The organism is Mesorhizobium sp. 128a (genome assembly GCF_053848025.1).
The window spans coordinates 1-53,759 of record NZ_JBSPKY010000026.1; the positions used below are offsets into that span (position 1 = coordinate 1).

Here is a 53,759-nt window from a genome sequence, read left to right on the forward strand (position 1 = left end):
CGTAATTACTGAAATCGCTGTCCGCGAATTAGCGGAATGGGTGTCCGCGAATTTCTGAAACACGCACCCCCTCACCGCAAGTCAACTCTGCTGCGAATAGTTGCGGGTGGGCCACTCACAACAGCAGCGCGTGAACGACGGCAGACGTCGAAAGCACCTCCATATAGCGCGACAATCAGGCAAGGCATTACGGCAGAAGCCCAGTCTAGCGGTACGGACGATCCGGACCGCAGCCTGATGACGCAAAGTCGCTGGCGGGAAGTGGCGGCGGAGTTGTCATCCATCCAGCAGGCCGCAACGCGGACGCATGGAGCCAAGGGAGAGCTGGAACTTATCGAAATCGTCTTCAGTCCGATGCTCCAACTGGCGGCACTCCGATCGTAGCCATAACCTCCACCATCATCGGATCAGGCGGACCTGGTGTCGGTGGGGGGATGCAGACGATGGCGCCCAGTCGGGCGGGCGTAGCCACCAGTCCGATCATGTTGCCGATGATGGCTATGCCCTTGTCGCTGATTTCGATGGCCTGTGGGCCGGTCACACCTGTCACCACGAAGCGGATCTTGTCGGGCGTAACCTCGATGCGGCTGCCAGACGTCTCGGGTGTGGCCGTCGTGGCCGGGTCCAAGCTCAGCAGGAACCGCTTCTTTACATCGATGGAACAGACATTGCCGACCTCCACGGTATGGTTCTTCTGCGCTTTCAGATAGATTTCTTCGTGACCGTGTTCGTCCTCAAAGCGCAGCTCGTTACAGGCGTCCGCCGCGCCGCGATCGGTGTGGGTCCGGAAAGTCGACCGCGTCTTGTTGGCCGGCAGGGTTTCGGGCGGCAGATTAGAGCCGTTGTAGACAACGCCGGTTACCAAGGGCCAGTCAGGGTTGCCGTGGAGGAAGTCCACAACGACCTCATGACCGATTCTAGGGATGGCAAGGCAGCCGAAGCCCTTGCCGGCCCAGCTCTGGGCAACCCTGATCCAGCACGAGCTGTTTTCGTCCTTCTTGCCCTCCCGGTCCCAGAAGAACTGGACCTTGATGCGGCCGTACTCGTCCGTCGCGATTGTCTCGCCCTTAGCACCCACAACGACGGCCGTTTGCGGACCTCGGATCACCGGCGCCGGCGTGCGGCGCGGCGGGCGGTACTGCGTGGTCGCGGGAATGGCCTCAACCGTGCTGTGATAGAGGAAGCACGCCGCCTCCCGCTCGGCACTGGCTATCCCGGTGCGATTGTCTGCTACCTCTGCGATGACAGTGAAATCAGTCGCGACCGCCAAAAAGCGATCGCTGGGCCGAGGGCGAGCACTTACATCACCGTAGTAAAAAGGGTTCGCGGCCTTAAAGATCGATCCCGTTGTGATCTGGCGTGCCGTGCTTTCGACACGCGCGCGGTAGGCATTGCAGGCGAGCTCTTCGGCGCGGATGGCGGCGTAGAAATCGCCGTCCCTTTTTTCGGTATAGCATCCTGGATAGACGAAGGTCTCCTGTAGCACTGACGACCGGTCGGCGGCGGCCGGTGTCTGGGGCGCCGAGACCGACGCGCCGCCGGAAGGTTGAGCGAAGGCGCATACCGCGCTCTTGCGGCGTGGGATGCCACCGATCTTCACCGAGGGGACGCGCGCGAACGCCGTGAGCTCCGCCGTCGGCTTCTCATGATCGTAATCCCTGAGGACAACCGTGTTTGGCTGCAGTGATACGACCTCGTCCCAGTGCAGGATCACATCCTCTCGATACAGGTTTCGGGCAGGCCTTAGATTGTGGTGGGTTTCCACGATCTCCGGCGTGCAGGGCTTGTGGCTCGAGGCGTTGTCGACCAGCACAAGCGTGTGTTGGTTCTCAGTATGTTCAAAATAGTAGTAGATGCCGTCCTGCTCCATCAAGCGGCTGACGAAGGCCAGATCCGTCTCGTCGTACTGAACGCAATATGGACGCCGTGGAAATTGTCCGGCCGTGTGATTCTTGAAACAGCCTTTGTGCTCTCGAAAGATTGTGGTGATGATCTCGATGCTGGTCTTGTGTTGGAAGATGCGACTGTTGGACCGGTAATCGAGCAGGGTAAGCCAAGGTCGCACCTGCGCCGCGTAGTTGAGGTGCTCGGTATTGTCGAAGCCCACATACTGGAACCGAGTAATGACGCCGTTGAAGAAGCGCGTTCCCGAGCCCTTGAGCTTGAGGCCCACCGTCAGGCTTTGGCCGGGCACCTTAGCGAAGTTCTCAATGGGATGGGGGCTGGCGAGCTCCACGTCGTAGCGGAATGGCTCGCCCAGCTGTTCGGCGCCTCTGAGCTGACCCAGGAAGACCTCATTCCCCTGGAACGCCGCCGAGGTCACCGCAGCAGAGCGATTGCGCTGCAAGAGGCTTTCGATGCTAGGACGGACCATGATGGTGCTCCCCGGGTCTGCTGCGAGGGCGCCGAAACGCCTTGAAGGGACCCGGCTGGAGACCCGCCGATGAACAGGTAGCCGTTATCCCAGTCGGCGATGCAGAGCGCCCTGACCAGGCGGCCCGTCTCGATGCTCCCCTAAGATGTCCCGGCAGAGCGCCGCAAGCAACGTGCCGGTCGGCATGGCCGCCCGAGCGGATCCGATCATTGCTGAAAGCAACCGTCGCGATCGGCCACGCCTGGGGGGTCACTTTGCCGATGGGGTCTGGGATGGTGGAGGCGCCCAGTGGCAGCCGGCAGAGCGCTCGGGTCAGGTCGCGCGCCAGAGTGCCCAGGTAAATGTCGAAGCTACTCAGGATCTGGCCGCAATTGGAATGGGCCAGGCCATCGAGCTGGAGTGGCCAATAAAGCAACTCAACATAGGCGCTGCCGCGCTGTTTGCAAAATGCCGTGGCGCTGTGGATCGCGGCAATGCACAATAGGCTAAGCTCACCAAAGAGATTCGCGCGGGTGATGCCCTTCATGGACTCCACCTGGGCATTTCGAGCGAGGAGGTAGCGGTCGTCGGGTCGGGATCGGTCTGCCTGATAGTCACGTCGGTGGCGTGCCGCTGTGTCTTTCGCTTTCCCATCCAGCTGGTCCAGCCGAGCCTGCCGCTGCGACCCAGCCGGACCTCGGGCACCTCCTCTTGACGAAGGACGAGGTTGACATCCCAGTCCAGCTCATCTCCGAGATAATTACGGATGATCTGGGCCATGGTTTTGAGACCGCAAGCCCCGGGCAGGAGCCGCTCGTACTGAGAGAGCCCGAGCGGACCGACTATGATGCGGAAGCGGTGGTGGTAGACCCTGAGCCTGGCACCGACGGTAGCTGTGCTGCTCAGGGTGCCCGTGCCCGGGTCGCGGCCCAGGAGGCAAAGCGAGCTGCGGGGCAGCTCGACCCATTGGGGGACGAATTCACAGATCTCCATGGGCGCAACAAAGAAGCTGGCGAGAATGGCCGCGAGCCCCTCGGCGTTGCAGGTCTGTAAGGCGAGGCGGCCGGCGAAGTGGAATTTGGCCAGATCAGGCATAGCATCGCGCGCAAGCAAGCAGGGTGTGCCGAAGCCGGCGAGGGCGCCCAGCTGCTGGGCGAAGCGATCTTCGTCTAATGACCTGTCATGACTGACGGTGGGTTCGCTTTCCGCCCAGGCGCGGAAGAAGAGCGAAGCCAAGCGATGATGGAAAATGTCGGCAAACCGGACCAGAGTCTCGTCGGCTGCATTGTGCTGCCGGAGAAAAGCGTATTCTGTCAGATGCAAGGGCAGGGGACCGTTGGGTCCGAACAACCCCAAGACGTAGGTGGAAATTCTGGCGGGATGATTCTCGCCCGCCATTGTTACGCCGGCGATCGACCGTGTAGGAAAGGCCAGCGCAGGCTGCTGCCCGATCCGCACCCGATCCAGGCTGGGCCTGCTCGACTCCCCCAGCCGCGGCCGATCTGAGCAGACGGCATCGATCCGCCGCAGTGCCTGGAAGAAGTCGCAGGCATGCGGTTCGGCCGCAACCGCGCCAAGAAACTGGGCGAGCGCGCCAGGAATCACAATATCGCCCGGCGGCCGGTCATCGTTGGCCATCGCATCACTCCCCTGCGCTGCAGCGTCGAGATGACCATCTCAGTGAAGCTGTTGATCGCAACGTATTTCGCGAAGAATTGGTTGAGCACGCAGGCGAGCGGAAATATGCCGACACCTTCAAAGGCGGCCTCGTCCAAAGTGACACTGATTTCGATTCCCCGCGCCACCGCAGCTAGTCCAGCGCCCGGTAGACGCCGAACCACCGAGCGCGACCGGATCTCCCGGATGCCGTCGATTTGCCGTGAGGCGCAGGCATCATCCGGGTCGATGTAAAGCCGTAGCAGTTCGCGCATTGCCTCCGCGCCCTGATAGCCGTAGTTGTCGGAATTGGTGATCGAGAGATAATTCAACGATAGGTGGCTGATCAGCTTCCAAGCCACATCGCCGTTGGCAAAGGATTGGCGAGGCCGGCTCGGTGGCGAGAGGCACTGCGCGGCCGTAACCGGGGCGCCAATTTCCAAGGTGAAGTCCGTCTCTTTTTGGCCGATCGGCAGCAGCAGCGGCAGGTCCCTGTTCGAGCAAAGGCATCGAACCGACAACTGGCGGAGATCCGCCGAATGTGGAGCCGCCCGGCGATCAACCAGGGAGACGAAAGTCTCACTGCCGAAATAGCCGGTCCGCACGCCATTGCGATGCTGGTGCTCCGACAGCAGACGCTGCTCTCGCCGGATCGTGTAGTAACTGGAGTCCTGCTCCTCGCGTCCATGCGCGCTGATGCTGTAGAAGGGGAGGAACTCAATGGGGGCCGCTTCGCTGCTCTCGCCTTCGCCGCTCATCTTAAGGATCGAGTGGACCTCGATGTCGAGCGGCCTCATCCTGTCTACGACGACGTGATGCTCGTTGTTCTTGTCACTCAGGTGAACGCGATCTGCCTGCCGCTCAAACAGATTGATGGCCGGCGTCGCGAAGAGAACGACATTCTGAGGCCCGAGATGACGTTCTATTCGCGGTTCGCCGCGGCTGAGCACGAAAACGATCTCGAGGCTCTCCGTGGTTGATAGCGCCACGGCCTTGGCCAGCCCGCCGAGCTCGACGAAAAGCGTTCGCTCCGGGAGGGCGAAATACTCCTGCAGGAGGCGGTAGCCGTCGAAGGAGCGTGGGACCTCGGGCAGCAGGGAAAAGTTCGGCTCAAGCCCGCGATGCCGCAGCGCGTGAAGCGGGACGTTCTCTTGCCAAGGGGTGGGGCGGATGATGGGCCGAGCTACGATGGCGCATGTTTCGGTAACAAGCTGTTCGGCGATACATGCGGCGATCCCACCTGGTCCTGCAAGATGCAGCGTCAGGGCCTTCACGGCGAGCTTGTTGAACGGCATTCCGTTGGTCGTACGAAGGCGCAGCCGCAAAGCAGCCTTCACGTTCTGCCCGGCCGGAAGATCCAAGGTGGAAAGCTGCCCCGGCGTGGCGTAGTAGTCGGCAGCCCCCACCACGATCGGCCAGAGATGGACATCGTGAGCCGTGCGGAACTCGCAGTGGGTGACCGCGCCCGGAGCGAGCTGGCTCTGGAGCCTGGTGCCGCGCGGCACCACATATCCGTTCTCGATCCGTCCGGCCTCGGGGTCCGGCTCGAAGCGAACGATTGTCATAGAAGGGATCGGTGGCAAAAAATGCGGATAGACGAGCTCCAGCAGGTGCTGCGTGAAGTCCGGGTACCGTGACTGCAGCTTCAATTGGACCCGCGCTGCCAGGAAGGCGAAGCCTTCCAGCAGCCGCTCGACATAGGGATCGGCGGTCCCGGCCGCCTCCATCCCAAGCCGGCCCGCAACCTTTGGAAAGGCGCGGGCAAACTCAGTCCCCATCTCCCGCATGTAGGCCAGTTCATCGTTGTATAGGCGAAGGAGCCGGGAATCCATTATCGCCGCGCCAGATCAGCCACGCGGACAACTTCGAGTTCCCGGTCGACCTCGGTTTGCATTACGATGCGCAGCGGCACTGGCCGCGCCCACAGATCAGCCTCGATCTTAAAGCGAAGACTGCCGCGGTTCTGATCGTCGTTCAGGGCGGTCACCTTGACGCTGTCTGGTAAAAGCCTCGGCTCAAAACGTTGCAGGCTGTCGGCGATCTCATTTCGGAGGGCGTTCGCATCGATGCCTTCGCGGATGTGCCCGCCGACCGGCCAGACCCCGTAGTTAAGGGTGCTGGCGGCGACGTGGGGGTAAGGCTCGAGGTCTACTGTTGCAGCCAACTGGTTGGTGTTCAGCAGCCACGAAACGTCGCGCAGGATCACCTCATGTAGCTGGCGGACCGAGAACCTGCGCTTGTGATGCGTTTCAGACGCGCTTCGCGGCTCGTCGTCGGTGAGCCGGTCGAGAAGGGAAGGCTGAACCAGGTTCCGCTTGAAACTTGTGGCCATGGTCAAAACTCCAAACTGCGGAAAGGGCGACGGCTGCCTTCCGTGGCACCTGGCCAGAAACACACCCGTCCATGACAGCGACGTCGTCAGCCCATAAGCCGATAGAAGTTTCTGTCGTTCGCAATTTGGTTCCAGATGCCCTCGCCAGCCTTGGTAAGGGCTCCCTGATCATCCTGCCTATGATAGATGATCCTGCAGGCGCCGAACCGGAAGGAGATCGTTTCCTCGGGGGCATCTTCCGCATAGGACCACTCGATTTTTTCAACCGCCAGCATGTTGAAACTCCAGTGCAGGAACAGGTTCGACTCGGATGTGCCCATCCCACTGCCCGTCGCCTTGAAGAGCTTCAGTTCCACGTCGTTGAAATGCGCACCGCAGCCACAGGCCACGTAGAGGGACGGAGAGGCGGTATCCACATGCTTCTTGATGGTGAAGACCTCGAATTCGGCCTTGCCGGACCCCGCGCCGGAGGTATGGGGGCCGATGTTGAGCTTGTTCTCGAGCGAGAAGCTCCATTCATCGGCAAGCGAGATAGCGTCCTTCAAGATGATGGATTCGCCCTTAGGCAGGATGCCGTCCTTAGATTCTTTCGTGAACTTCATAACCGCGTTGAATGCCATGATGAACCTTCTTTACTCTGGTGGCTGTGGACGAGTTCGTGCGTTTCGTTCGTGTCTAGACAGCTTTGTGCCGTACCCTCTTTGCCCAAGCGGGCCGTTGTCGCTCAGTCTTTTTTGATCGACGGCAAGCGCGACACCAGCCTCAGAGAGATGGTGAGGCCTTCCAGTTGATAGTGCGGCCGCATGTAGAATTTGGCCGTGTAGTAGCCGGGATTGTCTTCGACCTCATGCACTTTGACCTCGGCTGAGGACAGCGGCTGCTGAGCCTTGCTGTCCTCGCTGCCCAGCTCAGGCGAGGGGTGGACGTAGCCTTGGATCCAATGGTTGAGCCATTCCTCGACCTCGTGGCGTTCCTTAAAGGTGCCAATCTTGTCGCGGACCATACATTTCAAATAGTGAGCGAAGCGGCAGGTCGCGAAAATGTAGGGTAGCCTGCCGCTGAGCTCAGCGTTCGCTGATGCGTCCGGATCTTCGTATTTGAGGGGCTTGTTGACGGTCTGAGCGCCAATGAATACGCCAAGGTCCGTGTTCTTGCGATGCAACAGCGGCAGAAGGCCGTTCTTGGAGAGCTCGGCCTCGCGCCGGTCGCTGATCGCGATCTCGGTCGGGCATTTGAGGTCGACGCCGCCGTCGTCGCTGCTGAAGGTGTGCACCGGTAGGCCCTCGACGAGGCCGCCGGATTCGACACCACGGATTCTGGACAGCCACCCGTAGAGCTTGAATGATTGCGTGATGTTTACGCCCATCGAGTAAGCGGCGTTCGTCCAGAGATACTTCGTGCTGTCGGCCCCATCCGTGTCCTCCTCGAAAGCGAATTCTTCGACCGGATTGGACTTGGCGCCGTAAGGAAGTCGACCGAGGGTGCGCGGCAAAGTTAACGCAACGTAGCGGGAGTTCTCGCTGTCGCGAAACGCTCGCCAAGCGGCGTGCTCGGGCGTTAGGAAGATCTTCGTAATGTCCCGGGGATTGGCGAGTTCGCACCAAGAGTCCATCTGCAGCAGATGCGGCGAAGCGGCAGAAATGAACGGGCTGTGGCTCGCCGCCGCGATCTGCGCGATCCCCGATAGCATCTCGATATCTGGCGGTGTGTGGTCAAAATAGTAATCGGCAATGAGACAGCCATAGGGCTCACCACCTATCTGCCCATATTCCTCTTCGTATATCTTCTTGAACAGCGGGCTCTGATCCCATGCGACGCCCTTGTATTTTCGCAGGGTCCGAGACAGCTCCTTCTTCGAGAGCGGAAGAACGCGAATTTTCAAGGTCTCGTCCGTCTCGCTGTTGCACGTTAAGTGATGCAAGCCCCGCCAGGCCGATTCCAGGACCTGAAACGCCTCATGATGGAGGATCTCGTTGATTTGCGCGGACAGCTTCTCGTCGATCGAGGCAACAATCGACTGGATCGTTTCAACCACATCATCGCTGATCAGAGATGTGTTTTGAAGAGCCTGCCTGGCCAAGGTTGTGACGGCGCGCTCCACCGCGTCGCGCGCCAAGCCGGAGCGGGTCCTGAACTCGCGGTGCAGCAGACTTGTAAAATCCCCTGGATCGACGCCGGTGACTTCCACCTCGCCGGACAGTGTGGCTGTTAACGTCATGGATCAGTTCTCCTCCGTGTCTGAGGACGGAATCAAAGACGCGTCCGCCAGCTCATCGGATGCATCAGTCGTGTGGACGCTGAGGGCCCTCAGCAGTGTTGGATCGGCGAGGAAGCGAGCAATCAGGTCCTCGGCCCCGCTCTTGCCGTCCATGTAGGCGAGCAGATTTGAAAGCTGCGTTCGCGCCTCAAGCAGCCTGCTCAGGCTGCCGACCTTGCGCGCCACGGCCGCCGGGGAGAAATCGTCTATTCCCTCGAAGGTCAAGTCGACGGCGAGCTGACCTTCACCTGTCAACCGGTTCGGCACCCGCATCGCCACCCTCGGCTTCAGCGATCTGAGCCGATCATCGAAATTGTCGACGTCAATTTCCATCATCTTGCGCTCGGCGAGGGGGGGCAACGGCTCGGAAGGACTGCCGGCGAGATCAGACATGACGCCGACCACGAAGGGGAGCTGCACCTTCTTGGTCGAGCCGTAGGTCTCGACGTCGTACTCGATCTGGACGCGAGGGGCACGGTTTCGCGCGATGAACTTTTGACTGCTCGACTTTGCCATCAATTTCATTCTCCATTTAGCGGGCGCAACCGGTGTCAGCGCCCTCGTCGGCACTCAGGCCGGCGACCGACCGGTAGTGCGCGGCGCCTTCCGGCGCGAGCTCTATGAGCAGAGCCATGAAGTCCTTGGAGACGAGTCGCTTCGCCCGCTGGACCAAGGCTGGTACAGGGCTGGCCGGTTCGTTGACCTGGTACCAGCGGGAAATGCGGCCAAGCATTTCAATGACGTCGTTCCGGTTGCGGATCTCTGCGGGAAGCGGCACGTCTGCCGAGGCTACCGACGTGAGCGGCAGGGCTGTGGGGTGAGGCGCTCTGCGATGGAGATCGACCAGGTCCTTGTTCTGGCGAAGCAGAGCGATCAAGGGATCAAAACCGACGCTATCGACGTGCTTCTTGACGCTCGTATCCAGGTGGGTCGCAGCAACGAGACTGGCCTCGAGCTCAGCGCTGGCGTGGTCTAGCTGGTCGGGGTCGGTGTTCGCGAATGCGAGGCCGATTGTCGCCGCATCGGTCTGACCGGGCCGCGACCGCTGCGCCTCCACCCAATCGCGAAGCGTAAAGGTCCCGAACTGCCTGGACGCGGTGAGGGGAACTTGGCGGATCTCCGCCAAGAGCGCGGAGGGGTCACAGAGGTTCGCCAGAGCGTTGAGACGGACCGTCTGGTCGCCATCGTCCTCTGGATCGGGCCGCGGATGCAGCTGTGGCCAGTAGAGCTCGACGTAAGCCGCGAGAAGCTCGAGGCCCTGGCGCAGGCCGGAGAAGCCAAACTGGCTGAGAGCGGAGCGTGTAAGCAAGACGCCGATGCGTAGGTCTTTGGTACGGGCAGCAAGATCGAGGCCAAGCCGCCAGACCTCGCGCCAGTCGGGGGGCTGCTCGCTTATGACGGAGCTGCCTATCTGCTCGGCTGGCTTGCTCTGCGAAGCCATCTCAAGTTCGAGGAAGCTCAGATCGTAGTCGACAGCATCCCCGCACGCGTTGCCGTCGCTGACCGGCCTCGACAGTTGATCTACATTGAGCATGGCTAATCCTGATCATCCCGACGTTCAGGTTCGCGTTGTTCCGGGGATCTAGCAACTTTCACGCGCCATCGTGCATGCGCGATTGGTATGCCGTCATGTCGGCGGCGAACAACATTCCATTCCAGCCGCGAATGGCTGGATATCAACGACGCATGGAGGGGAAGTGCTGAAAGCGCGCTAGTGTGCCCACGTACGGTCGGTGCATCGGATGACGCGAGGCGAGGCGGGATGTCTTGGGAAAATAAGGTCGTTTGGTCGGAGGGGCTGTTCCTGCGGCCGCACCATTTTCAGCAGAACGATCGTTATTTCGAACGGTTTGTCCGCAGCAGAACCGCCGTTTTGCGTGGCTACGGATGGGGCCTCACCGAGCTCCGGCTCAATCGCGAGCTGCTTGGTCTGGGCAAGATCGCAATCGAAGCCGCGCGTGGCGTTATGGAGGACGGCACGCCTTTCAGCATTCCTGACGACGCCGACCAGCCAACGCCCTACGAGGTTCCCGAACACCTTCGGGATTCGCTCGTCCACTTGGCGGTACCGCTCTATCAGCCCGGAGCCGTTGAAACCGCAGAGCGAACAGAAATGGACGCCCCGATCCGCTTCGCGGTTGCAGGCCAGGACCTCATTGACACACATGCCCGCGGGCAGGACAGCTCCTCCATCGAGGTGGCACGGCTGCGCTTTCACATCGTGCCGGACGCGGCGGATCGGGCGGCGTTCGCCTGCCTTCCGATCGCCCGCCTCATCGAGGTCCGGGCCGACCGGCGGGTCGTTCTCGACGAGTCGCATGTCCCGCCCACGCCCGACTGCGCCAGTTCGCGCGTCCTGTCGAACTACATCACCGAGATCACTGGTCTGCTTCACCATCGCGGCGAGGCCCTGGCTGCGCGGGTTTCGCAGTCAGGCCTGCGCGGAACGGCGGAGGTCGCCGACTTTCTTCTGCTGCAGGCGATCAATCGCTATGAGCCGTTGTTCTGCCACCTTTCCACAGCCGCGATCGTGAATCCCGAGTCGCTGTATGGCCTTCTGGTCCAGCTGTCCGGCGAGTTGGCTACCTATGCCCGGGCCGAGAGGCGTCCCCCCAGCTTCGGCGGCTATAAGCACGAGGCCATCGCAGACACAGTTATGCCGGCGATCCAGTCAATCAGGGCCTCGCTGAGCGCTGCGCTCGAACAGACGGCGGTGCCGCTGCCGTTGCGGCAGCACAAATATGGCGTTCATATCGCCGAGGTTGCCGACCGGTCATTGTTTACCACCGCGAGCTTCGTATTGGCGACCCGGGCTGATGTCGAGGCCGAGCGACTCCGGCGCGAGTTCCCCACACAAATCAAGATTGGGCCGGCTGAAAAAATCAAAGAGCTCGTCAATGTTGCGCTGCCGGGCATCATCATCAACCCGCTCCCGGTCGCGCCGCGGCAGATCCCCTTCCATGCTGGAGTGACCTACTTCGAGGTCGATCAGCAGAGCCGCTTCTGGAAGGAAATGCCCGCCTCCGCCGGTTTGGCGCTGCACGTCTCTGGCGACTTCCCCAATCTCGACATGGCGCTCTGGGCCATTCGAAACCACTAGCAGCCACAGTAATTTGGTATCCAGCATGCAGGTCGTTCTACGCGTAGAGAATACCGAATCCCCGCCAGCGGAGACTCTCGGTATAGGTGGGCTGATCCAAGCGAGCGGCGGCCTGACCATCGGCCGGGCCGAGGACAACGGTCTTGTCCTGCCGGATCATCGGCAGATCATCTCCAACCATCACTGCTCGATCGAGTGCGTCGACGGGCGGTTCATGCTGACCGACCGCAGCAGCAGCGGCACGTGCCTGAACCAGCAGGCGCTGCCGCGTGAGACGCCAGTGACCCTCAAGGCCGGCGACGTCATCCAGATCGGCTGCTATAGGATCGAGGTCGTTGCCGCGGATCCAACATCCGCAGAAAAGAATCCAGCCGACCATGACTGGCACACTGCAGGGCCGCTTGGGGAGGGCGGCACCACCGCACGACGCGAGAAGCTCCTGCTGCGCGAACCCGACGGCGACTTCTTCCCAGCGCCGGACTTCGATGCGCGGTTAGACGAATTCTCGGGCGTTATGCGCTCGCGCGCACGGCCGGCGGATGTTTATGCAGACCAAACCCAGGATCAGCGCCTCATCTTCGCGCCGGCGAAACCCGAGGTGATTCCCGAAAACTGGGATCTCGTCGCAGAGCTAGGCACCACAGGGACGTCGGCGACTGCCCCAGACTTCATCAGGATCAACATTGGCCGTTCTCTAGAGGCCGCCCCCGCCCGTCCGCAGCCGAAAGCGCCGCACGAGCCGTCCCCATCGATCGGCCCTGGGGAGCCCGATTTCGAAAATGAAACTTGTCGATCAGCCATCGCTGCCTTTTTTGCCGCCTGCGGCCTATCGCTCACGGATATGGGCATAGCCGACATAACAACCGTGATGGATCGTGCGGGCAGGATGCTGCTCCATTCTCTCGCTGGTCTCCATGCCATCCTCGTCGCGCGCGAGCCCGCGAAGCGGGGACACGGCCTTGAGCGCACGACCGTCGCGCGGACCGGCGACAACCCTCTAAGCTGTATGCTGGATGCGAGCCAGGCATTGCACGCGGCGCTGTGCGTTGACACCCGAGGGTTTCTGCACGGAGAAGCCGCAGTCGAGCAAGCATTGGCTGATATCAGGGCGCATGAGGCGTTCATGCTCGCGGCGCTGCGGAAAGCTCTGCTTTGCATCCATGAACGTCTGTCGCCCACAGCAATCGAGAAGGCGCTTGGGTCGACCAGGTCACTCTGGCCACGAAACAAGAAGGCCCGAAGCTGGGACGCGTATCGCCGGATCTTCGACGACGCCATCTCCAGCATCGAGAACGACACGCTCCGGAGCTTTGGCGCCGACTTCGCACGGGCGTATCGCGAGGCCGTAGCCGATCTCGACGAACCGCCGGACCGCGCACGAAAGCGTCCGCTTCGTGAGGACAAGTTGGATAGCTATGTCGATTGAGGAGTCGGTCTTAATTTCCCGCCCGCCCGCCAGCCTTGGCGCCGAAGAATTATCCGCTCTCCCGTCGCCACCGCCTGAGTCGCTTGAACCGTTTTGGGAAAGGCTTGCGCTGGAGCGGCTTAATCCGCTCGTCGCGGCCGCAGCGGCGCTGCTGGGCATGTGCGCTCAGCTCAAGAGCGGTGCCAGCCCCTGCGACGTCGAAGCTCTGCGCCTCAGAGTGCTATGCGAGATCGATGAATTTGAGCGTCGCATCACGCCGCTGCGACTGTCATCGCAAGCCATCAAGATCAGCAAATACACCCTGTGCGCGACGATCGATGACATCATTCTGAACACACCGTGGGGAAGCCAAAGCATCTGGACCACGCGCAGCATGGTCGGTTCGCTGTTCAGCGAGACCTGGGGCGGCGACCGCTTTTTCGACCTGCTGGCGCAATTGAAAAGGGATCCGGCGGTCAATGTCGAACTGCTGGAGCTGCTCTACTACTGCATGAGGTTGGGCTTCGAAGGCCGCTTCCGGGTCGCTGCGCGAGGAGCCTCCGAGCACATTGTGGTGTGCGAAGACGTCTACCGCCTAATCCGGACGGCCCGAGGTGACTTCGAGCGCGATCTCTCCCCACATTGGCGGGGGAGCCATGATGAACCGAAACCGCTTCGCAAGTTCGTTCCCACCTGGGCCGTCGCAGCACTTGCGGCATCGCTCCTTCTGTCGCTGTACACCGGTCTTCTGCTCGCACTCCACGCCCGCTCTGATGCCGTCTTCGATGATCTCGCCGCACTGCCGCCAAGCGGCACGGTCAGTTTGGCCAGGATCGCACCGCCACACCCAAGCGTGATGCCCGTCGACCGACTGCGGCAACACCTCGCGCCCGAAATCGGCACAGGGCTCATCACCGTGGCCGAGAACGCGCAGCAGATCGTTGTTGCGATCCGCGGCTCTGCGATGTTCGATCCCGCCAGCCCGACGGTGAAAAGTGCATTCGTGCCGCTTCTCATGCGGATCGGCCGCGCGCTGAACGATCAGCCAGGAGCGATCCTCGTAACCGGGCACACCGATTCAATGCCGATCCGATCGCCCACCTTCCCCTCAAACCATGACCTCTCGCTCGCGCGTGCCAAGATCGCCGGCGACATTGTTAAAGCGGCGATGAATGAGCCAGGGCGCGTGCGCGAAGAGGGCAGAGGCAGCACGGAGCCGCTCGCCTTGAACCAAACGCCAGAAGGCCGTGCGCTGAATCGCCGGATCGAAATTAGCCTCAGTAAGCCAAATTGAGAAGCAGCTCATGCAGTCATTGAAACGCGCGCTCCACTCGAAATGGCTCCATGCGGGCGTAGCAGGCATCATCTGTGCTTTGATCTTTACGCTCGGACCGCAGGTCTCGATCGGAGGGTTTGCGCCACTCGACAGCCTCGGCAGCCAGATTTTGGCGTCGATATTGATACCGGTCGGGTACACCGCAATCTACATGATCCAGTCCCGTTTCGAAAACCTCGCCCAGTCACGAGTGTCTGAGGTGCTGAACGGGTTTGGAACCGAAAGCAGGCAGGGGGACGATTCGGTTTCCCCCGACAGGACGGGAGGTCGGGCCGGCGCCACGGCGGAAAGCGAGCTGAAGGTCATTTCAACTCGTTTTCGCGAGGCTCTTGCCACACTCAAAGCGCGCCGCTTCGCGGGAGGCACCGGTAGGCAGTGGCTCTATCAACTGCCGTGGTATGTGATGATTGGTCCGCCCGGATCGGGGAAAACCACTGCCATTGTCAATTCGGGGTTCAGCTTTCCGATTGCGGAAAACGTCGGCCGCAGAGCCATCGGTGGGATCGGCGGCACGCGCAACTGCGACTGGTGGTTCACAGACGAAGCGGTGCTCGTCGACACAGCCGGAGAATACCTGACACCGGAGGCCGATCCGGGGCGGGACAAGAAGGTTTGGCTTGGCTTTCTTCGGCTGCTCAGGCGCTACCGAACGCGGCAGCCGCTGAACGGAGTTGTGGTTGCAATCTCGATCAGCGAGCTGAGCTTGACCTCTGAGGAGGTGCGCCTGGACCAAGCGAACTGTATCCGTCAGCGGGTCCTCGAGCTGTACCGGGAGCTAAGCTTCCAGGTACCGGTCTATGTGCTGCTCACGAAGAGCGATCTGATCGCAGGATTTTTCGAATTCTTCGACGATCTTGGTCGCGAGGGCCGGGAGGCCGTGTGGGGATTTACCTTCGCGCAAGAGCTCTCGCGGGGCGAAGGCGATCCGATGGCGTCTTACGTGGCGCAATACGACGCGCTGGTTGGCCGCCTGAACGAGAGATTGCTTGAACGAATGCAGCAAGAGAGCAACATTCAACGTCGCGCGCTCGTATTCGGATTCCCACAGCAGGTCGCCAGCCTCAAGCATATTACCCGAGATTTCCTCCACGAGGCCTTCGCTCGCAATTCATTCGAGCAGCCGATCATGCTTCGAGGCATCTATTTCGCGAGTGGCACTCAAATCGGCACGCCGTTCGATCGAGTTGCGGAGGCCAGATCCCGGGCCTTCAATATCGCTCGGCTGGCCCGTCCTGTCGGTCCTCGGCAAAATCGCAGCTATTTCATCAGCCGTCTGTTCAGCGAGGTGATCTTCGCCGAAGCCGGGCTCGTCAAAGCCGATCCTCGTGCCGAACGGCGCCAGCGGCAGCTTCGGTATGGCATCTACGCGATCATTACGGCGGTGATGGTCACCGCCAGCGCCTTCTGGATGATCAGCTATGCTCGGAATCTTGTCCTGATCGACCGTGTTCGTCTAGCGGCAAGCAGCTATGTCGAGGCCGCCAAGAAACTGCAACTCGACCGGGTCGACAATAGCGATCTACGACCAATCCTGCCGCTCCTCCAGCGGCTGCGCAACAGCGCCGAGGGCGACAAGGCGGGTGATCGCTTCGCAGGCTCAGGCCTCGACCAGACCAAAAAAGTCGGGGTTCAGGCACAGGCCGCCTATCGGCGCAGCTTAAACACCGTCCTGCTGCCGCGTCTGATCTTCCGGTTGGAAACCTTGCTAGCAGAACGGCACGACGATCCTCAGTTCCTCTACCAGGCGCTGAAGGTTTACCTGATGCTAGGCCAGCAGGGTCCGCTCCAGCGCCAGTTCATCAAGAACTGGATGGTTCTTGACTGGGAAGTTCTGTATCCGGCCGAGGCCGGCCTACGCCGCGCGCTGGCTGATCACCTCGACGCCCTCCTAGAGACGCGAGTATCCAATGTCTGGCTTAACGACGAGCTGATCGAGAGGACCCGCGCGAAACTCCAGACCATCTCAATGCCTCGTCGCGTCCTCGACATCATCGCCACTAGCCCCCAGGCCTCCCAGGCCCCAACTTGGCGCCTGTCCGACCATGCCGGACCGATGCCGGAGGGCGTCCTGATCCGCAAATCGGGGCAGCCGCTCAGCGCTGGAGTTCCCGGCGTCTTCACGCGGGCCGGATTCACTGGGACTTTCTTGCCGTTGCTGCCCCAGGTCGCGGACGAAGTTGCTGCCGACGCCTGGGTGCTCGACGCACGGGCGGTCGCGCCCCCCGCAGGCAGTGAAACGAGCCAGAACCTGCAGCGCGCGGCCGCTGATCTCTATGCCCAGGAGTTGGCGTTCCGCTGGGATCAGCTCATTGGCGACATCTCTGTCCGCCCGATGGGGACCGTCGATGACGTGCTGCGAACTTTGAATGCGCTGAGCGCACCGACGTCCCCCATGCGCCTCTTCCTTGCCGCGGCGGCGCAGGAGACCAAGCTCGACCCGCCGCCGACACCGAGAGATGCCTCGACGCAAGGCGACGGCGCTGCCCAGGGGAAGGAGCGCTCGAGCGAGCTCGCGGACCTGTTCCACTCGCGGCCGTCGACCGACACCCCCGCAGCCCACGCCCGACTGTATCTGCATAATCATTTCCGATGGCTGCACCAGCTCGTTGACGTGCCGGCAGACGGGCAGGCAGGTGCGCAGGCGCCGATTGACAGCGCTATCCGGGACCTCGGCGAGTTATATCGTTCGCTGAGTGAAACCCAGGGGCTGGCAGGCTCTAATTCGTTACACAGCGATCGGGCGGCCGCGGCGATCCGCCAGATCGAGGCGGGAGCCGCCAATCTGCCCGAACCGATCCAGCAATGGATCCTCGGCATCGGCCGGCGCAGCTCGGATCTTTCCATCAGCAACGCAAAGCATCAGCTGGCGAGCGCTTGGGCTAGCGGTCCCGGCAAGTTGTGCCGGCGGGCCACCGAGGGAAGGTATCCGTTCACCCGCGGATCCAACCGGGATATCCCTTTGAGCGATTTTGCGCAGCTGTTCGGCCGAAATGGCGCGATCGACACCTTCTTCGCGCAGCATCGGCCCCAGCTTGCCGGCAGCCCCGAAAGTTCGTGGAAGGGTCTGCCCACGAGAGGTGCCGATTTCCCGATCAACCCCGGCACCTTGGTTCAGTTCGAACGGGCGGCCGCGATACGTGACAGCACTTTCCAGGATGCCGGCAGCCAGCCGTCCGTTGGATTCCAGCTCACCGTCGCCAAGACCGACCCGTTGACCGACACGGTCGTCGTCAATATCGACAATCAGCGCTTGGAACAGCGGCGAGGAGCAGGCACCGCGATGCATTTCCGCTGGCCAGCATCCGGCGGGGCCTCGGTCACCTTCATCGGCTCCGAGCACACGATCATCTCCGAACGCGGAGCCTGGGCGCTGTTTCGCTTGCTGCAACGGGCGCAAACGCGGCGCTTGGGGGGCGCCGACCGTATCCAAGTTCGACTGGAGGCAGGCCGCCATTGGGGCATTTTCGTACTCCAGGCCGACAGTGTGATGAACCCGCTGTCCAGCAATCTGCTGTCTCAATTCCGATGCCCGCAGTTCTTTTGAACGCCCGCGTAGCAGAAAAAGTCTGCGACCGAGAAGGGCTGCGGCTTCAGGTGCGTGCCGATGCGCGCTTGCTTCATCTGCGGGCCTGCGGCCCGAAACGCTCGGCATAACCGACTTTCACCACGTACCTCAACCTAGGACAGCCAGACTGGAGATAAACAATGGCCTTGCACAATAAGAAGAGAGCGACGACATTCCACAACCTCATCAAACAGACGAAGACCAGAGCCGATCTGGAGTTCTGCTTTGCGGTCGGAACTATTGGGGAAGAGGAGAAGACTGTCGTCCTGATTAGGAAAAGTGGCTTCGATGCGTTGAGAGGAGCGCTAAGAGCAATGCCTTATAAAAATGGGACAGAAGTCCATAAGCCAGTCCAGTTCTCACTTCTCGCCAGAGGCACGGGCAGACTGAATGAAGAGGGCGTTATCGTCTTGCGGTTGACGCCCGGTGGCAAGGCTGGATTCCCGCAGGTCAAAAAGAGAATGCGGGAGTATTTCAAAGCCTTCAGCATCATTCTGCCTGACATGCAGGAAGCTGGGGTGCTAACGGCAAAAGACATGGAGCACTTCGAGGCGAAAGCTAAGGAGAACTCTCGCTACCTTCCGGCCGACGACGATGAGAAATTGGAAGATCCGATGGCGACACCGCAGGAAGCCGCGGAATCTGATGAAACGGGACGAACAGGCACGATCGAAGATGGGAACAGGGGGCCGGAGCAGTCTCTCTCGGACGTGTTAAAACAGGGCATCGCCGCTGCGGCAGCGACTATTTCCACTCACGCCCTAAGCCTCAGTCGCCAGATCGGCGCCGCGCAGGCCACTGAATCGGCCCCGCTGAACAAGAAGATCTCGGATTGGCTCGAGGCCATTCTGGCTGCGACGCCGCCGCAAGAGCAGGAGGCAAAGCTGCACAACTTTACCAGTCGGCTGCTGCTGATGCTGGCATACCCTGAGAATCTGCTAAATCTGCAGGACGCAAAGAGGCGGCGACCGATCGACCGCAGGCAACAGGATGAGACGGGCATAGTCGACGGTGGCGGCCAAGGGGCCGTGGTAAACGGGGTCTATCTCGGCAGTGTCTCGACCGACACCCTCGATCAGGACGAGGTCATAGAGACGTTGTTCGAACTGGCCAAGACACAGATCCAAGAGCGACAGCTTCCTTATTCTCTGGAAATGGCGAGCCCTGAGAGGATCGCGACGATGGTCTCGTCGCAGTGGCCCAAGGGAGAAGACCAGGCGGCACGCAGGAGCGAGATTGTGGAGCGTCTGATTGCCGCGGTGAAGCAGCTACTCCATAACGATGTCAAGTTGATCGCCCTGCTTGGCCTCGAGAAGGCCGACAAGCCGGAAGAGGAAAATTTCCCCGCGAAATTGGCCGAAAGCACCAAGGCCGCATGGAACGCGCACTTGGAAACCGCCTTGAAGCAGAAGGACGAGATGAAGAGCAGGATCAGCCAGATAGTGAATGTGGAGGCTCTCGGCGGTACCTGGAGGCATGTCGATGACATCTTTCTCGAGATCAACGGAGAACTATCGGAGCAACTCACCGCCGTCGGGGAGCAGCAAGGTGAGGCAAGATCGGACGCCATCAAACGTATCGAAGCCTTAGCCCAGAAGTACCTAAGTTACCTCGATAGCAATAGCACCGTCGCCCTACTTGATAAGCCTCCATTCGAGGTTCAGGGCACCGTCGGTCAGACGCTGCGGGAGGCGCTTGTCGGTGTCGGCAGCGCGCTGAAGCGCCTCAAGACCTGGAGCGCCACGGCGGCTACACCGGCGGCGTAGTCCCTCAACCTGCGGCGCGCTCACCAGCAACTCGGGGTGTGATAAGCTGCTTGCGAATGAATCGCAGCTGCCGCAGACGCAGGAGAGGCCAACCAGCCTGTACCGCAACCCTGTCTGCAGAGCGCACGAAACTCGTCCCTGCGGCGCCCCCAGCCAGGCGCCCATCTTGTGGGCGGTTCTCAGGAGTGGGCGACTGCAATAAGGCGCTTGGGCAGCATAGCAACAAGTGGTCACCGGTCTTTGGCCGGTGACCACGCTTTTTCTGCGGTGGTGATCGCAGGTGGTCATGGTGGAACGGCGGCTTTGAGTTCGGGCAAACAATCCTGCCGTAAGATCGCCGAAGCCGCGAATCTCAATTTGCGCCACGGCTTGGCCCCCGCCGGGGACAGTTCGCATGCCGATTGTCACCGAGCCTCCCGGCCGACCGCTGCGCATGGATTTTACAAATTGCCTAGCGCGAATTTCTCCGGGGCATGAGGACTCGGACAACTGGTCGAGAACGACACCGACCCGGCATAGTCTGCATGCGACGCTCAGACTGTCTCCCCAGGGGTTTCTTTCAACGGTTCGTCATCTCCAGGGCGTCACCAGAGGGTGCGGCCGTTCCAATGCTGACGCCGTTTTTTCACTTTCCTCAAGTTGACCTCCGTTGCGATCAGGAACGCAGCCTAAATTTATGGGTCAGCTTAGCGGCGACGGACCGCGGCGAAGTCAGCATGAAGACTATCGATGCTCGGAACGACGCGAGACGTAAAGGACGCGACGGCGCAAACGGAGGCAAAAAGTAGAGGACCAAAAAAGTCGGCGGCTATCCCACTGCGAAACATCCGTCGTCAACTTCTGCCGTGGTCAGAATTCTAACCGTCTATCGGCGGCAAGGGTCTCTCTCGCCACTTGGGAAGGCCCGTACATGAAACTTGTTGCGGCATCCTAGGGAAGGGTTTTCCCGTGTGGAAACTTCCTTGGATCAACCGGCTGAGTTCAGCCGCAAGTCGATGACTGTGCATGCGTTGGCCGAATGCTTTTTGGGCTCATGCAGCAGTACCGCCATGGTCTGACCACGCGGAAAGTCATGGAGGATCAGTTGACCAAAAAATGGAGTTCTCCACCCCCGATTTTTCGCTTGTGCTCTTCGAGATATTTCCCAATGGTGGCTTTGCGGGATGTTGGGGGCCTTTAGTGAGGATACAACCACCGCATGCACCAAGCCTTGGTGATCGAAGATCAGGATCTCATGCGCCTTGCGCTGATTCAGGAGCTCAAAACCGTTCTACCAGAATGCGTCATGCTTGGAGCCCCCACGTTAGAAATCGCTACTAATCTGCTGGAAAACCAAGAGGTTGACCTTGTTGTCATCGATCCCGGTCTTCCGGGATTCAATCCAAACTCTCGATCTGACCGTCTCTCGGTGGTCGAGGGAATCATCGAAGCCTCACCATCAGCAATACACGTGGTGGTTACGGGATCGGATTCGCACGAAGAAGCGGAACATTGTCGGAGATTGGGAGCGGCGGGGTATGTGAGCAAGACGGGGCTCGTACGAGGTCTTTTGGCCGAGGTCCTGCAGGACGTTTCGCGCGACGGATTTTCCGTTCGGCTTTCCGACACCAGGCAACTGACCGCTGATTTTCACTACCCGGGGCTGACAGCGCGCGAGCAGGAAATCCTGGACTGCATGCGCCGGCGTGAGCGCGGAATGAAGCGAAAGGAGATTTACGAGCAGATGGGCGAGCGCTTCGGAATTGACCCCACCACAGTCGAAAAATACTACAAGCAGGCCCGCGCGAAGCTACTCAAGCATGGCCAATTGCCGAAGGGCTTCTAAAGCCCCATGTCCTTCGCCGGTTCGGGTTGCCCGCTGTGTGATTGACGCAAACAATCTCGACCATATCCCCTCCCACAAGGAATTCTCCCCGCCGCTGGCCCGCCGCGCGACTTCGTCCTTTATTCTCAAGGATCTCTTCGACGTCGCCGGTCGTGAAGCACCAAAGCCCCTATGACCGATACCTTGACAACTACCTCTACCCACATCGATCGCTTCATCGAACAGGAGATTGACGCCATCGTCATGAAAATCGGGAGGACGGAACGCGACTTCTTGATAAGCGCCCACTCCCTAGACTCAACCGCATTTTTCCGCAATTGCACGACCACCTCTACGGGCTCGCCGGCATCCCAGTCATCACCGAAGCGCTCGCCGCCAAGGGTTTGTTTTCTCGCGGCAATGAGACTAGTCAGTTTCTACCGGCGAACCCAAATGCTTCGAGGCGCTCGTCGCCTAACCGTGGCATTCATCGCAGTGTTAGCCGCTTTCTGCACGGGTTTCGGCACCTACGATGATCCGAAAAAACTGACCGTCGAAAGAGCGCCAGGAATGACGCTCGCAACCTATACCGTCGATCAACTCAAAGCTGAATTTCCCCTCCAGTCACTCGAAACGCGCACGCCTTGGACCAAAAACGGCGAAAAAATTAGCTTCAGAGGTCCTTTCGTCAAAGACGTGCTCGCCCGCCACGGACTGGCAAGCCACGCGGCTGTTCAATTCATCGCATACGACAACTTCTTTTCTGAAATCCCCCTGGCGGAAATCAACGATTACGCGCCGATCCTTGCGGTGGAGAGGCTGTGCACGGACCAGGACCGCCAGCAAGGCATTTGCGCCCCAGACCAGGAATACCGTCGGCTCAGCTTGAAGGAATTAGGCCCGATCTTTGTCGTTTGGCCTTTTGAGCAGCTCCCGGAGTCTTATGTGCCTGCGCGCAATTCGATCTGGGTCTGGTTCGTGGTAGCCGTGCGGCCCGTGTCATGATCCGCAGACGATTCCTTACACCGACGGCGGGCCTCTACGTTGTGTTGGCTATGGCGGTGACGCTCGGCTGCTGGTCCTTTGTCCAGTCCGAACGTTACCGTCGCGCCACTGACCTCACGCTTAGCCAGTCCTATGAGATTCTATGGCGATCGGCGCAAATCCGAGAGCAGATGGAGCGAACAGCCGGCTATCTTCGCCTCGCCAGCAAGACCGGCGAGATTGATCCTGCCCTTGATCGCGACATAATTTTGGCGGGGGTCAATGTCCAACAACTCTTGGCCCTCGAATATGTCGGTCGCTTTCTCAAGCAGAAGGAAGTGGACCAGCTCCTGACGGTCCGTGACATCATGGAGAACCAGATCGCGCCGATCGTGGCAACCGGCAAAGGCTTCGACCAAGCCCTCCGATATATGAATGAAGTCGAACAACACATGTTCGATGTCTCAGGCGCCGCAAACGCTCACAGCCTGGCCATGAACGAGACGGATCGAATCGCGATTGCTGCCACACACAACAGCTTTGTTTTTGCATTGGCACTCACCTTTGTTGCAGTCGGACACATGATGGTGCTGCAACGATCTGATTTCGCTAAGCGTCGCGATCAGCAAATTCGCTCATTCTCTTCGCTGTTTGCTCATATGACCCGTTCGCGGATTACAGCACTCCGGCTCTTTTTGGCTCTTATGAAAGATGAAACAGCTCCTTCCGCCGAAATGCTGCAGGCAGCCCAGGAGGCGATCAAGGAGCTCGACGGAATTAACGATGGGCTGTTGAGAATTGCTTATTCTGAGCGCGATCCCCGCGCCGAGCCGCTTGGCGAACTCCTCGAAAGGGTGGTCATAGCTCGAGGCGGTCAAATTCGGGTAAAGATGGACAACGCAGCACGAGCTTTGCCAGTGCCTGCCACCCCGGTTCAGCTCATCGTTGACGAACTGGTAAGCAACGCCGCGACGGCTGTTCGCGGGAAGGATGATGCCGAAATTGCCATTCGCGCGACCCTCCTCAAGCGGCGCTTCCCGTTCGCCTGTAGGCTAGTGATTGACGTCACAGATAATGGCGTCGGGATGCAGCCCGACGTTGTCGAAGAGGCCACGGTGCCGTTCTTTTCAACCCGGGCGGGCACGCACGTCGGTCTTGGTCTGACGGGCTGCGCGCAGATGGTAAATACGATGCGCGGTAAACTCAGCATCACTTCGACCCCGGGCACCGGAACTCTGGTTAGGATTCTGCTTCCGATCTCACCCACTAGTGGCTCTGTGCACGGATTATAAGTGCGCAGGTCGGTGGTCTGCGTTAGGGACATTCGCTGATCGGCGGCATCGGAACCGGCAAGTCGCATCTGGCAATCGGCATTGCCCGCCCTGATCCGCAACGACTCACGTGGCCGCTTCTTCAAGGTCGTCGATCTCGTCAACGCGTTCGAGACCAAGCACCGCGGCGGCAAGCAGGGCCGTACCCCCGACTACCTCACCCAGCTCGACTTCGTTGTGCTCGATGAACTCGGCCAATTGCCGCTCGCGCAGGCCCGCGGGCAATGGCTCTTCCGCGTATCAGAACACCACCTCGATCGGCGTCCAATGTTGCTCCCGCATGCAATCCGCGGCGGTCAGCGTTCGCCCGGGCGGAGCTGGTCAGGGGTGCACAGCTCCGGCGAACGCGGATGGCGCTTGGCCGCTTGATGGTGATCAGGCCCGGTTCTTGAAGCGCCAGGATTCGTTCCCGGTCTCGATGACCTCGCAATGATGGGCGGGACCGCCGACGGCGACCGGCTTTTCTGCGGCCTAGCAGCGCTGTCGTCTCTTGGCGTCGCCCAAGACGGCGGGCCATTCGCCGAACGCTAGCTTGTGGTGCCGATGATAGAGCCTGCTGATCAAGATTGTGGAACCCTTCGTGGAAATCACAAGTCATTACTGCCGGAGCGCAGCTGTTGTTGCCATAATCGATCGTCTGAACGGCCGTTTTTGCGGCGGCCGCATGTTGGGAGGATGCTTTGGCTGCGTATCCGTCTCCGACTGCGATCTACGAAGATCATCCCCACGGGCCCGTGGGGATGGCGGAAAGCGTCGTGACCATTACCCTGGATGGCAAGCCCATGGCCGCGCGAGACGTGGCGCTGCGCCTCGATAACTATCTCGAGGTCGCACTGAAATGGCAGAGCGCTCTGGAACCCGGTGCCGACAAGGTCACCAAGGACTTGTTCGTTACATTCGAGGGCGGCACCACTGCTGAATTCGTGATGACCAGTCACCAGATGCACTTTGCCGGTCACGAGGAGTTCGTGGCCACGTCCAGAGTTTCGCCGTTGGAATTGGCTGGGAAGTCGAAAGGGTCTGCGACTGCCCTGATCCTGAACGGAGCGCTCTTGCACCCGAAGGCGGCCCCTCTCGTGCTACAGTGCGGAAACCACGAGGTGTCGCTCGCCCCGTTCGAGCACTTTCGCGCCATGGACCGCCGGAACAAACGGCTGAACCTGCAACCGACGATCTCGCACGCCGCAACATTGCGGACGTTGGACGGCAAACCGTTCAGGGCGACACGCCTGTATGAGTTTCTTGGTCGGGTCTGTGGATATCTTGGCTTCATCAAGGGAACTCGAGTGGGATACGGCCAAGTGCGGAACGACGCCCTCAATGGCTTCCGCTGCCTTGGCTTCACCAAGACCGATCGCCTTCAAGCGCTGCCCGGCTAATTGCAAGATGAGCTGCCGGAGCTTTTCCAGAGCTACATGCACCTGATGTCGACGGAAGAGGCCATTCGAAGCCTCGGCCGCGCGCTAGTTTACTACAAGATTTCCAATGTGACCCGCTACGATGCGGTCGAGACCGCTATCATCATGTCGGCGGCCGGGCTTGAGACCCTCGCCGGCAACGTCCTCGGGCCAGGCGGCTGGACGCCAAATATGATTAGGAACGTCACGCTCGCGGAGCAGATCAGGGCTTGCACGCGCCTGCTCGGGATCAGGGGTGATCCCGCCGACCAGTCGGCTGGCGAAGCGGCTCCGGCCGAAGAAGGGGAAGCCTCAAGGACGCGATGGCTTCAGCCTCATCACCGAATTCAGGAATGGCGTCACACATCCGGGCCCGTTCATCTATGACCTCGACATTTTTGACGCGTGGAACGCGTCGCAATGGCTTCTTGAGATGCAGCTGCTCGTACTGATGAACTACCGCGGTAGGTATCAAGACCGCCGGCTAAACCGGCGATCCTATGCCGGGAACCTGAGCACGATGCCGATTGGGGCATGACAAGAAATTCCGCCGTGCCGCAGTCGTGGCGATTCAGGCGGGGATCCTCTAGGGCACGCCTTGCCGTGGCGAGAGCCGCTGCCAAGGCTGCCGTGTTGCGAAGGCAAGCAGATGCGCGGCCGCCATGTCCCTTGAACCGTATGCTGCTTAGGTAGTCCCGCAAACCGCTGCAATGCAGTTGGCAAAGAGCTGTGGCTCTTCGTCGACCAGATTGAAAAAGGCCTCAAAAATCTTGCCAGGGTGGCTCCTGACGATTTCCAGGTCCACCTCGACTGCTTGGAGCAGCGGCGATAGCGGAGAGCCTGCTGGCGGCCTTGCACTCCCGCCTAATGCCATCTGCACATGAACTGGCAGCAGCGCAAACAAGACCAAAGTATGGATCTGTCGGACAATCGCAGCGTTTTCAATGTCGCATTCGTTGTCGGATCGTTCGAAGTCTTCAAGAGACAGAACCCGGGAATGCGCGGAGGTCCAACGCTGCCGCCACCCGGCTCCTCGGGGAAACCCGGCAGTGGCGAAGTAGGCGAGTGGATCTGCCTCAAGTTTGCGTCTAGAAGGATAGGCAATGGCTTGTCCAGCCCGAACACGTCTAGCACCTGAGGTTTTCGCGCGGATGTAAAGCCGGGACGTTTCGGCGTGGATCTCTTCGCCGCTCCGATCGAATTCCCGCTGAAGCCCGCCCCAGCGTAAGTAGTCGCTAAGCCTGTAGCCAGCCACCTTGTCGTCGATGATTACTTCGTCCGCCTCCGGCACCAGCAGACCCGCGATCGCTGAGTCGACCGCAATACAGCGAGCCTCGTAGCCAACATGGGCGGATTCGAAAGAGAGGTCTTCGTGAGCGACCCCCTCGATGATCATTCCGGGAGCAGACGCGGCAGCGCTCTTCATGGCCTGCAGGTAATTCTTGTCATAGATCGTGTCGGCGTCGGCCTGAAGGATCAGCAGCGCATCGGGGGGAATCCCTCGGCTTTCGGCCATCTCCTTAGCGAGAAGGGCGCCACGGTGGCGAGGCGGGATATAGCCGCGGTCCGGTTCATTACCCAGGAGAACGGCCTTGGGATGAACGCGACGGATGGCCTCCATCACTAAAACCGTGTCATCCGTCGACCCGTTGTCGACCAGGATCAATGTCGTGTTGGGTGGCGGCGCTCGGCTCGGGTTGCCGTAGCCCAAGGAGAGACAGACATCCGCCAACGTAGCCGCCTCGTTGAGACACGGGATGGCAACGGCGGTGTGCATCCTAGTCACCACGCTGCCCTAAACCGTGCTGAAGTAGCCCTGTCGCGTCCCCCGGCCTTGGTGGCCATGACCAACGAGGCCTGGCAATTCGGCGAGCAGGGGATATGGCTGATCATCGCCCGGCCGGCGCGATAGCCTGCCATTTTCGTGCAGGCGTATTTCCCGATGTGTCGACGGGCTCCCACCCTTTCGGACCAAATGTCGAGATTGGATTCGGAGATCCGCCGGGCGGAGCGGATACAACAAGCCGGATATCCGAGCCAATGCCCGAGCCGGGCAATGTGGTCGCCAGGGCTCTGGTCGATCGTCATGATGTGGCGAACTAGCAGAGGGTTTCTGGAGAAAACGAGAAAGTTCTGTGCGTCACGACAGAAGTAGAGCGATCGGCTTCGTGCCCACCGAGCGATGTCGGAATCGCTGACAGGAGCGTTTGTCTCTGTGCGGAAGGCCGGACGGATGCCCAGGTTCACGAGACGAAGGTCAACGACCGCCGAGGGTCTCAGCCAATGCGGATGATGGATCATGGCACCCGTTGCCACTTCATTAACAGTTGGCTTGTGCCGACCCGCGTATCAATCTCGAAGCCCGCCTGCTCAGCCGCCCTGCGCGAGGCTAGATTCGACTTTCGCATATGGGCGTAAATTACGTCATACGAACTTGCCTCGGAGGCCTTCCGATAAGCGACCCTGCCGATGTGCCTGCCTTGGCTCGTCTTGTTCAGATAGATTTGGATGGACGCGTGACGTCCCACCGGCTGTTCATCGATCAGGTTGATGAACACAATACCCGCGCGTTTAGCACCAACCTCGATCTTCCACGCTTCGCCTCCGGGCCCACCCCCGCGTTCAGGTGTTCCCTTGGTGCGGGTGAGTACGACCTGGTCTGGGTTGACCGCGCTAAGACGGGGCTTGGGCCGAGTAACCTTGGGCTTAGGGGTCTGCCGCCTGGGGAGCCGGCGTGCCTTGACCTTACCGGGAGCTTTAACGCTCATAGATGCGCTCCAGCCGGGGAATTAGCCGCTGCGTTGCGGTGGCCCAAAACTCCGCCGGGAAAAACCCTGGCGAGTAGGCGACAACGACATCGACGAGCTTGTCCGGGCTGACAGCGCTCGCCAGTGCTCCAGTTACATCATCGATCTTGGCAAGGATCTGACTGACGGGCGGGTCCAACGGCACCGCCCTGTGCTCCCAGTCACTGTCTCCGTCATATCTGTTGTTGAAATAGTCCATATCGATGTGAAGGAGGACACGCCGACCGCCAAGTTCCTCGAGCCAATCGACGAGACTGCTCGTAAGGCGATAGCGAGCTAGGGTTCCACCGCTTTTGTATTCGGACAGGGTTATTGCGGGTCGGGTATGTGCGGGATCGAGCAGGGTATCTCTCAGGCTGCTCAGTTCGATGGCAAAATCCTTGGTGGAACCGGCTTTGGGTGGCTGACAGAGATGCCTCACTTCGGTGCCTGGAAAGCAGTGTAGGAAGGGGGTCATAAAACTTCCCATACCAATGGCGCCACTTTCGATAGCGGCCAGGACCGTGTCCGGTTGGTCAAGATCACATGAGTGTCGCGTGATGCTGTCGAGCCATGCTCCACCAGATTCAAAGAGGCGGGGACTGCCGAGGTCACGGTGGTCATCGACATGAAGGACTACCAATCTCTCGTCGCGGGATATCTGCTCACGGTGGAGAAAATCGCTCCAGCTGTGCAGCGTCCAGGTGTCATACAGCGCACTTAGGATGCGACCTCGCCGGCGCCGCGCGTGCACCATAGTCGGAAGTGTAATGCCGTCTCCCCACCAAGATAATCCCTCCGCTAAACGGGGATCGACGTGGCGGTCGGTGCCGTCGGGCCAGTGCAGATTGATGTTCCAACCGGCGTAGGTAAGAGTTGCTTCAGCGTCGATGTCGCAGAAGTAGTCGCGGAGCGCGGCATGCCGCTCGGCTTGCGAGTTCGGAAGGTCATCCCTGGGGATACCGGAGATGGTCACGCCGCTTCGACCACCAACCCTGCAGCTTTTTGTAGGACGGCTGTGAGGGACCGGCCCGCTTCCGTCAACGGGCATGCCAATAGGGTGGCGAATGCCGCGGCAAGATGCTCATCGGTGTCGCGCAATTGGTTCACTGCACGATTATGCAAGCGGGCGGGACCGGCTTTGAGGACGAATGCCCAGAACCGACGCAACTCCACGAAGACGAAGACTGCGTGCAGCAGGCCGGACGGAGGTCGCAGATCCTCGCGCCAAGGCGACACCACACGCATCTGCGTCGGCTCGACCGTCGGCGCAAGGCGTTCGAGCAAATAGAGTTTCTGGTGACGATGTTCGTGGACCAGGGAGTCGGCAAGATCATAAGGGTCAATGAGCCGATCACCCTGCCATACCGAGACGTAAAGCGCACCCGGCACAGTATTGTCGCTGAAGGATACAATTTTCTCGGGATGGGCCAGCGGATCCCTGACAAACTGAATTGCGCGGCCGGCAAGGCGGATCTCCGCAGCAAGCGCCGGGCGCCAATTTTCGATGATTTCAAAGGCCTGCTCAACGACGGGTCGAGCTAGAGCTGCCGCTTCCTCATCCTCAAAATAGATCGCGTCACCGAACGGCTTGCGCAGCCAGGGATCGTCCTCGGCAACCGCGAGCGACGTCATTTCAGCTTGCGTCCGCCCGGTCAACATTGGAAGATAGCTGCCGTCCGCCTTTAGGGGCGAGCCGTCGACAGTATGGACCATACGTCCCTCGGCTTGGGCAACGATCGTTCGTTGCCAGGCGACAGCGCCAGGCTGCTGTGCGATATCAGCCAGCTTCTCGGGTTCCGCTTCTTCAAGGCGTCGTATCTGGTCGATATGTTCTGTTTGCGCGGCCGCCCCGACAAATTCGACCATCAGCGCTTTGCGCGAGGAGTGGCATAGATATACCATGGCGTCAGCGCCGCGTTCCGCGAGTTCATAGGCATCGAAGTCGAAACCCGAGGCGAGAGTTTCGCTGGGTTTAGCCGATTGACCGATAAGGTCTTGGAGACGCGACCGCACATGTCCGACCAAGGTGGTCATTTCCCCACAATATACAGTCGGGTTGTCGAAGCCGTTGTTCCCGAACCGGTGGGGGAGGGAGCCGCCCCCACAGATGTCGACAATGTCACAGCTCTGACACGTCGCGCTTAGACCGGGTTTGCTGAGCAACGCGCGATGGGCAGCCAAATGCGCGGACGCTGCAATCGTCGTGATCGGGATGTCGACAACACCGCCGCCGATTTTCGTCGCCCCGTCACGGGTTACTTTGAGCACGTCAAGGTCGTGGTAGCTGCCGTCAGTCTCTATGCTGATCAGGCTCACGTCGCCTAGGCCAAAGGCATCGGTTCCCGAGGGCAGACCGGCTACCGCATCGAGCAAGGCTTCAAATGTCCGAATTGATAGATGTGGGTACTGGTCAAGCCAGACGTCGAATGCCCGACAGAGCCAAGTTTCATAGAGGTCTTCTTGGTTGTCGCGGCCAGGAGGCGGCCGCAAATGATGCGCGTCGGGCAGCAAAAAATCGAGCTTAGGAACCTGGTGGTGGCTGAAGAACTCAAGAAGCTCTTCAGGAGCCGTCGTCGGATCGATCACCGCAATGACTCCCGCAAAAATCGCGGGGTGCTCTTTCAGTCTGTCGAGGGCGGCAGCGACCTTATGGAAACTCGAGCGCCCCTTCTTCGAAGTGCGGTGCTTGTCGTTCGTGGCCTTCGGTCCGTCCAGACTGAGCGACACACTAATGTTGGCGGCCCCAAACGCCTGGAGGGCCTCCTCAGTCAACAATAGGCCGTTGGTCTGGAGGCCGATATCAACCGATGATGGCGTGGCTGCCCTAATCTGGGCAGCGAATGCCACAAGCGTTTCGAACCCGGCCAGAAGTGGTTCACCGCCGTGGAAAATAACCGTGCAGCGCGGGATCGAAGCCTCAGCCAAATAGTCCGCCAACCTTGTGACAAAAGCTGTTCGCGTATCCGCCGCCAGCAGCCTTGGCATGGATCGCCAAGACTGGTCGGCATGATGGTAGACATAGCAATAGTCGCAATCGAGATTGCAACGAGAGGCGACCTTCACCAGAAACGATGTGATCCGGGGAGGGGTCCTTCCGGCAGTCATGAACGGCTGTGGCGATGATGCATCCGATCGTAGCTGGTGATGACATCGCTCGGCTCTGCCTGCGAAAGGACGCGGCCTTGCAGGCGCTGGAGAGCCGGATTGACAGGCTTGTCGCGCAGCAGCGCATTACGGACGTCGCTATTTGCAGTCGCGGCGACCGGAGCAGCATGCTGTAGTGAATTGGTCATTGAAACACCTCGAATTTGAGACGTTGCGACAATAGCATGTGTTTTTTGAGAATCTACGGGATTCAGTCAGCAAACATGCTTACTCCGAAACAAATTGTGGACTAATAAATCGGACCGCAGGCGAGGGCGCCCGCGAAGGCAAATAACAATCGGATCTGATACCGCAGTGGCCAGTCTTAACGGCCCGAATGGTACTCCACTGCCCATAGCGGTGAGGAGTAAACGCGATATGAAATCAATTCCTATTTGCACGAACTGTACGTTAGAATATGCTAATGTGAAGTACCTCAGGATGCGCCCGCATCGGTAAGAACGGGAAGCGAGTGGTCATGCTGTCTAAATATTCAGGCTTGCATCTGCTGGAATTTCGACTTGGTCAACTGGCGCATCTGCCTGGTGGGTTGAAGGCCACATGCAGATCGCGCTGATGGCCTTAGAACAAGCTGACCGACGATGCCCGCGCTCGGGGTCGACGCCCTGTTGCAAATGAACGATGACTATCCCAACTGGATCTACGGTGTCCTTGCCGCCGAGAAAGGCAGCGATCATGCGGGCGGCCGTCTGGGCCGACGACAGCCGTCGCCGGCGCTGGCGACAATCTCGGCTGCTCGACGCCCCGCCCACGCCGCTATCCATTCCGCTCCTTCGAGCACAATATCGGATCGACAACCCGCCTTTGCCATCCCCAGTGCCGTGGGAAAGCGGCTCGAGTCAATTGGCGAGCGGGTTCCGTCTCGAAAACAAGCAGGAGCCAAAAGGGTTATTCTCCTCGGCGCCTATGCGCGGATTGCGCCGTGGAGTTACGCAGTTCTCACATAGAGGTTCGGGAAACTGGTCGCCGGTTACCATGATACCGCCATCCGATTTGATCCGAGAAATCGAAAGCACACCTTTGTCATCTTGCTCGTGTCCGCCTGACGGACGATACCCGTTCACAAACGCGGTTTGACCGTCAGCATCTATATCGGCCCAGAAACCATCCGTCGCCACGAGCAATGGCCTATCGGCCAGTTCGATGAAGCTTAGCTCGGGAACTATGAAGCGCCTCGATCGGAAGCTTCGTGTAGAAATATGACGTGCCGACACTTTCGGCAGAATGTCGAGCGGAACAGGCGAAAGAGCGTTTGCGAGAGTATGAGGCTGCATAAACCACGATATCCCTCCATTCGGATCGGTATGGCTGACGAGACAATCGCCCGAGTGAAGTACGACAGCGGGTCCCACCGCTTCTGCGTATAGAAGACGTAGCTAGCCGAGTCGCTCCTGAAGTTCTTTGCGAGCGCTGCATGGGTTACGCGAAGCTGCTCGGTCAACATCTCGGCGGTCACCACTGCGCCGCTGGTGACGAACCAATCGAGCCGTTTCCTGAGCGAATTGGCCGCTTGTTCGTCCTTGCGTCGATCCATCTAGAACAATCGACCGGAATGAATCATCACGGACGGCAACGCCGGCATGGTCGCGGTTGTCGGATGTTCTGGTCCCCTGCTGACAGTGCCACTGGATTTCGAAAGTCATGATCAGAGCGCGCATGGCGGCTACACGGGTGGAGATCGATGCAGGTCACGCGATCTATTCGCCGATGGTGCTGCGCACATACGACTGGGTTGTGTTGGGTTTCTCAAACCATCTTCTGTGGCGTTGCCCGACGCACGAGTTGCGCAAGCTTTACGACCGCAACGTCACTGCCCGCCACCTCGACGTCGGGGTTGGCACCGGCTACTTCCTCGACAAAGCCAAATGGCCCGTTTCCAATCCCGCCATCACGCTTCTCGTTCTCAATCCCGACTGCCTTGGACTTGCGGCCAAGCGCATCCGAAGGTACGCACCGCAGACGGTTCAAGCCAACATCCTTGCGCCGCTTCCGCCCCTTGAGGAATTCAAGTCGGCCGCGCTTTGCTATCTGTTCCATTGTCTGCCCGGGACAGTCCCGGAAAAGGCTGTCGCCTTTGACCATCTGCGTCCGCTGTTGGCACCAGGCGCTCGTGTGTTCGGGGCGACGATCCTGCAGGGCAGCGTTCCGCGTTCGCGGCCTGCCCGGGCGCTCATGAACCTTTACAACAGGAAGGCCATTTTCTCGAACGCCGCGGATACAGTAGAAGACCTTGAAACCGCACTCGGCGAGCGCTTTTCCAATGTGAAAGTCGAGTTTAGGGGAGTTGTGGCCCTCTTCGAAGCTACCGCCGATTGAGTAAAGGGATTGCGGCCGCCGGCCCGGACTTTCGCCTGCAATGCTCGCTTCGGAAGCTTGAGGCGGACTGGTGTGTCAGACCCGCCCCAAGGTGCCGAAGCTCGCCGCCAACATGAACGACGCCCAGCACGACGTGCTCGGGGGTCCGTGTTTCTTCAGCCTTGTACGCTATGTGAGCTTTCGCGAGGTTGTCCCATTCGAAGCGAACCCAGGAGACTGGAGTTACCACGCTTCAGCACTCACCGGAGGGTCCGAATGAACATCCACAAGAATGCCCGTCTCACGCCTCTGCGTCGAGAGGAGATGGCGCTTTCGGTGATAGGAGGCAGCCTTTCCAAAGCCCATGCGGCAGGGACGTATGGCGTGTCGCCTAAGATTGTGGCGCGGTGGGTCGAGCGCTACCAGACCGAAGGCAGCCAAGGCATGGCCGGCCGCTCGTCGCGGCCCAGCTGCGCAACCTCAATGCACCGGAAATTCCACACCTTCGAGAAAGGCGATACATACCGGGCGCTGTCGAACCACATCGGGGCGCTGATCAACACAACTCTGATTCTCGACCATTGGGAGGATCTGCTGCCCCTGGCGACGTCGATCACGACGCGATCCCTCGTGCCGTCTACGATCCTGAAGAAGCTTTCCGCAGCTCCGAAGGAAAGCCGGCTCGCAAGGGCGCTACCGGAACTCTGCTACGAGCCGTTTTCCTCCGGCGCGCAACGTCTCGCAGCAATATCAGATCGGCGATCGACCCACTCTTTTATCTGATCGAAACTGGGGCCAGGGCCCTCGAGAGGCTGGCCTCGCCGCGGCCGTAAGTCTCCGGGTCATAGTTCACGATTGTGTCGGTCCTGGCCGTATCCAGCAACTGATTTCTGATCTGGATCGGTGTCGCTGCAGTGAATTTGCTGCCAAGGATGGCGGCATAGCCCGAAACCACAGCCGTCCCGTAAGATGTTCCCTCTAGGCCGGTGTGGTCACCTTCAACACCGACAGTCAGGAACATGTTCTGCACGTCCGGATCCGAGCCGGCGTAATTCGAATAGATGGCCAGCTCAGTCTTGTTCTCGGGCGTACCATTGTGCTCGAGCGCACCCACGAAGACAGTTGTTGGCGCTCCCTCCAGATCGGCAGCTAGGTAATCCACGGTGCCGATCGGGACGCGCTCGTTGCCGGCAGATTTCGCAATGAAGGCAGTACCCGCCCGGGCCATGTCGACAATCGACTGAGTGAGCGGATGCCAGCTTACTGGGTCCTGGCTGCTGAAGCTCAAATTGATAACATCGAGGCCAGCGCGCAGGTTGATCGGGGTCACGTCCTGACTGTCATGCACGAACATGTTTGCCCCGGGGGCCACCATGCCAGCTATTTCGGCAGTCCATTCCCCGTGTCGCTGGCTCTTTGGGCCAAAGCCGAGATCCGCTTCAATTTCCTTATTGGAGGTGAAATCATCTACGATAGTCACCGACACACCAGAACCGGTGTAGCCTGATGCCCAAGCCTGGCCAATATCCGGGCTCATCCAACAAAAGGTGCCGTCGGTGTTTTGTGGGCAGCCCGAGCTACTGCTCTCCGCAGTTAGAGGCTCTGCGACGGCGGCCCCATTGCTGAGGTCACCAGCGAAACTATTTTTTGCCATCAGGCAGAGGAGGAGTCCCAGGCCGGCAACGAGCGCTGCCGGGGACGATTGGATCTTGTGCATATTCATCTCCTGTCTGGATTTGTTCTTCTTTGGCGAAATGTCCCGCCACGCCGTTCACCATCACTAGAACCGATGCATGAAGCGAAGTTCGAGTTTCAGTCGGTTTGGGTGGAGGTTTGCTAGATATTTCAACGTGTCCGCAGGTTGGAGTTCTGAAGCCGCAAGGCGGCAATTTGCCTCTTGGACACCGCCGATCGGACCATAGTCAGCCATGCAAGGTTGTTCCGTCAGGTTCCCGCCCAAGATCGATCTGGCGGTGAGAGATATTGTGGTGGACGGGCTCGGCCGCTTTTGCACGACAAAGCCGAGTTCCACACTCGGGTCGATTCGGACCTTTTCGGCACGCTGACCCGTACTCGCGCCCCACAGCAGACCGAAACTGTCCGACAGCTGCGTCAACATTTCAAACCGCATGTCGGTCCAGCTGCTATGATACAACTTAGGGAAAGACACCCAGGTGCCGCCCGACAGCTCGTAGCCGCCGTGGGCTAGGTGGCGGGCGGCTGCGGTGAGTTCTGAACCCTGATGGATGTCGACAAGGCTGGTCTCCTGCCCGCTCGCAGTCGTCGCGCTGACCAACACTGCCATTACGAACGAGACCAAAGCCGCCGCCAAGCGAATGCCCATCTGCCAACGCCCGTCATCGCAACCGGCAGCCAATCTCCGGCCGATCGACAGGTCCCCGTGGTTGCTTGAAGAGCTTTCAAACTCTCCAAGCGCCTCAGCTGCAAACGCCAGGTCGCTAACCGGCGACGCAATCATTCGCACCAAAACCACTTATCTCCAGTCCTTCATTTGTCAGAGCTGCCTTTTCGCCCATCTCTTGAATGGCGCCCTGCCCGCGGGGAGGAAGTACGCGAGCAGGGCGTGCCGCACAAAAGGCCGGTTGGGTTGGGCAACAGCACAGCGGCGGCAGAACCTGATTAGGCGACCTTCATGACGACAGCCTGACGTCAAGCGTCTGGTGCGTGAAAATACGGTGCCTCGCGCGCTGGGCCACATTGGCAATCAAAGTCGTCCCCGAGTTCATACTTCGGTCTGTGGTCAGCGCGGCGGCTGCCAACGTGATGCCGGTCCAATGCGGCAACCCGAAGTACCCATCTCATAGGCGTGCTCGAACGGAACGTTTGGCTGTCAAGCCAAGTGAGGATTTGACCCTGCTATTGCCTCGGCTCGCCGGCGGCGAAGGCGCTGATTCAGAGCCGGATGAACTTGGGATCCGGGGAGAGGATCGAGACCTTGGTGCCGGCGCCAGGAAGAAAAATTCGAAGCGCTTGTAGCGCTCGGCGGCCAATAGCCGGTTCAAGGATTTCTATGATCTCCGGGTGTTCTCTCGAACAGTCCCGCTTCGCTGAGCTGCCCTTCTGCCGCACGTCTTCAATGATGCTCTCGAAAACACCCTTCTCGTCTGTGCGTATGTAGAAGTGGGCCGTGTTAAGAACGCCAGCCGAATAGTGCTGCGCTCCGGGCTGTCGCGACCGATGATCTGCGTCACTTGGTCAGGCTAGCCCACGTCTTTCCTCTTGTGCGGCCTTAAGCGCGTCACCGATCAGCGGCACCATTCGAACCGAACCGGCGGTCTTAAGGCGCCTGTGGGGATGCAGGATAGGGTTGATATAAGAAATGGCAGCGTCCAAGTTCACGTCGTGGAGGAGAAGCCCCGCTACCTCGCCAAGGCGGCATCCAGTCTCCTCGACAACCCGCCATATGCGCCACAAGTCCTCTCTGGCGCGGGCCGCGAGCCCTCCGCGTGGATATAGGAAATGTCCTTGAGCTTCGTGCGCCTTCCATATTCAGCGGGAAACTGGTGCCGCGGCCGAGATAGAGCACGTCGCGGCATCTGGGCATTTGCTGGCGAGCGCTTCGGCAGCGAAGGGTTCCGTTACACGACCATGCTGCTGCGTATCGACGCCAGGCAACAGGTCGAGTTGCCCGTGACCACGACGCCGACCGGCACCATCGCCCGTCTCGAACACACGCACCGGATAATTTTGAGGGCGAACAGGAAAACTATCGCCTGCGGCTCGATTATGCTCCGCAAGTGTCTTGCGTCGCGTATCGACCGCGCGTCGGTGAAGCCTTTGCCTTCGAGGCGGAGTTGAGGTTGAAGCTGGAGCACCTGGCCAAGGTTGACGCGGATCTCGCCCGCGATCGCGAGTCATCTGGCGAGAAATCCGGGAGCGATCGGATCGCGGCCTGACGACTTATTATTTCGACAGGCGGTTCTCGTCGTCGATCAGGGTGAGGCGGTGCGGGGCTGCATCGCCCCATTTCCAGAGCACGAGGTTCAGATTCAGTCTGGTTGCGCCGGGTGCGAAGCTGCGGACAAGCAGGCCGTTGCAACCCTTGTCCATCAGGCGGCGGGCAAAGGCCTGCGTCCGCGCTTCTCCGGTCGCCTTCATCTGGTCACGCCATGTGCCGTCTGCGAGTGTGGTCGCATCCATGTCCTGGGCGGACAAAGCCTCTGCGTCGCGGCCGTCGAAGACATGATCGATGTCCGCGTCGTAGGAGACGAGCGTCGTTGGCTGGAGATTGCCGACCTGGTTTGCTTCGCGTAGCGCAGTCATCACCGACAGTGACCCATAGAGCGCCGGCACACCCTTCGGATTGAACCGTCCACCGTAGAGTTCGGCGCCACGGCCCGACAGCGGCTTGCGCGCATAAATGGGATTCAACGCCCGATAGAGCTTTCCACGATACAGCACCTGTCAGGCGTGCACGCCGGCGTCGACCGCATCGACATAGTCCAGCACGTCATCGGCACGACCGCCGCGCACGAGCTGCATGGCCGTCTGGCCGGAGAAGCCCGGTAGCGGCTCCGAACGATACCAGGCATAGGCCATCATCTGCGAACCGAAGCGCGGCTCGACCTTGTTGATCACCTCGACCATCTCGCGCAGCCGACGCTGGGTCTTGTCCGACCGAATCCGGTCCTTGCGCTGGACCGCGTCCCTGCCGAGCCCCGCGGTGCGCGCGACTTCCTCGCTGGTCGTACGGAACGCCTCCGCGATCTTGCGCGGCGCGAAGAGGCCATTATCGGAATACTGGATAAGACCCATAAGCTATCTCCTGCCGTTTCGATGTCGCTCAGTTTGACGCAATGTAGTGTCAGTTGACGTGGCAATCAATGGAAATAGTGGGGGGAATAGAGGGAGAGAAGGAGGGGGAAGAAAAAACCGGTTCGCCGATCGCCCGAACCGATGGCGCTGACGCTCAACCGCAGCCTGCGCGATCCCGGCCACGGCGTCCCGCGCAGGGCTGGAAGCCCCGCAAGTCCGACCGGGCAGGGATGCCCGCCCAAGTTGCACCGGTCCGTCCGCTCTGCGGGGACACGCGAACGGCGTGGTACGCAACCTCGAACTGGAGAACTTCCCATGAAGCTCATTATGGTAGACCCGCACGCACTGCAGATCGCGGAGATCTTAAGCAGCGCTGCCGGTTTTAGAACGACGTAACGAGGCCTCTGCGGGATCAAAGAGGGTTTTGGCGGCGGCGGAACTGTCAGGATGTCCTGCGTCGAAGGCAAGCGCGTCACGGATGGGAAGCGCGGCCGAGAAGAAAAAACCCTGCGCGATCATGCAATCAAGCGACTGGAGGATCCGACGGTCCGCGTCCGTTTCGACCCCCTCTGCCATGACCTCTATTCCCAGCGTTCGCCCGAGATCGATGACTGCCTTCACGAGGGCCTGGTCTTGCACTGACTTAGCTAGATCGCGAACGAAGTCCTTGTCGATCTTGATCTTGCGGATTCGGCGGTCTTTCAGCGAAACCAGGGTCGAAAAGCCGGTGCCGAAATCGTCCAGCACAATCGATATGCCGGCGTCCGCCAGGTGTTCCAACTTTTCGTCAACCCTGTCGCGATCCACGGGCGCTTCTTCCGTGATCTCTATCTCGAGCATCGCCGCAGGGACATTCTTTGCCCTCAAACTGTCCAGGATCATATCATCGACATTGCCTACTTCGAGTTCGCGTGGCGAGAGGTTCATCGCGACCCGAACATCCTGGCGCCCATTTCTCACGAGCTCTTCGATCATGGAGCAGCAATTGAGGAAGACCCTCTCGCTCAGCAAGGAAAGCAGACCGGTTTCACGCGCCGCGGTGACGATCTCAGGTGGGGGAATGGCGCCATGTATCGGGTGTCGCCACCGCAGGAGCGCTTCGAATCCGACGGTTGCATGAGTGTCCAGTCGCACGATAGGCTGGAACCAAGAGCAAACAGTGCCTGCTTCGATGGCTCCGCGCAGATCGCGTTCGATGCAGTGACGGCGATCGAGTCCGTGTTCGAGTTCGGCATCGAAGAGAGAGTATTCATTCCTGCCTCTGCGCTTGGCAGCATAAAGCGCGAAATCCGCCCGCAGCAGCATTTCCGTCAATTGCGGTTTCTCCGACACGTAGATGCCGATCGAAGCGCCGACGCGCACCGAATTCAACGCCGGATCCGGATCCGCGATGGCCGCGATGATGGAGGATGCAAGTTCACCCGTCGAATGCAGTGACCTGCTGACAGGAAAGAGCAGCACGAACTCGTCTCCGCCGATGCGCGCAACTGTTGCCATTGGCGGCGCACGCTTCTCTATTCTGCGCGCAACCCTGACCAGCAGGTCGTCCCCGACATTATGACCATAGGTGTCGTTGACCGATTTGAATCCATCCAGGTCGATCAGCATGGCCACGAACGGACCGTCGGCGAGTCCGAGCTGACAGATGGCATGCTCCAGCCCGGACCTGTTGAGCAAATTCGTCAGCGGATCCCGTCGGGAGTTTCGTTCCATCTCGGCGGCGAACTCCTTCGCCTCGTATTTGAGGCGGCTCGTCTCTCGGAAGCGGGCCTGGCCGAGAAGCGAACTTCTGATCATTCCACCGAGAAAGAGCAAGACCGTGAAGGCCAGGACGTAATTCTCGATATTGCCTTTCGCCAACACGCATCCGGCGGCGACCAGAAGCGGCAGCGTCATGAAGTTGATCGAAGCCGGTGCGTATGATGCTCCGTAGGTAACCGAACCGGCTGACAGGCCTGCAAGAACGATCAGATAGAGTGGTGCTTGGGGAGTGCTGTATCCGTCCGACAGCACGGCCAGAAAAGACCACGCGATACCGGACGCCAGCGCCAACATCCCGTAAAGAGAAAGTCGGGCACCGACCGGCTTCGGAATATCTGACTGGGCGAGGGCAAGTCCTATGCGTATGCCATTTATCATGAGGACCGCCGCAAACCACGACATCACCAGAAGGCCGCCGCCTGAAAGCATCTGCACGGCCAGGATCAGGGCCGAGAGGACGGTGCCGATGGGCATCGAAATCAAGAGCCCCGTCCTCAGATCACCCAACTGGTCTCGGAGGATCCCGGCTTCCACGGATTTGCTTTGGCCCTGAAGGGTAGGGCCTGGAACAGGCTGCTTGTACTGCCTCATAATGACTTAGTTCTTAGGCGAGTGGGATAAAAATCACGTTAAGGCAGCGTATTGGTGCAATCTCTCGATTAAACAGCCAGCGGCTGCTGGAGCGATATCGCCAATACGTTGCTGATGGTGAAAGCACCAAGGGCGCCAGTCAAGCTGTCCACGATTACGCGACTCCAATCATATTGCGCAGGAAGACCGTGAAGCGGCTGACGCCTTGGACCAGCGACGTCACATTCGCTTTGCCGAATTTCTAGCGGCGCTGAATCAGATCGCACTCCCAGTGTCCGCCTTTTCGCTCACGCAATGGCTTAACGCATGCACAGCAATTATGGAGTCAATTTTGCGCGCCGATTCACACCGGTAGTTGTTGGCGCGCCGGCCTTCGACGACATGGCCCACGAATTTCCCGAGCTTCCACCGCCGCCGCGAGGGTGTCACCTATCCCGTGCGACGGTTCACGGCGCTCGACAGTCGTGGCCAGGGACATCTTCAGGCCTCCGAATGCGAGAATCTCGTCATGAAAATTGTGGGCGGAGCCATGATGGGGCAGCGTCAGTCAGTATTCCGAGATTGGGCGAGTAAGGCCGATAGAAATTGGGCCAGGGGTCCCGTCGCAGCCTCTGCCTCAGAGCGGAATCGCCCGTCCCGGGCCAACCAACCGGTTCAGTGAAACCGACATGATTGCGGATTAACGGCCCTGACAATCTGATTCGAGGACGAAAACAAACACTGGTTGAGGCCGACCGAGTGGCACGGCCGGCAACGCAGCGGCGACCCTTGTTGCTGCTTCAGCATAGTCGGCGAGTATTGCAGGCCGCAGGCCAAGCGCGATTTCAACAACATGTTCCGACGCGTCGTTCAATCGACGAAACAGCATTGCGGCGCGCCGAGAGTGGCGCACCGCAGCAGCAGTTTTGCCCTCACGTATCTTCACGCCGGCCGCCGATAACAAAATCAGTGCTTTGAAGAGCACGCGAGATGGGCCGCCTCTGTCCGCAACCTGCCAAAGACCCTCCCAAGCTTCGTGTGCTTCCCAGTAATAACCGTGATTGAAGAGGTCGAGACCCCACAGGAATGGGTCTGAGCCAAGCCACGCATCTGTGGCGACCGACATCGGCTCGACAAGATAGCTATGTCCAGCCGGATCGCGCACGGGATGCGGCTGCCTGCCCGGCAAGTATGCATAGGCTGGAAAGCTCTTTTTGGGCAGGTGGCGAGGACGCGACTTCGAACCAATGGCCATAGAGCCATAACATCATAGGGATGTTCACGGCTCGACACGAAGTTCTTACATGCCTGGCGGTTGGCTAGCCGCCTTGGTGCACGGCGATGAGCTTTTGGCCGACACCTGAAGCGGCGATGTGGTCGCCGTCGCGGCGCGACGGCCGCACTGGCCGATTGGAGCCATTTGGTCCTTGATGTAAAACCATCATCAGCCACGTGGGCGATGATGCGTTTTGATAGATTGCATCAGGGGTGCGTTGTGGTCTGGTTGGTCTCAAAGTATTCTCTCGCGCGAAACGAATTCAATGTTGCGAGGAAGATATGTCGCTCGACGCTGGTCGATTGGCGAAATGATGGCCTGGTTGGCGAAAGTGGCCCCCGCAGTGGGACTCGTTGGCTGCGGCTGGTATCGCACTGGTGTCTCGCGCGAACAAAACCATGAAGCCAAGCCACATGATATTTTCATGGATCGCTGGTCGGTCGGGCCTTTGCATCAGCGCCTTCATCTCCTCGCGTCGAACTCAGGCACGGACTTTTGGGCACGTGGTTTTGCGGCTCGTTTTTTCATCGCCTACGGTGTTCTTTAGGCTCAGCCTCGGACAAATGCTGGCAACAGTGTGGCCATAGCTCGGCTTGTAAGGCGCGTTGGACAACGTCTAGCGCCCATCCCGATTTGCTGCGCTAGCAAGAGATGTGACGCTGAAATCTTTGCCGGCCCGCCTGATCATCCATTCGACGAAGGAAAAGCTGTGAAAAAATCGAACCGACCCACCGTGGCCGACCTTCTCGCAATGAAGGGCAAGCGCCAGCTAAGCATGCTCCGCGTTGTTACGCTCGAAGAAGCTGAGGCATCAGAGGCGGCTAGAATCGACCTGATCTCGGTCCCCTTCGAACTTCTCCACGATCCCCAGTTTCGTGACGCCGCACCTGGTCGGTTCGTCATACCTGGCGGCGATTATGGGCAAATTGGGGCGACAACCGACGAGATACTGCGTTCAGCAGTTAAGATGCGGGCGGCTTCAGCCGACGCCATCTACTGCGCCGCGGGCCTTCAGACTATACGGCGGTTACGAGACGAGCATATTCCGGTATGCGGGCATACGGGACTAATACCATCCCACTCGACGTGGACGGGCGGATTCAAGGCGGTAGGCAAGACCGCCGAGACGGCCGAGTTCGTTTTGAAGCAAGTTAAAGACCTGGAGTCTGCCGGAGCTTTCTGTGCCGAAATCGAGGTGGTTCCTGCTGAAGTAGCAGCTGCGATTTCGGTGCGGACCTCGATGCTTCTCTTGTCGATGGGCGCTGGCAAGGGTTGCGATGGACAGTATCTGTTCGCGAACGACGTTCTTGGATTGAATCGCGGTCACTATCCGCGTCATGCGAAGGCCTATCGAGACCTGGCCGCCGAGTTTGATCGTATTCAGTTCGAGCGCATCGCCGCGTTTTCTGAGTTTGCTGACGATATTCGAAGCGGAGCATATCCCGAGGCCCGTCACGCGGTTTCGATTGATGAGCAGGAACTGAGCAAGTTCCTGAAGAACATCGACGAAAAATAGGGTCGTTTTGTCCACTGGAGGGAAGTCGGATATGAAAAAACTCATACTGACTGTTACGTGCCAATCCAAGCGCGGGATCGTCGCCGCGGTGGCAGATTATCTTGCTGGTCGAGGATGCAACATCGTCGACAGTTCGCAGTTTGACGACCTCGACACCGGCAAGTTCTTCAGCCGCATCTCATTCGTTTCTGAAGAAGGCGCGAAGCTCGCCGATCTGGTCGAAGGGTTCAAGCCCATTGCCGAGAAATTTGGCATGGAGGCCCATATCCGAGATGGGGAGAGGCGCATGAAAGTCGTATTGATGGTCTCGCGGTTCGGCCACTGTCTCAACGACCTGCTCTATCGCTGGAAGATCGGCGCTTTGCCTATCGATATCGTGGGAGTGGTCTCGAACCATTTCGAGTATCAGAAGATCGTTGTGAACCACGACATCCCTTTCCACCACATCAAGGTTTCGAGCGAAAACAAACCGCAGGCCGAAGCCCAAATTCTCGAAGTCGTCGAGCAGACTGGCACCGAACTAATTGTACTTGCCCGCTACATGCAGGTGCTGTCGGACGCCATGTGCAAGAAGATGTCGGGTCGGATCATCAACATTCATCACTCATTTCTGCCAAGCTTCAAGGGTGCCAATCCGTACAAGCAGGCCTATGAGCGGGGGGTGAAGCTGATCGGAGCCACGGCGCATTATGTCACTGCCGATCTCGACGAGGGTCCGATCATCGAGCAGGATACCGTCCGCATCACCCATGCGCAGAGCGGCAACGACTATGTTTCGATCGGCCGCGATGTCGAAAGCCAGGTTCTGGCACGCGCCATCCACGCCCATATCCACCACCGTGTCTTCTTGAACGGCAACCGAACGGTCGTCTTTCCGGCGAGCCCAGGTTCCTATGCTTCGGAACGGATGGGCTGATCCCTGCAGGGTCTGATGTGCAGTCGCCTGGGACCTTCTTAGGCATTGGTCAATGCGAACGTTGGTTATGGAGTTGATGGCGTGGCGTTAGCGACGGAGCGGCAGCGCGATGCGGTCGATAACCATCGGATGATGCAGGTGCCTTGAGGAACGGCCTGGGGCGGGGCTGGTTTCTTTCTGAGACCAGCATGGGCGGTCCCGGTTGGAGTGAAGATATTTATCTATCTCCACAACAGCCTGGATCAACTAGTACCTCTGCACAGAGGATTTGACGGTTTTGATGGGTTGTAGCCTGGGCAGGCTTTCGGGGCGAGGAGCAGTTCAATGCTGCGCGCGACGCCGGGCTGCCTGCGGAGCGCAAATTCAAGAAGCTTTTCGATTGTTAGCCATACCTTGCTGCGTACCAAGCGGTCGGCAAGGTTCAAGCCGCGTCGCCGTTTCCGAGCGGCTGGACCGCGCAGCCGCAATGACTTGGCAGCCTCGCCGCTGAAGCCTGCTCCGTCCCAAGGCAATTGAACGCCAGGCGGGGCGGGGCGAGGCGTGTCTGCCGCGGCCGTGTGCGTATGTCTCGCCGGGACTCCGCGCCCAACGTTTTTTCGTTCGACGCCTCGAGGATCAGTGCGGCGCACCGCCCGCAAGAAGGTAGCGAAAGCCATTCGTGGTCATCCATGGCGTGCAAGGTGCGTTTCCCATGCCCTGAATGCCCGCTCCGGCTCCTTCTGAGGATCAATGTGCAAGACGATCCCGGCCACCTCGCGCCAGTCCGCATCCTCGGCCGCGGCGTCGAGAAGGCGAATATAAGTGACCAGTCGCTCCTCATCGTAGCCTGTCAGGACGGAAGAGGTCGGCGCCACGTCGGCGTTCTTATCTCCGCCTGGTGTTTAATTTGCAGCAGGGATCCTCCAAGGCAGCGGGTCGCTCTTTGCACCTGGACGCTGCGATCCGAGTGCTTGTACCAATTCACCGTCAGCGGCATCCAGCGCTTCGTCTTGTGCGATTTCCGTGAGCGCATAAGCCCCTCTTCCTCGTACCGGCTTAGCGTAGGATCCAGGAAGCTTCTGCGATGATAACCTAACCTGAACCCTGTCAGCTGGACGCGATCTGCGCCCGCCACAAGCGAGTATAGGCGCCATCTGTTGCCAGCAGATCAGCATGCCTTCCCTCCGCGACGGCCCGCCCCTTCTCCAACACTACGACCTTGTCGGCCCCGGAAACGGTGCTGAGTCGATGAGAGATGACGACGATGGTCTTACCGGCCCGACGCAGATCCTCAACGACCCTAAGGACAAACGCCTCGGCGACTGAGTCGAGAGAGGAAGTCGCCTCATCGAGGATCAGGATCTGCGGATCCCGGTACAGCGCCCTGGCCAAGGCTAGGCGCTGCTTCTCGCCGCCGGACAGGCGTATGCCGCCTTGGCCCAGATGGGCCTGAAAGCCACCGGGCCAGCGCTGGATCACCTCCATCAGGCCAATTCGATCGCAGATCTTCACGATCTTCTCGACGTCCGGCTCGAACTCGCCAAGGGCGATGTTCTCGATCACCGAGCCCGAGAACATGTCGATTGATTGCGGCACCGAAGCGACTACCTTATGCAGGGATACGGTCGAGAGGTCCTGAAGCGCATGTGGGCCGATCTGGATGGATCCACCGTCAAGCGAGTAGACATTTTGCAGCAGCGCCGCAAGAGTGCTCTTGCCTGAACCGCTTTCCCCCACCACGGCCGTCATCTCGCCCCCGCGGAAGGTGACGTTGAGATTTTGAAAAAGCTCCGGCTGCGCGCCATGGCGGAATGTGACGTTCTCCAGGCGAATATCGCCAAGGTCGAACTTAGTGGCATCGATGCCGCCGCCACTTGTCGGCTCAAGTTCGAAGATCTCGAATAGGCGATCCGCCGCAATAAAAGCATCCTGAACGATCCGGTTGGTTTGGATCAGATTCGCGATCGGCCGCGTGATGTAGCCGAGCAAGGTATAGGAGGACAGTAATTCGCCGGGCGTGACGGTCTGATCAAGGGCAAGCGTCGCACCGAACCACATCAGAAAAATGGTGAACAGGGTGGAGAGGAAAGTCGAGGCATTGTCTGCGAAGATCGAGATGAGGCCGGAGCTGTAAACGGAGTGCAGCATCTTGATGAAGCGGGTCTCCACCTTGAAGTTGGCGAAGCTCTCAATGCCGGAGGTCTTGATCGTGGAGACAGCTCCGAGTGATTCCACCAGTTGCACCTCCAGGTCTGCGGCATCCTCCATAATGGTGCGCTGGTGCTTCCTATTCAGCCGATTAACAGTCCAATAGACCAAGAGGTACAGGGGGATGGAGGTCGCCACGACCAAGGCGATTTTCCACGAGTAGATGAACATCAATCCGAGCGAGAATACTGTCACTATCGCGTCGACGAACATGTTGATGGAGACGTCGTTCAGGAGGCTCCTGATCTTCACCGCGTCGTTCATGCGTGAGACGATCTCACCCAAACGCATGCAGTCGAAGAATTTCTGGGGCAAGCTGACGATGTGAGTGTAGTAGCCGAGGATCAAGTTGACATCAATCTTCTGGCCCGTTTGCAGGATGAGCCGGTTTCTGAGGAAATTCATCAGGATCTGTGTCACCAGGATCAGCAGCATGGCTACGCTCATGAGGTTGAGCAGGTTGCGGTTGGCCGCAGGGATCACGTTATCAACGATCTTCTGGACGTAGATGGCGGTTGAGAGGCTGAGGATCGTCGTCACCAGTGCGCCGATGAGTGCCTGCGCCATTACGTGCCTGTGTGGCGAAAGCAAACGGGCGAAACGGGTGAGTGGCGATGTCGTCTCGTCACGGCGGTTGAAGGTGTCTGCAGGGACCAGGAGCACCAGGACGCCAGTCCATTGCAGCTTGAATTCCTCATGGGACAGTTTGCGGATTTCGCCGTAGGCTGGATCCATGACGCTGACCCACGTGGCATCGATGGCCTGAATTACGACGAAGTGGTGCTGGACCTCCTTTATGATGACGTGCGCAATAGCCGGCTTCGGGATCTTGTAAAGGCTGTCGAAGCCACCTTTTACGCCCTTGGCGATGAACCCTAACTTTTGAGCCGCTTGCGTGAGGCCTGACACCGTGGTGCCGGAACGGTCGGTCGAGGCATACTGGCGGATGCGCGACAGTGGCAGCTTGTAACCATAGAAGGCTGCAACGAAGGCAAGGCAGGCGGCGCCGCAATCAGTGATGTCGCGCTGCTTGAACTTGGTGATGTTGCGCATGGCGGCTCGCTGCGTAAATGGAGGAGGAACTAATGCGTCAGAACCGGATTGAGCCAATCATCGACCCCATTGTAGAGGAGTTGCAGGAGAGTGCGGTCGGCCATGAGGAAGCGGGCCCGCACGGTCATGCCTTTCTTGAGGTGACCGATAACTCCGTTTTTGAGAGCGAGGTAGCTGCGAGACAGCGAGCAGCGGACTTTGAAAACCGGATTCCCGTCGTGAAGGGTGAAGTCCTGTGCCACGTCGACCACTGTCGCGTCGATGGCACCCCATTGATTGTAGTTGAAGGCATCTACCAGGAGCCGCACCGACTGGCCGGGCCGCACGAAGCCGATATCATTGGGGAGGACGTTGATTTCCGCCACAAGGTCGCCGTCCGGCGAGACCCAACCCACGGTTTGCCCGGCTTGGACGTAGCTATCCGGCGAGAGGCCGGAAAATTGCTCCAGAGCGCCTGACACAGGGGCGCGAATGCGGCTTCGCTCCCGTTCATCCTCGAGCTGATGCAAGCTGGCTCTGAGTTCCTTAAGGCGGAGATTGGTATCGAAGAGCCGCTGGTTCCACTCTGCGGATTGGCGCCGGACAAGTATCTCGCCCTTGATTTCAAGGCTCTTGAGGGCGAAAGCCTTGTCGTTCACCGTCTTTGCGGGCGCCGCGTTAACGGACACTAGTCGCTGAGCGCGATCGAGTTCCGTCGCGGCGTTGCTGCGAGCATGTTGGTTCTCTTGCAACAGGTTGAGATAATGTAGCCGCTCGGCCGTTGCGAGCTCAGTCAGCAGGCGGAGAGGGATGTCGGCCTGTGCGCCGGAGGAAATCAGGGTTGCGAGATCATGGGCAAGATCGCTCTTCGCACGGATTTCGCCTGTGAGCGCCGTGAGCTTCTCCTCGACCACCTGATCATCAAGAGCTAGGATTTCTTGGCCATGGTCAACATGATCGTTGTCACCGGCAAGGATACGCGAAATCCGTCCAGAAACGGGCGCGATCAGGGGCGTCTTCTCGATGACGGGGCGAATGGTACCTGCACTTTGAACCGAAACCGGTACAGTGATGAGCGGCAGCGACACCAATGTCGCCACCGCAGAGAGCACAAGCATTTTATAGATGGCCAAAGATCGTCCTGATCTTCGGGAGAGAATGCTCTCTGCGGTGTAGCAAGCGGTTTCGGGCGAAACGGGAATTGCCAGGCTATGTTCAGGACGAAGCACAATTAGCTCCGGCACTTATGTTCTAATCTTGCCGGCTTGAGTCATACAGCCAATTCGCTATAGCCACCGTAATACCTAGTATCGCAAAAACCACTGACCACAAGAAACCTCCCGAAATTGCAGATTGTTCTTCGGGAGATAATTCGGTTACACCATAAGATGGCATATATTCGTTCATCGTCGTCTCCTTTCCTAGCAGTTAATACCTGTCATTCAATGATGCTGGCTGGCCACGTTTGCCCATATTGTTACGCTGCCAGGCCAAGTACTCCAAAAATGGCGAAACCTATTGCCAAACATCTGTCCTGAAATTGCAGTCGCTTCTTCAGGAGCCAACTCGGTCACACCATAGGCTGACAAATCGGTCCTCATTGTTGATTCCTTTCGAATGAGAAGATCGGTCAGTGACGCGGGTCGGCCGACTGCGCCGCCGCACAGGAGAGATACTCAAGAATGATGCCAACTGAGCGGCAAGCGCCGCAGAAAGAGTATTCTGCAGGTTATTCAATGGTTTCACTGAGCGTGCGTCAGCGCACCGGGTCGAACATCATGGTCGCGCTCTCGACAAACCCGACAGTAGCGGTCAACACAAAGCACGTCGGGAGGGTACTGTCGCCCGGACAATGAACGGCAAAGGGCGAGCATGGTGAAACTCTCGATAGTGGGTGTGGCGGTGGGTGGCTGGTCTCATCGGGGGCGATGAGCAATTCACCCCGACCTCGCCGAAAGATATAATCGGGCAAAAACATTCCAGACACGGGTCATTGGCGAGGTCGCGCAGATGACCCGCCACCGAATTTAATGCAGCAGCACCGCGGTCAGACGAAGAATGGGAAATGCTGCCAACAACTCCGGAAGGCCAAAGAGGGGCCCGATCTCTCGACAAAATCGCAACAGGAGCAAAGCCCAAATGACGCAATGCCTCACGAGCGTGATGACGTCCCCAGCCGAACTCACGCCGACGACGAAGCGACACGTTCCCCTACATTTCAGCTTGGAAATGGGAGGGGAACCGGTCACGTATGCGCCCGGCCGAAAAGCTAATGTCATTCCCCAAGGCTGCACCGATAGCGCCCCTTAACGTAGCAACCGTTTTCATAGCTGGGGCGCGCCCTTGTTCTGGTGAGTGTGGATGTACGAGTTGGAACCGTGCGGTAGCCAGCAGCCTAACGTCACTCAGGGTCCATAGCATCGGAACGACGTCATGCTCTCCAAGCTCAACTAAGGGCGACCCTATGCCATTGACTGCCAGGGTACCAACCCGACAGAGACGCCCAGTGAGAAGTCGCATGCTCAAGGCGCTTATGTGGGCTGATGAGTTCGGACATTGCAGAGACGGAGCGCGCTCAGATCGCATCGCCACCGAGTAGATAGCTCGTCGTGGTCGCTATGATGGTGGCGACGTGGTGTTGCTGATGGCCCGTCTGACGGTGATGATCGCGCATGAGCCACGGAATGACGATGACATCCGTGGCGCAGCTCGACGCGTTTCCCTTATTCGTAGCATGCCGAGTGGCGCCGTTGCCGGACCTCAGTGAACCGCCCCGGGTTGATCGGAGGCTCCAACTCCTGAGAAGGTGGAGCCATGACAAGCAAGACGACCAACAAGTTCTCTCCCGAGGTCCGAGCCCGTGCGGTGCGGCTGGTTCTGGATCACGAAGGCGAGCATGGCTCGCGGTGGGCGGCGGCCTCGTCGATCGCCGCCAACTGCACGGCGCAGACGCTGCATGAGTGGGTGAAGAAGGCCGAGCGCGACAGTGGCTGCGAGCCGGTGTGCCTACGGATGTGGCGACGAAACTCAAGGCTTTGGAACGCGAGAACCGCGAGCTTCGCCAGGCCAACGAGATCCTTCGCAAGGCTTCCGCGTATTTTGCCCAGGCGGAGCTCGACCGCCGGTTCCATGATCGCGTTCATCGACGATCACCGCGAGGCGCATGGGGTCGAGCCGATCTGCAAGGTGCTGCCGATCGCCCCGTCGACCTACCACGACCATGTCGCCAAGCGCATCGATCCCTCCCGGCTGTCGGCTCGGGTGAAGCGGGATGAGGCTTTGAAGGATGAGGTCCGACGCGTGTTCGAGGCTTCCGCGTCTACGGCGTTCGTAAGATCTGGCGGCAGTTGCAACGCGAGGGCTTCGATGTCGCCCGCTGCACGGTTGCCCGCCTGATGAAGGCCATGGGCCTCGAAGGCATCATCCGCGGCAAGTCGATCGTAAGCGCGAATTTCGCCGCACCTTTTTCCATTGAGCGTGTTTTGGGATGAAGTGTCCACTTAACGGAGGTGGACACCAAGTGATTGAGGATGATGAACAGAAACTGCTGGTAAGGCGGATTTTGCGCAACGGCCGCCGGCGGTACGACCCGGCGTCGAAAGAGCGGCTCGTTGCGGCCTGCCTGGAGCCTGGCGTGTCGGTATCGCGGCTTGCGCTTGAACATGGGATCAATGCCAACCTTCTTCGGAAATGGATAAAGACGGCCAAAGACGCCGTTGCTTTGCCGCCACCTGCACCGTCGGCGTTCATTCCGGTTCAAGTCAGCGCTGCAGAGCACAGCCTGCCGATGCAGAGCATGTCGTTTGAGCTGGCTACCACGCGTGGTGAAGAGCGGCCGCCGAAGTCGTCACCACTCCCAGCCAAGGTGAGCGCGTCTTTGCCGAACGGCGTGAAGTTGACGCTGGAATACGGTGATATGGATGCATTGACGGCGATCATTGGAGCACTGGGTCATGTTCAGACTGGGCGCTGAGCTGAAAGTCTACCTGCACCGCGAGCCCATCGACTTTCGGGCCGGCATAAACAGTCTTGCGGTCCTGGTGCAGGAGGTGATGGAGCTTGACCCGTTTGCGCCTGCGGTCTTTGCGTTTTGCAATCGCCGTCACGACCGGATGAAGCTCCTGTTCTTCGATCGGTCCGGTTTTGTGATGGTCTTGAAGCGCTTGACGGAAGACAGGTTCCGGTGGCCACGCCGGGAGACGGCGGTGGTGACGCTTTCGACCGAGCAATACACTGGATCCTCGACGGTATCGATATCGACGCAATGGTTCGCCACCCGGTGCGGCAATACCAGATCGCCGGCTCAACAGGGCGAGAGATGAAGGCCTTCAGGCTTTAGGGTGAAGGACCATTTTCGGGGCATTGGGTAGCAAAAGCCACCCACTCTGAAAGCTCGTGGTCGGCCCATTCCGCGGCGAGCGGCCTTTTCAGAATGATCAGCGTCTCAATTCGATGGCACGAGTTATATCCATATTTCCGGCTTTATTGTATCGGTCCCAAGTCCTTTCGAAATTGTTTGGTGTATTCCGATACTCTTGGAAAGGAGGTGCGTCTGACGTCGCTCGGCTTCTTCAAGTTGTTTGCTCGCAGAATTTACTTCTCGCCGTTGAGCTCGGTGAAAAGCTCATCCGGCGTCGCAAAGCGAGCCTTACGTGCCTTCCTGACATCGCGAGCCTCAGCCATGGCTGACACACGGACGGGATAGCGCAACACTCGTGTCGTTCTCGGTCCGCGCCAGCCTTGATGGCAAAATCGTCCGTCAAAAAATGGCCCTGCTGCCCCTCTCGGCATTCGGCCGCTTTGTTTGGTGGTGTTTGCTATCGAATGCTGCATTTCCGCGGGGTAGGCTCAGGAGGCGCCGCTAGCGTGGCCAATGCCGGTGGCCGCAACCGCCGCCCGGAAATAGCGCGCGAGGTCACTGGCCTTCGCGGATCTCCCGGCGGCGGTTCCCGTGATGGTCAAAACCTGGCTGCTAATCGGGAAGCTGTGGCGCCTTCAAACCTTCGTAGCAGGGCGTCCTTGCGCCTGTCGTTGGCGGCGAGGTCCGCCTCGGTTTGGGTGATCGGGCGAGCAAGATCGGCGTCGTTGTAATACCGCCCGTGGCGCGAACTTCACCTTGTAGATGAGGAACGCCATCATCGTCTCGCCGCTGAGCCGCCTTATGTCTTCAGGAAGGATCACCTCCTTGTATGCGCGGATGAAGTCGACGCCATGCCTTTCCGCCGATGGTTCCGGCAGGTTCTGCATGGCGAGTTCGAACTTATCGGCGGCGACTCCAATCATGACCCGATACGAACACCCGGAGTTTTCGACCGTCAGTTCCCAGAACGGCGGCAGGTCCGGATCGTAGAAGGGGTTTCGTTGATAATGGACCGCGTAGTTTAGAGTATGTCGCGTACCTGTTTCAGTGGGCAGGTGCGTTGCCGAAGGGGCAGTCAAAATCGTCCGTGTTTTTGCAGCGCATGTCCGGCTCCAAGATTCTCAAGGAAGGATCGGATCGGGCCATGCAAGCGTCAAACTGCTCCAGCCTCCTCTATCAAGACGCGTATGCTGGTTCGAATATTGCAGAACTGCACTTCCGGTCCGGGATTCCGTGATGATGTGCGATGGAGACGATGCCACCATATGGTAACTAACCTTGGCTGCCGTTCCAGGACGGCGAAACTGTCCTCATGAGATCCCGCAACCTGTGCGGTACAAATTCGTTGTTATCAGCGTCCCTGCGATGAAACGCGTAGGGAGAGCTAGCGAATAATCGATTGACGCTGCGTACTGCGGATAGCGCTATCCCATCAGGGGAAACCCTGGTCACACGGTTACGCCGGTGGGTCGAAAGACTGGTAGATCGATATGGAATACGGCTAAGGGCGGCTTCGGCGGCTCTTAGCTTTTCTAGGGCTTGAAAACGGTTTCTTCGACGAGACGTCCGAACGGAGCGTTTCGCCTTACACCGATGCGCACGTCCTTAGCATAGGCGCTCTCGACATGGAGCCGGGTTGCGCCTACGACACCATTTCGTCGACAACCCGCCCGCCTGATCCCATACTGCGCCATCACCGCGCTCCAAGCCCAGCATAAGTCCTTGCAATCGCTGCAAATACTTGTGTTTATGGACGGAAACTAGCTAGTTGAGGACCTTTGGATCGCCGATGCACAATGCCCCAAGTATACAACGTCCCCAGCCAACCAA

Annotated in this window: 41 protein-coding genes, 8 pseudogenes and 1 other annotated feature; of the genes and pseudogenes, 20 read left to right on the plus strand and 29 right to left on the minus strand. The window is 59.4% G+C overall.

Annotation, left to right across the window (positions count from 1 at the left end):
• Positions 1 to 346: 346 nt before the first annotated feature.
• Positions 347 to 2,374: a type VI secretion system Vgr family protein gene (locus ACWTU9_RS29450; protein ID WP_455861382.1), complete on the minus strand. Its 2,028-nt coding sequence runs from the start codon at positions 2,372 to 2,374 to the stop codon at positions 347 to 349.
• Between the two features lie 145 nt (positions 2,375 to 2,519).
• Here ACWTU9_RS29450 and ACWTU9_RS29455 point away from each other — a divergent pair, with 145 nt between their 5' ends.
• Positions 2,520 to 2,858: a hypothetical protein gene (locus tag ACWTU9_RS29455; RefSeq protein ID WP_455861383.1), complete on the plus strand. Its 339-nt coding sequence runs from the start codon at positions 2,520 to 2,522 to the stop codon at positions 2,856 to 2,858.
• A gap of 38 nt (positions 2,859 to 2,896) precedes the next feature.
• On the opposite strand, the gene tssG is transcribed toward ACWTU9_RS29455, so the two are convergent.
• The 7 genes from tssG to tssA all read right to left on the minus strand — a co-directional run bounded on the left by tssG (position 2,897) and on the right by tssA (position 10,132).
• Entirely contained in the window at positions 2,897 to 3,991 is a 1,095-nt protein-coding gene (tssG, locus tag ACWTU9_RS29460; protein ID WP_455861384.1) for a type VI secretion system baseplate subunit TssG, read from the minus strand.
• Positions 3,955 to 5,841 carry a type VI secretion system baseplate subunit TssF gene (gene tssF / locus ACWTU9_RS29465; RefSeq protein ID WP_455861385.1) on the minus strand — a complete coding sequence of 629 codons (1,887 nt, stop codon included), beginning with the start codon at positions 5,839 to 5,841 and terminating at the stop codon, positions 3,955 to 3,957. The genes tssG and tssF overlap by 37 nt, the downstream gene beginning before the upstream one ends.
• On the minus strand, positions 5,841 to 6,341 hold the full coding sequence (gene tssE, locus ACWTU9_RS29470) for a type VI secretion system baseplate subunit TssE (RefSeq protein ID WP_455861386.1): 501 nt from the start codon (positions 6,339 to 6,341) through the stop codon (positions 5,841 to 5,843). Before tssE ends, tssF begins: the two co-directional genes overlap by 1 nt.
• A gap of 86 nt (positions 6,342 to 6,427) precedes the next feature.
• Positions 6,428 to 6,961: a type VI secretion system tube protein Hcp gene (locus ACWTU9_RS29475; RefSeq protein ID WP_455861387.1), complete on the minus strand. Its 534-nt coding sequence runs from the start codon at positions 6,959 to 6,961 to the stop codon at positions 6,428 to 6,430.
• 104 nt (positions 6,962 to 7,065) lie between these two features.
• Positions 7,066 to 8,559 carry a type VI secretion system contractile sheath large subunit gene (tssC, locus tag ACWTU9_RS29480; RefSeq protein WP_455861388.1) on the minus strand — a complete coding sequence of 498 codons (1,494 nt, stop codon included), beginning with the start codon at positions 8,557 to 8,559 and terminating at the stop codon, positions 7,066 to 7,068.
• Positions 8,560 to 8,562: 3 nt separating this feature from the next.
• Positions 8,563 to 9,114 carry a type VI secretion system contractile sheath small subunit gene (tssB, locus tag ACWTU9_RS29485; RefSeq protein WP_455861389.1) on the minus strand — a complete coding sequence of 184 codons (552 nt, stop codon included), beginning with the start codon at positions 9,112 to 9,114 and terminating at the stop codon, positions 8,563 to 8,565.
• A gap of 16 nt (positions 9,115 to 9,130) precedes the next feature.
• Positions 9,131 to 10,132 (minus strand): type VI secretion system protein TssA, encoded by a 1,002-nt coding sequence (gene tssA, locus ACWTU9_RS29490; RefSeq protein ID WP_455861390.1) that lies wholly within the window; start codon positions 10,130 to 10,132, stop codon positions 9,131 to 9,133.
• 228 nt (positions 10,133 to 10,360) lie between these two features.
• Between tssA and tssK the strand changes: the two genes are divergently transcribed.
• The 9 genes and pseudogenes from tssK to ACWTU9_RS29535 form a co-directional block, all read left to right on the plus strand.
• Positions 10,361 to 11,698 carry a type VI secretion system baseplate subunit TssK gene (gene tssK, locus ACWTU9_RS29495; protein ID WP_455861391.1) on the plus strand — a complete coding sequence of 446 codons (1,338 nt, stop codon included), beginning with the start codon at positions 10,361 to 10,363 and terminating at the stop codon, positions 11,696 to 11,698.
• 25 nt (positions 11,699 to 11,723) lie between these two features.
• Complete coding sequence (tagH, locus tag ACWTU9_RS29500; protein ID WP_455861392.1) at positions 11,724 to 13,124, plus strand: type VI secretion system-associated FHA domain protein TagH; 1,401 nt, start codon at positions 11,724 to 11,726, stop codon at positions 13,122 to 13,124.
• On the plus strand, positions 13,114 to 14,397 hold the full coding sequence (gene icmH / locus ACWTU9_RS29505) for a type IVB secretion system protein IcmH/DotU (RefSeq protein ID WP_455861393.1): 1,284 nt from the start codon (positions 13,114 to 13,116) through the stop codon (positions 14,395 to 14,397). The genes tagH and icmH overlap by 11 nt, the downstream gene beginning before the upstream one ends.
• Before the next feature lie 10 nt (positions 14,398 to 14,407).
• Entirely contained in the window at positions 14,408 to 17,983 is a 3,576-nt protein-coding gene (tssM, locus tag ACWTU9_RS29510) for a type VI secretion system membrane subunit TssM (protein WP_455861394.1), read from the plus strand.
• Positions 17,984 to 18,144: 161 nt separating this feature from the next.
• Positions 18,145 to 19,770 (plus strand): hypothetical protein, encoded by a 1,626-nt coding sequence (locus tag ACWTU9_RS29515; protein WP_455861395.1) that lies wholly within the window; start codon positions 18,145 to 18,147, stop codon positions 19,768 to 19,770.
• Between the two features lie 1,198 nt (positions 19,771 to 20,968).
• Entirely contained in the window at positions 20,969 to 21,595 is a 627-nt protein-coding gene (locus ACWTU9_RS29520; protein WP_455861396.1) for a response regulator transcription factor, read from the plus strand.
• Between the two features lie 171 nt (positions 21,596 to 21,766).
• Positions 21,767 to 22,579, plus strand: coding sequence for a hypothetical protein (locus ACWTU9_RS29525; RefSeq protein ID WP_455861397.1), 813 nt, complete (start codon positions 21,767 to 21,769; stop codon positions 22,577 to 22,579).
• Positions 22,576 to 23,850 (plus strand): sensor histidine kinase, encoded by a 1,275-nt coding sequence (locus ACWTU9_RS29530; RefSeq protein WP_455861398.1) that lies wholly within the window; start codon positions 22,576 to 22,578, stop codon positions 23,848 to 23,850. The genes ACWTU9_RS29525 and ACWTU9_RS29530 overlap by 4 nt, the downstream gene beginning before the upstream one ends.
• 35 nt (positions 23,851 to 23,885) lie before the next feature.
• A pseudogene (locus ACWTU9_RS29535) lies at positions 23,886 to 24,129 on the plus strand (ATP-binding protein); the annotation flags it as partial.
• A 135-nt stretch (positions 24,130 to 24,264) separates the two neighbouring features.
• Here the strand turns inward: ACWTU9_RS29535 and ACWTU9_RS29540 are convergent.
• Positions 24,265 to 24,453 (minus strand): annotated as a pseudogene (locus tag ACWTU9_RS29540) (ATP-binding protein); the annotation flags it as partial.
• A 191-nt stretch (positions 24,454 to 24,644) separates the two neighbouring features.
• On the opposite strand from ACWTU9_RS29540, the gene ACWTU9_RS29545 reads away from it, so the two are divergent.
• Entirely contained in the window at positions 24,645 to 25,268 is a 624-nt protein-coding gene (locus ACWTU9_RS29545; protein ID WP_455861399.1) for a hypothetical protein, read from the plus strand.
• Positions 25,269 to 25,673, plus strand: coding sequence for a hypothetical protein (locus ACWTU9_RS29550; RefSeq protein WP_455861400.1), 405 nt, complete (start codon positions 25,269 to 25,271; stop codon positions 25,671 to 25,673). It begins immediately after the preceding gene.
• A gap of 298 nt (positions 25,674 to 25,971) precedes the next feature.
• On the opposite strand, the gene ACWTU9_RS29555 is transcribed toward ACWTU9_RS29550, so the two are convergent.
• From ACWTU9_RS29555 to ACWTU9_RS29580, 6 genes are all read right to left on the minus strand, one after another.
• The gene (locus ACWTU9_RS29555; RefSeq protein WP_455861401.1) at positions 25,972 to 27,063 is read right to left on the minus strand and encodes a glycosyltransferase family 2 protein; all 1,092 of its coding nucleotides are present in this window, start codon (positions 27,061 to 27,063) and stop codon (positions 25,972 to 25,974) included.
• 520 nt (positions 27,064 to 27,583) lie between these two features.
• The gene (locus ACWTU9_RS29560; protein ID WP_455861402.1) at positions 27,584 to 28,054 is read right to left on the minus strand and encodes a GNAT family N-acetyltransferase; all 471 of its coding nucleotides are present in this window, start codon (positions 28,052 to 28,054) and stop codon (positions 27,584 to 27,586) included.
• On the minus strand, positions 28,044 to 29,048 hold the full coding sequence (locus ACWTU9_RS29565; RefSeq protein ID WP_455861403.1) for a hypothetical protein: 1,005 nt from the start codon (positions 29,046 to 29,048) through the stop codon (positions 28,044 to 28,046). The genes ACWTU9_RS29560 and ACWTU9_RS29565 overlap by 11 nt, the downstream gene beginning before the upstream one ends.
• Complete coding sequence (yhhB, locus tag ACWTU9_RS29570; RefSeq protein ID WP_455861404.1) at positions 29,045 to 31,180, minus strand: cyclophane-forming radical SAM/SPASM peptide maturase YhhB; 2,136 nt, start codon at positions 31,178 to 31,180, stop codon at positions 29,045 to 29,047. Before yhhB ends, ACWTU9_RS29565 begins: the two co-directional genes overlap by 4 nt.
• Positions 31,177 to 31,368, minus strand: a complete 192-nt coding sequence (gene yhhA, locus ACWTU9_RS29575; protein ID WP_455861405.1) for a YhhA family cyclophane-containing RiPP — start codon at positions 31,366 to 31,368, stop codon at positions 31,177 to 31,179. The genes yhhB and yhhA overlap by 4 nt, the downstream gene beginning before the upstream one ends.
• Before the next feature lie 336 nt (positions 31,369 to 31,704).
• Entirely contained in the window at positions 31,705 to 31,917 is a 213-nt protein-coding gene (locus ACWTU9_RS29580) for a hypothetical protein (RefSeq protein ID WP_455861406.1), read from the minus strand.
• Positions 31,918 to 32,881: 964 nt separating this feature from the next.
• On the opposite strand from ACWTU9_RS29580, the gene ACWTU9_RS29585 reads away from it, so the two are divergent.
• The 3 genes and pseudogenes from ACWTU9_RS29585 to ACWTU9_RS29595 all read left to right on the plus strand — a co-directional run.
• The gene (locus ACWTU9_RS29585; protein ID WP_455861407.1) at positions 32,882 to 33,556 is read left to right on the plus strand and encodes a class I SAM-dependent methyltransferase; all 675 of its coding nucleotides are present in this window, start codon (positions 32,882 to 32,884) and stop codon (positions 33,554 to 33,556) included.
• A 255-nt stretch (positions 33,557 to 33,811) separates the two neighbouring features.
• Positions 33,812 to 34,003: pseudogene (locus ACWTU9_RS29590) on the plus strand (leucine zipper domain-containing protein); the annotation flags it as partial.
• Positions 34,004 to 34,012: 9 nt separating this feature from the next.
• A pseudogene (locus tag ACWTU9_RS29595) lies at positions 34,013 to 34,240 on the plus strand (Tn3 family transposase); the annotation flags it as partial.
• A 70-nt stretch (positions 34,241 to 34,310) separates the two neighbouring features.
• Here the strand turns inward: ACWTU9_RS29595 and ACWTU9_RS29600 are convergent.
• The 8 genes and pseudogenes from ACWTU9_RS29600 to ACWTU9_RS29635 form a co-directional block, all read right to left on the minus strand.
• On the minus strand, positions 34,311 to 35,252 hold the full coding sequence (locus ACWTU9_RS29600) for a S8 family serine peptidase (protein ID WP_455861408.1): 942 nt from the start codon (positions 35,250 to 35,252) through the stop codon (positions 34,311 to 34,313).
• 63 nt (positions 35,253 to 35,315) lie between these two features.
• A complete protein-coding gene (locus tag ACWTU9_RS29605; RefSeq protein WP_455861419.1) occupies positions 35,316 to 36,014 on the minus strand; it encodes a hypothetical protein in 699 nt (232 codons plus the stop codon).
• A gap of 979 nt (positions 36,015 to 36,993) precedes the next feature.
• Positions 36,994 to 37,091 (minus strand): annotated as a pseudogene (locus ACWTU9_RS29610) (SIS domain-containing protein); the annotation flags it as partial.
• Between the two features lie 368 nt (positions 37,092 to 37,459).
• Positions 37,460 to 37,957, minus strand: coding sequence for an RES family NAD+ phosphorylase (locus ACWTU9_RS29615; protein WP_455861409.1), 498 nt, complete (start codon positions 37,955 to 37,957; stop codon positions 37,460 to 37,462).
• 3 nt (positions 37,958 to 37,960) lie between these two features.
• Positions 37,961 to 38,311, minus strand: coding sequence for an antitoxin Xre/MbcA/ParS toxin-binding domain-containing protein (locus ACWTU9_RS29620; RefSeq protein ID WP_455861410.1), 351 nt, complete (start codon positions 38,309 to 38,311; stop codon positions 37,961 to 37,963).
• A gap of 363 nt (positions 38,312 to 38,674) precedes the next feature.
• Positions 38,675 to 40,546, minus strand: coding sequence for a putative bifunctional diguanylate cyclase/phosphodiesterase (locus ACWTU9_RS29625; RefSeq protein WP_455861420.1), 1,872 nt, complete (start codon positions 40,544 to 40,546; stop codon positions 38,675 to 38,677).
• A gap of 289 nt (positions 40,547 to 40,835) precedes the next feature.
• Positions 40,836 to 40,940, minus strand: a pseudogene (locus ACWTU9_RS29630) (IS30 family transposase); the annotation flags it as partial.
• Positions 40,941 to 41,342: 402 nt separating this feature from the next.
• Complete coding sequence (locus tag ACWTU9_RS29635; protein WP_455861411.1) at positions 41,343 to 41,897, minus strand: DUF309 domain-containing protein; 555 nt, start codon at positions 41,895 to 41,897, stop codon at positions 41,343 to 41,345.
• A 730-nt stretch (positions 41,898 to 42,627) separates the two neighbouring features.
• On the opposite strand from ACWTU9_RS29635, the gene ACWTU9_RS29640 reads away from it, so the two are divergent.
• On the plus strand, positions 42,628 to 43,434 hold the full coding sequence (locus ACWTU9_RS29640) for a 3-methyl-2-oxobutanoate hydroxymethyltransferase (RefSeq protein WP_455861412.1): 807 nt from the start codon (positions 42,628 to 42,630) through the stop codon (positions 43,432 to 43,434).
• Between the two features lie 31 nt (positions 43,435 to 43,465).
• On the plus strand, positions 43,466 to 44,350 hold the full coding sequence (gene purU / locus ACWTU9_RS29645) for a formyltetrahydrofolate deformylase (protein ID WP_455861413.1): 885 nt from the start codon (positions 43,466 to 43,468) through the stop codon (positions 44,348 to 44,350).
• A gap of 615 nt (positions 44,351 to 44,965) precedes the next feature.
• Here the strand turns inward: purU and ACWTU9_RS29650 are convergent.
• From ACWTU9_RS29650 to ACWTU9_RS29670, 5 genes and pseudogenes are all read right to left on the minus strand, one after another.
• Positions 44,966 to 45,204 (minus strand): annotated as a pseudogene (locus tag ACWTU9_RS29650) (hypothetical protein).
• Positions 45,205 to 45,436: 232 nt separating this feature from the next.
• Positions 45,437 to 47,590 (minus strand): peptidase domain-containing ABC transporter, encoded by a 2,154-nt coding sequence (locus ACWTU9_RS29655; protein ID WP_455861414.1) that lies wholly within the window; start codon positions 47,588 to 47,590, stop codon positions 45,437 to 45,439.
• 29 nt (positions 47,591 to 47,619) lie between these two features.
• On the minus strand, positions 47,620 to 48,702 hold the full coding sequence (locus ACWTU9_RS29660; RefSeq protein WP_455841559.1) for an HlyD family secretion protein: 1,083 nt from the start codon (positions 48,700 to 48,702) through the stop codon (positions 47,620 to 47,622).
• 118 nt (positions 48,703 to 48,820) lie between these two features.
• Positions 48,821 to 48,976: a hypothetical protein gene (locus ACWTU9_RS29665; protein ID WP_455861415.1), complete on the minus strand. Its 156-nt coding sequence runs from the start codon at positions 48,974 to 48,976 to the stop codon at positions 48,821 to 48,823.
• A 405-nt stretch (positions 48,977 to 49,381) separates the two neighbouring features.
• The gene (locus ACWTU9_RS29670) at positions 49,382 to 49,774 is read right to left on the minus strand and encodes a hypothetical protein (RefSeq protein ID WP_455861416.1); all 393 of its coding nucleotides are present in this window, start codon (positions 49,772 to 49,774) and stop codon (positions 49,382 to 49,384) included.
• A 609-nt stretch (positions 49,775 to 50,383) separates the two neighbouring features.
• Here ACWTU9_RS29670 and ACWTU9_RS29675 point away from each other — a divergent pair.
• The 3 genes and pseudogenes from ACWTU9_RS29675 to tnpB all read left to right on the plus strand — a co-directional run.
• Positions 50,384 to 51,009, plus strand: a pseudogene (locus ACWTU9_RS29675) (IS3 family transposase); the annotation flags it as partial.
• Positions 50,661 to 50,773: a sequence feature (AL1L pseudoknot), on the plus strand. It overlaps the preceding pseudogene by 113 nt.
• 83 nt (positions 51,010 to 51,092) lie before the next feature.
• Complete coding sequence (gene tnpA, locus ACWTU9_RS29680; protein WP_455861421.1) at positions 51,093 to 51,542, plus strand: IS66-like element accessory protein TnpA; 450 nt, start codon at positions 51,093 to 51,095, stop codon at positions 51,540 to 51,542.
• A complete protein-coding gene (gene tnpB / locus ACWTU9_RS29685) occupies positions 51,523 to 51,891 on the plus strand; it encodes an IS66 family insertion sequence element accessory protein TnpB (protein WP_455861417.1) in 369 nt (122 codons plus the stop codon). The genes tnpA and tnpB overlap by 20 nt, the downstream gene beginning before the upstream one ends.
• A gap of 673 nt (positions 51,892 to 52,564) precedes the next feature.
• Here tnpB and ACWTU9_RS29690 read toward each other — a convergent pair.
• Positions 52,565 to 53,008, minus strand: coding sequence for a hypothetical protein (locus ACWTU9_RS29690; protein WP_455861418.1), 444 nt, complete (start codon positions 53,006 to 53,008; stop codon positions 52,565 to 52,567).
• Positions 53,009 to 53,759: the final 751 nt, after the last annotated feature.

Bases quoted from the DNA above. Each gene is read 5' to 3' on its own strand.
- ACWTU9_RS29450 (WP_455861382.1), bottom strand. From the start codon at position 2,374: ATGGTCCGTCCTAGCATCGAAAGCCTCTTGCAGCGCAATCGCTCTGCT.
- ACWTU9_RS29455 (WP_455861383.1), top strand. From the start codon at position 2,520: ATGTCCCGGCAGAGCGCCGCAAGCAACGTGCCGGTCGGCATGGCCGCC.
- tssG (WP_455861384.1), bottom strand. From the start codon at position 3,991: ATGGCCAACGATGACCGGCCGCCGGGCGATATTGTGATTCCTGGCGCG.
- tssF (WP_455861385.1), bottom strand. From the start codon at position 5,841: ATGGATTCCCGGCTCCTTCGCCTATACAACGATGAACTGGCCTACATG.
- tssE (WP_455861386.1), bottom strand. From the start codon at position 6,341: ATGGCCACAAGTTTCAAGCGGAACCTGGTTCAGCCTTCCCTTCTCGAC.
- ACWTU9_RS29475 (WP_455861387.1), bottom strand. From the start codon at position 6,961: ATGGCATTCAACGCGGTTATGAAGTTCACGAAAGAATCTAAGGACGGC.
- tssC (WP_455861388.1), bottom strand. From the start codon at position 8,559: ATGACGTTAACAGCCACACTGTCCGGCGAGGTGGAAGTCACCGGCGTC.
- tssB (WP_455861389.1), bottom strand. From the start codon at position 9,114: ATGGCAAAGTCGAGCAGTCAAAAGTTCATCGCGCGAAACCGTGCCCCT.
- tssA (WP_455861390.1), bottom strand. From the start codon at position 10,132: ATGCTCAATGTAGATCAACTGTCGAGGCCGGTCAGCGACGGCAACGCG.
- tssK (WP_455861391.1), top strand. From the start codon at position 10,361: ATGTCTTGGGAAAATAAGGTCGTTTGGTCGGAGGGGCTGTTCCTGCGG.
- tagH (WP_455861392.1), top strand. From the start codon at position 11,724: ATGCAGGTCGTTCTACGCGTAGAGAATACCGAATCCCCGCCAGCGGAG.
- icmH (WP_455861393.1), top strand. From the start codon at position 13,114: ATGTCGATTGAGGAGTCGGTCTTAATTTCCCGCCCGCCCGCCAGCCTT.
- tssM (WP_455861394.1), top strand. From the start codon at position 14,408: ATGCAGTCATTGAAACGCGCGCTCCACTCGAAATGGCTCCATGCGGGC.
- ACWTU9_RS29515 (WP_455861395.1), top strand. From the start codon at position 18,145: ATGGCCTTGCACAATAAGAAGAGAGCGACGACATTCCACAACCTCATC.
- ACWTU9_RS29520 (WP_455861396.1), top strand. From the start codon at position 20,969: ATGCACCAAGCCTTGGTGATCGAAGATCAGGATCTCATGCGCCTTGCG.
- ACWTU9_RS29525 (WP_455861397.1), top strand. From the start codon at position 21,767: ATGACCGATACCTTGACAACTACCTCTACCCACATCGATCGCTTCATC.
- ACWTU9_RS29530 (WP_455861398.1), top strand. From the start codon at position 22,576: ATGATCCGCAGACGATTCCTTACACCGACGGCGGGCCTCTACGTTGTG.
- ACWTU9_RS29555 (WP_455861401.1), bottom strand. From the start codon at position 27,063: ATGCACACCGCCGTTGCCATCCCGTGTCTCAACGAGGCGGCTACGTTG.
- ACWTU9_RS29560 (WP_455861402.1), bottom strand. From the start codon at position 28,054: ATGAGCGTTAAAGCTCCCGGTAAGGTCAAGGCACGCCGGCTCCCCAGG.
- yhhB (WP_455861404.1), bottom strand. From the start codon at position 31,180: ATGACTGCCGGAAGGACCCCTCCCCGGATCACATCGTTTCTGGTGAAG.
- yhhA (WP_455861405.1), bottom strand. From the start codon at position 31,368: ATGACCAATTCACTACAGCATGCTGCTCCGGTCGCCGCGACTGCAAAT.
- ACWTU9_RS29580 (WP_455861406.1), bottom strand. From the start codon at position 31,917: ATGATCGCTGCCTTTCTCGGCGGCAAGGACACCGTAGATCCAGTTGGG.
- ACWTU9_RS29585 (WP_455861407.1), top strand. From the start codon at position 32,882: ATGATCAGAGCGCGCATGGCGGCTACACGGGTGGAGATCGATGCAGGT.
- ACWTU9_RS29600 (WP_455861408.1), bottom strand. From the start codon at position 35,252: ATGCACAAGATCCAATCGTCCCCGGCAGCGCTCGTTGCCGGCCTGGGA.
- ACWTU9_RS29605 (WP_455861419.1), bottom strand. From the start codon at position 36,014: ATGATTGCGTCGCCGGTTAGCGACCTGGCGTTTGCAGCTGAGGCGCTT.
- ACWTU9_RS29620 (WP_455861410.1), bottom strand. From the start codon at position 38,311: ATGGGTCTTATCCAGTATTCCGATAATGGCCTCTTCGCGCCGCGCAAG.
- ACWTU9_RS29625 (WP_455861420.1), bottom strand. From the start codon at position 40,546: ATGCCCATCGGCACCGTCCTCTCGGCCCTGATCCTGGCCGTGCAGATG.
- ACWTU9_RS29635 (WP_455861411.1), bottom strand. From the start codon at position 41,897: ATGGCCATTGGTTCGAAGTCGCGTCCTCGCCACCTGCCCAAAAAGAGC.
- purU (WP_455861413.1), top strand. From the start codon at position 43,466: ATGAAAAAACTCATACTGACTGTTACGTGCCAATCCAAGCGCGGGATC.
- ACWTU9_RS29655 (WP_455861414.1), bottom strand. From the start codon at position 47,590: ATGCGCAACATCACCAAGTTCAAGCAGCGCGACATCACTGATTGCGGC.
- ACWTU9_RS29665 (WP_455861415.1), bottom strand. From the start codon at position 48,976: ATGAACGAATATATGCCATCTTATGGTGTAACCGAATTATCTCCCGAA.
- tnpB (WP_455861417.1), top strand. From the start codon at position 51,523: ATGTTCAGACTGGGCGCTGAGCTGAAAGTCTACCTGCACCGCGAGCCC.